The organism is Oceanicella sp. (assembly GCF_056449545.1).
This window is the reverse complement of record NZ_JBWOMN010000015.1, coordinates 57672-113857: the sequence shown is the minus strand read 5'-3', so window position 1 is coordinate 113857 and position 56186 is coordinate 57672. Positions and strand designations below refer to the sequence as shown.

Annotated in this window: 50 protein-coding genes (2 of these 50 cut by a window edge); 28 read left to right on the top strand and 22 right to left on the bottom strand. The window is 68.1% G+C overall.

Going from position 1 to position 56186, the window contains the following annotated elements:
* Positions 1–690, top strand: the 3' portion of a protein-coding gene (locus tag AC1HC7_RS02155; protein WP_479497014.1) for an NAD(P)-dependent oxidoreductase. The gene continues 174 nt to the left of window position 1, outside the view; the window shows 690 of its 864 coding nt (coding positions 175–864); its start codon lies off the left edge, out of view; the stop codon is at positions 688–690.
* A 71-nt stretch (positions 691–761) separates the two neighbouring features.
* Here the strand turns inward: AC1HC7_RS02155 and atpC are convergent, their stop codons facing one another.
* The 8 genes from atpC to AC1HC7_RS02115 form a co-directional block, all read right to left on the bottom strand.
* Positions 762–1160, bottom strand: coding sequence for an ATP synthase F1 subunit epsilon (atpC, locus tag AC1HC7_RS02150; protein ID WP_479497013.1), 399 nt, complete (start codon positions 1158–1160; stop codon positions 762–764).
* Positions 1161–1182: 22 nt separating this feature from the next.
* Positions 1183–2610 carry a F0F1 ATP synthase subunit beta gene (gene atpD, locus AC1HC7_RS02145; RefSeq protein ID WP_479497012.1) on the bottom strand — a complete coding sequence of 476 codons (1428 nt, stop codon included), beginning with the start codon at positions 2608–2610 and terminating at the stop codon, positions 1183–1185.
* Between the two features lie 19 nt (positions 2611–2629).
* Complete coding sequence (locus tag AC1HC7_RS02140) at positions 2630–3502, bottom strand: F0F1 ATP synthase subunit gamma (protein ID WP_479497011.1); 873 nt, start codon at positions 3500–3502, stop codon at positions 2630–2632.
* A 26-nt stretch (positions 3503–3528) separates the two neighbouring features.
* Positions 3529–5067: a F0F1 ATP synthase subunit alpha gene (gene atpA / locus AC1HC7_RS02135; RefSeq protein WP_479497010.1), complete on the bottom strand. Its 1539-nt coding sequence runs from the start codon at positions 5065–5067 to the stop codon at positions 3529–3531.
* Positions 5067–5627, bottom strand: a complete 561-nt coding sequence (locus AC1HC7_RS02130; RefSeq protein WP_479497009.1) for a F0F1 ATP synthase subunit delta — start codon at positions 5625–5627, stop codon at positions 5067–5069. Before AC1HC7_RS02130 ends, atpA begins: the two co-directional genes overlap by 1 nt.
* Before the next feature lie 304 nt (positions 5628–5931).
* Positions 5932–6981, bottom strand: a complete 1050-nt coding sequence (locus AC1HC7_RS02125) for a quinone-dependent dihydroorotate dehydrogenase (protein ID WP_479498602.1) — start codon at positions 6979–6981, stop codon at positions 5932–5934.
* On the bottom strand, positions 6978–7397 hold the full coding sequence (locus AC1HC7_RS02120; RefSeq protein WP_479498601.1) for a DUF952 domain-containing protein: 420 nt from the start codon (positions 7395–7397) through the stop codon (positions 6978–6980). Before AC1HC7_RS02120 ends, AC1HC7_RS02125 begins: the two co-directional genes overlap by 4 nt.
* A 283-nt stretch (positions 7398–7680) precedes the next feature.
* Positions 7681–9066, bottom strand: a complete 1386-nt coding sequence (locus tag AC1HC7_RS02115; RefSeq protein ID WP_479497006.1) for an aminotransferase — start codon at positions 9064–9066, stop codon at positions 7681–7683.
* Between the two features lie 102 nt (positions 9067–9168).
* Between AC1HC7_RS02115 and AC1HC7_RS02110 the strand changes: the two genes are divergently transcribed.
* Entirely contained in the window at positions 9169–10341 is a 1173-nt protein-coding gene (locus AC1HC7_RS02110) for an MFS transporter (RefSeq protein ID WP_479497005.1), read from the top strand.
* 102 nt (positions 10342–10443) lie between these two features.
* Positions 10444–11079 (top strand): MarC family protein, encoded by a 636-nt coding sequence (locus AC1HC7_RS02105; RefSeq protein WP_479497004.1) that lies wholly within the window; start codon positions 10444–10446, stop codon positions 11077–11079.
* A gap of 93 nt (positions 11080–11172) precedes the next feature.
* On the opposite strand, the gene AC1HC7_RS02100 is transcribed toward AC1HC7_RS02105, so the two are convergent.
* Entirely contained in the window at positions 11173–13155 is a 1983-nt protein-coding gene (locus AC1HC7_RS02100; protein ID WP_479497003.1) for a methylmalonyl-CoA mutase family protein, read from the bottom strand.
* On the opposite strand from AC1HC7_RS02100, the gene AC1HC7_RS02095 reads away from it, so the two are divergent.
* From AC1HC7_RS02095 to AC1HC7_RS02060, 8 genes are all read left to right on the top strand, one after another.
* Positions 13154–13555, top strand: coding sequence for a hypothetical protein (locus AC1HC7_RS02095; protein ID WP_479498600.1), 402 nt, complete (start codon positions 13154–13156; stop codon positions 13553–13555). The two genes, AC1HC7_RS02100 and AC1HC7_RS02095, sit on opposite strands and share 2 nt — an antisense overlap.
* A 132-nt stretch (positions 13556–13687) precedes the next feature.
* Positions 13688–14980, top strand: a complete 1293-nt coding sequence (ccrA, locus tag AC1HC7_RS02090; RefSeq protein WP_479497001.1) for a crotonyl-CoA carboxylase/reductase — start codon at positions 13688–13690, stop codon at positions 14978–14980.
* 669 nt (positions 14981–15649) lie between these two features.
* On the top strand, positions 15650–16381 hold the full coding sequence (locus AC1HC7_RS02085) for a helix-turn-helix transcriptional regulator (RefSeq protein ID WP_479497000.1): 732 nt from the start codon (positions 15650–15652) through the stop codon (positions 16379–16381).
* A 91-nt stretch (positions 16382–16472) separates the two neighbouring features.
* Positions 16473–17102, top strand: a complete 630-nt coding sequence (locus AC1HC7_RS02080) for an acyl-homoserine-lactone synthase (RefSeq protein ID WP_479496999.1) — start codon at positions 16473–16475, stop codon at positions 17100–17102.
* A 707-nt stretch (positions 17103–17809) separates the two neighbouring features.
* On the top strand, positions 17810–17989 hold the full coding sequence (locus tag AC1HC7_RS02075) for a hypothetical protein (RefSeq protein WP_479496998.1): 180 nt from the start codon (positions 17810–17812) through the stop codon (positions 17987–17989).
* Positions 17990–18201: 212 nt separating this feature from the next.
* Positions 18202–18927 (top strand): helix-turn-helix transcriptional regulator, encoded by a 726-nt coding sequence (locus tag AC1HC7_RS02070; RefSeq protein WP_479496997.1) that lies wholly within the window; start codon positions 18202–18204, stop codon positions 18925–18927.
* A gap of 85 nt (positions 18928–19012) precedes the next feature.
* The gene (locus tag AC1HC7_RS02065; protein ID WP_479496996.1) at positions 19013–19672 is read left to right on the top strand and encodes an acyl-homoserine-lactone synthase; all 660 of its coding nucleotides are present in this window, start codon (positions 19013–19015) and stop codon (positions 19670–19672) included.
* Positions 19673–19790: 118 nt separating this feature from the next.
* Positions 19791–21323, top strand: coding sequence for an AAA family ATPase (locus AC1HC7_RS02060; RefSeq protein ID WP_479496995.1), 1533 nt, complete (start codon positions 19791–19793; stop codon positions 21321–21323).
* A 52-nt stretch (positions 21324–21375) separates the two neighbouring features.
* On the opposite strand, the gene AC1HC7_RS02055 is transcribed toward AC1HC7_RS02060, so the two are convergent.
* Together AC1HC7_RS02055 and AC1HC7_RS02050 are read right to left on the bottom strand one after the other, a co-directional pair.
* Complete coding sequence (locus AC1HC7_RS02055) at positions 21376–22680, bottom strand: malonyl-CoA decarboxylase (RefSeq protein ID WP_479496994.1); 1305 nt, start codon at positions 22678–22680, stop codon at positions 21376–21378.
* Between the two features lie 20 nt (positions 22681–22700).
* Positions 22701–24263, bottom strand: coding sequence for a helicase HerA-like domain-containing protein (locus AC1HC7_RS02050; protein WP_479496993.1), 1563 nt, complete (start codon positions 24261–24263; stop codon positions 22701–22703).
* A gap of 163 nt (positions 24264–24426) precedes the next feature.
* Here AC1HC7_RS02050 and AC1HC7_RS02045 point away from each other — a divergent pair, with 163 nt between their 5' ends.
* From AC1HC7_RS02045 to AC1HC7_RS02020, 6 genes are all read left to right on the top strand, one after another.
* Positions 24427–25581, top strand: a complete 1155-nt coding sequence (locus tag AC1HC7_RS02045) for an NAD(P)/FAD-dependent oxidoreductase (protein WP_479496992.1) — start codon at positions 24427–24429, stop codon at positions 25579–25581.
* Between the two features lie 16 nt (positions 25582–25597).
* Positions 25598–26539 (top strand): bifunctional Delta(1)-pyrroline-2-carboxylate/Delta(1)-piperideine-2-carboxylate reductase, encoded by a 942-nt coding sequence (gene lhpI, locus AC1HC7_RS02040; protein WP_479496991.1) that lies wholly within the window; start codon positions 25598–25600, stop codon positions 26537–26539.
* Positions 26536–27486, top strand: coding sequence for an agmatinase (speB, locus tag AC1HC7_RS02035; RefSeq protein WP_479496990.1), 951 nt, complete (start codon positions 26536–26538; stop codon positions 27484–27486). Before lhpI ends, speB begins: the two co-directional genes overlap by 4 nt.
* Before the next feature lies 1 nt (position 27487).
* Positions 27488–29242, top strand: a complete 1755-nt coding sequence (locus tag AC1HC7_RS02030) for an alanine/ornithine racemase family PLP-dependent enzyme (RefSeq protein WP_479496989.1) — start codon at positions 27488–27490, stop codon at positions 29240–29242.
* A 291-nt stretch (positions 29243–29533) separates the two neighbouring features.
* The gene (locus AC1HC7_RS02025; protein WP_479496988.1) at positions 29534–30511 is read left to right on the top strand and encodes a cyclase family protein; all 978 of its coding nucleotides are present in this window, start codon (positions 29534–29536) and stop codon (positions 30509–30511) included.
* Between the two features lie 265 nt (positions 30512–30776).
* Positions 30777–32906, top strand: coding sequence for a hypothetical protein (locus tag AC1HC7_RS02020; protein WP_479498599.1), 2130 nt, complete (start codon positions 30777–30779; stop codon positions 32904–32906).
* Between the two features lie 85 nt (positions 32907–32991).
* Here AC1HC7_RS02020 and AC1HC7_RS02015 read toward each other — a convergent pair whose 3' ends face one another.
* From AC1HC7_RS02015 to pqqA, 7 genes are all read right to left on the bottom strand, one after another.
* Complete coding sequence (locus AC1HC7_RS02015) at positions 32992–33915, bottom strand: sulfotransferase family protein (RefSeq protein ID WP_479498598.1); 924 nt, start codon at positions 33913–33915, stop codon at positions 32992–32994.
* Between the two features lie 12 nt (positions 33916–33927).
* Positions 33928–36135, bottom strand: coding sequence for a GumC family protein (locus tag AC1HC7_RS02010; protein WP_479496985.1), 2208 nt, complete (start codon positions 36133–36135; stop codon positions 33928–33930).
* A gap of 292 nt (positions 36136–36427) precedes the next feature.
* Entirely contained in the window at positions 36428–37546 is a 1119-nt protein-coding gene (gene pqqE / locus AC1HC7_RS02005; RefSeq protein WP_479496984.1) for a pyrroloquinoline quinone biosynthesis protein PqqE, read from the bottom strand.
* Positions 37543–37821 carry a pyrroloquinoline quinone biosynthesis peptide chaperone PqqD gene (gene pqqD / locus AC1HC7_RS02000; protein WP_479496983.1) on the bottom strand — a complete coding sequence of 93 codons (279 nt, stop codon included), beginning with the start codon at positions 37819–37821 and terminating at the stop codon, positions 37543–37545. The genes pqqE and pqqD overlap by 4 nt, the downstream gene beginning before the upstream one ends.
* Entirely contained in the window at positions 37818–38600 is a 783-nt protein-coding gene (gene pqqC / locus AC1HC7_RS01995; protein ID WP_479496982.1) for a pyrroloquinoline-quinone synthase PqqC, read from the bottom strand. The genes pqqD and pqqC overlap by 4 nt, the downstream gene beginning before the upstream one ends.
* Positions 38597–39499 carry a pyrroloquinoline quinone biosynthesis protein PqqB gene (pqqB, locus tag AC1HC7_RS01990; RefSeq protein ID WP_479496981.1) on the bottom strand — a complete coding sequence of 301 codons (903 nt, stop codon included), beginning with the start codon at positions 39497–39499 and terminating at the stop codon, positions 38597–38599. The genes pqqC and pqqB overlap by 4 nt, the downstream gene beginning before the upstream one ends.
* 46 nt (positions 39500–39545) lie before the next feature.
* The gene (gene pqqA / locus AC1HC7_RS01985; RefSeq protein WP_479496980.1) at positions 39546–39638 is read right to left on the bottom strand and encodes a pyrroloquinoline quinone precursor peptide PqqA; all 93 of its coding nucleotides are present in this window, start codon (positions 39636–39638) and stop codon (positions 39546–39548) included.
* Positions 39639–40031: 393 nt separating this feature from the next.
* On the opposite strand from pqqA, the gene AC1HC7_RS01980 reads away from it, so the two are divergent.
* Positions 40032–41660, top strand: a complete 1629-nt coding sequence (locus tag AC1HC7_RS01980; protein WP_479498597.1) for a hypothetical protein — start codon at positions 40032–40034, stop codon at positions 41658–41660.
* A 25-nt stretch (positions 41661–41685) separates the two neighbouring features.
* Here the strand turns inward: AC1HC7_RS01980 and betA are convergent, their stop codons facing one another.
* From betA to betI, 3 genes are all read right to left on the bottom strand, one after another.
* The gene (gene betA, locus AC1HC7_RS01975; protein ID WP_479496978.1) at positions 41686–43362 is read right to left on the bottom strand and encodes a choline dehydrogenase; all 1677 of its coding nucleotides are present in this window, start codon (positions 43360–43362) and stop codon (positions 41686–41688) included.
* Between the two features lie 89 nt (positions 43363–43451).
* Positions 43452–44924, bottom strand: coding sequence for a betaine-aldehyde dehydrogenase (gene betB, locus AC1HC7_RS01970; RefSeq protein WP_479498596.1), 1473 nt, complete (start codon positions 44922–44924; stop codon positions 43452–43454).
* Positions 44925–45009: 85 nt separating this feature from the next.
* Positions 45010–45612, bottom strand: coding sequence for a transcriptional regulator BetI (betI, locus tag AC1HC7_RS01965; protein WP_479496976.1), 603 nt, complete (start codon positions 45610–45612; stop codon positions 45010–45012).
* Between the two features lie 175 nt (positions 45613–45787).
* Between betI and AC1HC7_RS01960 the strand changes: the two genes are divergently transcribed.
* The 9 genes from AC1HC7_RS01960 (at position 45788) to AC1HC7_RS01920 (ending at position 54119) form a co-directional block, all read left to right on the top strand.
* A complete protein-coding gene (locus AC1HC7_RS01960) occupies positions 45788–46672 on the top strand; it encodes a choline ABC transporter substrate-binding protein (RefSeq protein WP_479497067.1) in 885 nt (294 codons plus the stop codon).
* 92 nt (positions 46673–46764) lie between these two features.
* Positions 46765–47613 carry a choline ABC transporter permease subunit gene (choW, locus tag AC1HC7_RS01955; protein ID WP_479496975.1) on the top strand — a complete coding sequence of 283 codons (849 nt, stop codon included), beginning with the start codon at positions 46765–46767 and terminating at the stop codon, positions 47611–47613.
* Positions 47610–48719, top strand: a complete 1110-nt coding sequence (gene choV, locus AC1HC7_RS01950; protein ID WP_479496974.1) for a choline ABC transporter ATP-binding protein — start codon at positions 47610–47612, stop codon at positions 48717–48719. Before choW ends, choV begins: the two co-directional genes overlap by 4 nt.
* Positions 48720–49017: 298 nt before the next feature.
* Positions 49018–49704 (top strand): TetR/AcrR family transcriptional regulator, encoded by a 687-nt coding sequence (locus tag AC1HC7_RS01945; RefSeq protein WP_479496973.1) that lies wholly within the window; start codon positions 49018–49020, stop codon positions 49702–49704.
* Positions 49705–49797: 93 nt separating this feature from the next.
* On the top strand, positions 49798–50865 hold the full coding sequence (locus AC1HC7_RS01940) for a C4-dicarboxylate TRAP transporter substrate-binding protein (RefSeq protein ID WP_479496972.1): 1068 nt from the start codon (positions 49798–49800) through the stop codon (positions 50863–50865).
* Positions 50866–50874: 9 nt separating this feature from the next.
* Positions 50875–51489: a TRAP transporter small permease subunit gene (locus AC1HC7_RS01935; RefSeq protein ID WP_479496971.1), complete on the top strand. Its 615-nt coding sequence runs from the start codon at positions 50875–50877 to the stop codon at positions 51487–51489.
* Positions 51486–52796 carry a TRAP transporter large permease gene (locus AC1HC7_RS01930; RefSeq protein WP_479496970.1) on the top strand — a complete coding sequence of 437 codons (1311 nt, stop codon included), beginning with the start codon at positions 51486–51488 and terminating at the stop codon, positions 52794–52796. The genes AC1HC7_RS01935 and AC1HC7_RS01930 overlap by 4 nt, the downstream gene beginning before the upstream one ends.
* Before the next feature lie 47 nt (positions 52797–52843).
* Positions 52844–53620, top strand: a complete 777-nt coding sequence (locus AC1HC7_RS01925; RefSeq protein WP_479496969.1) for a cyclase family protein — start codon at positions 52844–52846, stop codon at positions 53618–53620.
* A gap of 4 nt (positions 53621–53624) precedes the next feature.
* The gene (locus AC1HC7_RS01920; RefSeq protein ID WP_479496968.1) at positions 53625–54119 is read left to right on the top strand and encodes an OsmC-related (seleno)protein; all 495 of its coding nucleotides are present in this window, start codon (positions 53625–53627) and stop codon (positions 54117–54119) included.
* Between the two features lie 163 nt (positions 54120–54282).
* Here the strand turns inward: AC1HC7_RS01920 and AC1HC7_RS01915 are convergent, their stop codons facing one another.
* Positions 54283–55971, bottom strand: coding sequence for a GMC family oxidoreductase (locus AC1HC7_RS01915; protein ID WP_479496967.1), 1689 nt, complete (start codon positions 55969–55971; stop codon positions 54283–54285).
* A 119-nt stretch (positions 55972–56090) separates the two neighbouring features.
* Between AC1HC7_RS01915 and AC1HC7_RS01910 the strand changes: the two genes are divergently transcribed.
* Positions 56091–56186 carry the start of a multidrug effflux MFS transporter gene (locus tag AC1HC7_RS01910; protein WP_479498595.1) on the top strand. Its footprint extends 1167 nt past the window's final position, so the window shows 96 of its 1263 coding nt (coding positions 1–96); its start codon is at positions 56091–56093; its stop codon lies off the right edge, out of view.

Below are 56186 nucleotides of genomic sequence, written 5' to 3'. Positions count from 1 at the left end.
GCGCCGCCGCCCGGGACAAGCGTGCTGGTGACGGTGGTGCGCGACATCGCCCAGACCGAGGCGGCGCTGTTCGATGCGCAGAAGCTGCTGGCGCGGCTGCCGGGGCTGACGCATCTGGTGATTTCCTCGACGCTGTCGCCGCGATGGCTGCGCGGGCTGGCGGCGCGGGTTTCGCCCGCGATCCGGCTGGTGGACGCGCCCATGTCCGGAGCGGCGATCGCCGCCGAGGAAAGGCGGCTGTCCTTCATGCTGGGCGGGCGCGACGCGGATCTGGACTACTTGATGCCGCTGTTCGAGGCCATGGGCGGCAGTTTTCACCGCATGGGCGGCTTTGGCGCCGGGATGAGCGCCAAGGTGCTCAACAATCTGCTGGCCGGGGCCGGGACGGCGATGACGCGGCTGGTGCTCGACTGGGGCGACCGGCTGGGGCTGGACGAGGCGCGGCTGCTGGCGCTGATCCATCAAAGCTCGGGGCAGAACTGGCTGGCCAGCGGCTTTGAGGAGATCGAATTCGCGCGGCACGGGTTTTCGCCGGGCAACACGCTGGGGATTCTGAAGAAGGATCTGGAAAGCGCGCTGGATGTGGCGCCGGAGGGCGCCGACACGCGCCTGCCGCGCGCGGTGATCGCTGAAATCGCCGGGCTCGCGCCCCGAACCGGAGCCCGATCTGGAGCCCGGCGCAAGCCGTAGCGCCCCGCGGACGAAAAAACGCCCCGCCGGTTGATCCGGCGGGGCGTTTTCCAGTCACTGTCCGTATCGGGTCAGAGGCCGAGCTGTGTGGCCAATGCGTGGAAATCATTGATCCGCAGGGCGGCGGCGGCCTTGTCGCGCTCGCCCGCGACCTCCAGGGCCTCTTCGGCCTCTTTTATCATCGCGTCGAGCCATTCGCGGTTGGCGTCGGCGCGCGCGATGGCCGCCTCGGCCAGCACGGTGGTTCCCGCCGGCGAGATGTCGGCGAAGCCGCCGGTCACCACGAATTCGGTGACCGCGCCGCCGTCATGAGAGGCGACGATCCCCGGGCGCAGCGTGGTCAGCAGCGGCGAGTGGTCGGGAAGGGCGGTCATGTCGCCCTCCATCCCCGGGATCGCCACGCTGTCCACCTCGCCCGAGGCGAGACGGCGCTCGGGCGACACGAAGTCGAACTGCATCTTGTCGGCCATCAGGGCCTCCTCTCAAGCGCGATCAGGCGGCTTCGGCGGCCAGCTTCTCGGCCTTGGCGATCACTTCGTCGATGTCGCCGACCATGTAGAAGGCGGCCTCGGGCAGGTGATCGAATTCGCCGGCGCAGACCCGCTTGAAGCTGTCGATGGTCTTTTCCAGCGGCACCTGCACGCCCGGCGAGCCGGTGAACACCTCGGCCACGTCGAAGGGCTGGCTGAGGAAGCGCTGGATCTTGCGCGCCCGGGCCACGGTGAGCTTGTCTTCTTCGGACAGCTCGTCCATGCCGAGAATGGCGATGATGTCCTGCAGCGCCTTGTAGCGCTGAAGGATTTCCTGCACCTGGCGGGCCACGGCGTAGTGCTCTTCGCCGATGACGCCCGGATCGAGCAGGCGCGAGGTCGAATCGAGCGGATCGACGGCCGGGTAGATGCCGAGCTCCGAGATCGCGCGCGACAGCACCGTGGTGGCGTCGAGATGCGCGAAGGAGGTCGCGGGCGCCGGGTCGGTGAGATCGTCCGCGGGCACGTAGATCGCCTGCACCGAGGTGATCGAGCCGGCCTTGGTGGAGGTGATGCGTTCCTGCAGCGCGCCCATGTCGGTGGCCAGCGTCGGCTGGTAGCCCACCGCCGAGGGGATGCGGCCCAGCAGCGCCGACACCTCGGACCCGGCCTGGGTGAAGCGGAAGATGTTGTCGACGAAGAACAGCACGTCGGTGCCGGACTGGTCGCGGAACTGTTCGGCCAGGGTCAGACCGGACAGCGCCACGCGCAGGCGGGCGCCCGGCGGCTCGTTCATCTGGCCGAAGACCAGCGCCACCTTGGATTCGGACAGGTTGTCGGCGTTGATGACCCCGGATTCGATGAATTCGTAGTAGAGGTCGTTGCCCTCGCGGGTGCGCTCGCCGACCCCGGCGAACACCGAATAGCCCGAATGCACCTTGGCGACGTTGTTGATCAGTTCCTGAATCAGAACCGTCTTGCCCACGCCGGCGCCGCCGAACAGGCCGATCTTGCCGCCCTTGGCGTAGGGGGCGAGCAGGTCGATGACCTTGATGCCGGTGACCAGCACCGTGGATTCGGTGGCCTGTTCGGCGAAGGTCGGGGCGTCCTGGTGGATCGCGCGGCGCTCTTCGGTCTCGATCGGGCCCTTTTCGTCGATCGGCTCGCCGATGACGTTCATGATCCGGCCCAGCGTGTTGTCGCCCACGGGCACGGTGATCGGCCCGTCGGTGTCGGTCACGGGCGCGCCGCGCACCAGCCCTTCGGTGGCGTCCATGGCGATGGTGCGCACGATGTTCTCGCCCAGATGCTGCGCCACTTCGAGCACCAGCCGCTGGCCGTTGTTTTCGGTTTCGAGCGCGTTCAGAATCGCGGGCAGGTGTTCATCGTCGAACTGAACGTCGACGACGGCGCCGATGACCTGCGTGATTTTGCCGACAGCGTTAGCCATTTTCGGTCTCTCCGTATCGTCAGAGCGCCTCGGCGCCCGAAATGATCTCGATCAGTTCGTTGGTGATCGCAGCCTGACGCGAGCGGTTGTAGACGATCGTCAGCTTGTCGATCATCTCGCCTGCGTTGCGGGTGGCGTTGTCCATGGCGGACATGCGCGCGCCCTGTTCGGAGGCGGCGTTTTCCAGCAGCCCGGTGAAGATCTGCGTGGCCACCGAGCGGGGCAGGAGATCGGCGAGGATCCCTTCCTCGTCGGGCTCGTAATCGTAATGCACCGGCGCGGCGCCGGCCTCTGCCGGCTCGAAGGTCGCCGGGATCAGCTGCTGGGCCACCGGGACCTGCGAGATCACCGATTCAAAGCGGTTGAAGAACAGCGTCACCACGTCGAATTCGCCGGCCCGGAACTGCGCCAGCAGATCATGGGCGATGCCATGGGCGTCCTTGTAGGACACCCGCTTCACCGCCGTCATGTCGACGTGATTGACGAACAGCTTGCCGTATTCGCGCTTCAGCTGTTCGCGGCCCTTCTTGCCGATGGTGAGGATCTTCACGGTCTTGCCCGCAGCGAGCAGTTCCGCGATCTTCACCCGCGCCAGCCGCACGATGGAGGAGTTGAATCCCCCGCACAGCCCGCGTTCGGAGGTGGCGACGATCAACAGATGCGTGTCGTCCCGGCCGGTCCCCGCAAGCAGCTTGGGGGCGGTGTCCGGGTTCGCGACCCGCGCCAGATTGCCGAGCACCACGTCCATGCGTTCCGCATAGGGGCGGGCGGCTTCGGCGGATTCCTGCGCCCGGCGCAGCTTCGCGGCCGCCACCATCTGCATCGCCTTGGTGATCTTGCGCGTGGACGTGACGCTGTCGATCCGGTTTTTCAGATCCTTGAGGTTCGCCATGTGGCTCGCTCCTCCCTAACGGCGTCTTACGCGAAGCCCTTGGCGTAGTCTTCGATGGCGGCCTTGATCTTGTCCTCGATCGCGCCTGCGACCTTCTGATCATTGTCGCGCAGCTCGTCGAGAACGTCCTGATGGCTGGTGCGGAAATGCGCCAGCAGACCATGTTCGAACCGCCCCACGTCGCTGACCTCGATCTTGTCGAGATAGCCCATGGTGCCGGAATAGATCACCACCACCTGCTCGGGGTTGGTCAGCGGCGCGTATTGCGCCTGCTTGAGCAGTTCGGTGAGCCGCGCGCCGCGGTTCAGCATGCGCTGGGTCGCGGCGTCGAGATCGGATCCGAACTGCGCGAAGGCCGCCATCTCGCGATACTGCGCCAGCTCCAGCTTGATCGAGCCGGCCACCGATTTCATCGCCTTGGTCTGCGCCGACGATCCGACGCGCGACACCGACAGGCCGACATTCACCGCCGGGCGGATGCCCTGGTAGAACAGTTCGGTCTCGAGAAAGATCTGGCCGTCGGTGATCGAGATCACGTTGGTCGGGATGAAGGCCGACACGTCGCCGCCCTGGGTTTCGATGATCGGCAGCGCGGTCAGCGACCCGGAGCCGAAATCCTCGTTCAGCTTGGCCGAGCGTTCGAGCAGGCGCGAATGCAGGTAGAACACGTCGCCCGGATAGGCTTCGCGGCCCGGCGGACGGCGCAGCAGCAGCGACATCTGGCGATAGGCCACGGCCTGCTTGGACAGATCGTCGAAGATGATCAGCGCGTGCATGCCGTTGTCGCGGAAATACTCGGCGATGGAGGCCGCCGAGTAGGGCGCGAGAAACTGCATCGGCGCCGGGTCCGAGGCGGTGGCGGCGACGATGATCGAATATTCGATCGCGCCGGTTTCCTCGAGTTTCTTCACCAGCTGCGCCACGGTGGAGCGCTTCTGGCCGATGGCCACGTAGACGCAGTAGAGCTTCTTGCTCTCGTCGTCGCCGGCCTCGTCGTTGTAGGATTTCTGGTTGAGGATGGCGTCGAGCGCCACCGCGGTCTTGCCAGTCTGGCGGTCGCCGATGATCAGTTCGCGCTGGCCGCGGCCGATGGGGATCAGCGCGTCGATGGCCTTGAGGCCGGTGGCCATGGGCTCATGCACCGATTTGCGCGGGATGATGCCGGGGGCCTTCACGTCGGAGCGCGACCGCTGATCCGATTCGATCGGGCCCTTGCCGTCCAGCGGATTGCCCAGCGCGTCGACCACCCGGCCCAGCAGGCCCTTGCCCACGGGCACGTCGACGATGGCGCCGGTGCGCTTGACCACGTCGCCTTCCTTGATGTCCCGGTCCGAGCCGAAGATCACCACGCCGACGTTGTCGGCTTCGAGGTTCAGCGCCATGCCCATGATGCCGCCGGGGAATTCCACGGTCTCGCCGGCCTGGACGTTGTCCAGCCCGTGCACGCGCGCGATGCCGTCGCCGACGGACAGCACCCGCCCGACCTCGGCGACTTCGGCTTCCTGGCCGAAGTTCTTGATCTGCTCCTTGAGGATCGCAGAAATTTCAGCCGCTTGGATGCCCATCACCCGACCTCTTTCATCATATTTTGCATATTGGCGAGACGCGCGCGGATCGAGGTGTCGACCATGCGCGAACCAACTTTGACGACAAGGCCGCCGATGAGGCTTTCATCGACGGCGACATTCAGTTTCACGTCCTTGCCGACCGAGGCTTTCAGCGCCTCGGACAGCGAATTCAGCTGATCCTCGGACAGGGCGGCGGCGGCGGTGACCTCGGCGGTCACTTCGCCGCGCTTGTCGGCGGCCAGCGCCGCGAAGCCGTCGCAGACCGCGTCCAGCGCGAACAGCCGGCGCTTGGCGGCCATCAGGCGCAGGATGTTGCGGGTGAGCCCGTTCAGCTTCATCGCGTCGGCGAGCGCGACCATCGCGGCGCCCTGATTCTCGCGGGTGTAGACAGGGCTGGCCACGACGCTGCGCAGGTCGGCGCTGTCGGCGAGCGCGCCTTTCAGCGCCACGAGATCGGCCTCCACCGCTGAAAGCTTGTCGGCTTCCTCGGCGAGTTCGAACAGCGCCGTCGCGTAGCGACCTGCCAGTCCGGATACAAGCGAAGCTGAATCGGCCACGTGATCCCTTCCACATGTTTTCGGGCAAACGCCCTTGCCAGGCGCCCGGATTGGTTGGGAAGCGAGCGTTTCCCTTAATTCGTGCGGTTGCTAACACAGGGGTCGCGACCATGCAATACAGCCCGTGGCGGGCGGCGGCGCGGGCAAATTTCCGCCATTTCAAGCGGTTGACGGATGATTGTTGCGCGGTGCGACCTTGACGCCGCTTGCCGGGGCGCGACCGGGCGCGGCGAATCCGCGCCAAGCCCCTGATCGCAAGCGGATTCGGCAGGATCCGCCGGTGCGCCCGGGTCGGGCGGGCGGGTCAGAGATCGGCGCCCACCGCCTCGGACACATGGGAAAATCCGTCGCGCGCCAGCAGATCGTCGAGCCCGCGCGCGATCTGCGCGCCCAGCGAGACGCCGGCATAGACCATGCCGGTGTAAAGCTGAACCAGCCGCGCCCCGGCGCGGATTTTCGCATAGGCCTGTTCGGGCGAGGCGACGCCGCCCACCCCGATCAGCGTCAGCCGGCCGTCAAGGCGGCGCGCCAGGCTGCGCAGCACCTCGGTCGAGCGCGCGAACAGCGGCTGGCCCGACAGACCGCCGGCCTGGTGCGCGTGGGGGCTGCGCAGCCCGTCCCGGGCCAGCGTGGTGTTGGTGGCGACGATGCCGTCGACGCCGTGCGCGAGGCAGATTTCGGCCACGTCGGCGAGGTCGGATTCGGCGAGGTCCGGGGCGATCTTCACCAGCAGCGGCTTGCCGGGCGCGGCGTCGTCCCGCGCGTTGACGCATCGGGCCAGCAGCCTGTCCAGCGCCGCGCGGCCCTGCAGGTCGCGCAGGCGTTCGGTGTTGGGGGACGATACGTTGACGGTGAAGAAATCCGCCGGGCGTGCGAAGCGCCGCAGCACCGCGACGTAATCCGCCGCGCGGTCGGCCGAATCCTTGTTGGCCCCGAGATTGACCCCGACCACGCCCGACCCGCGCCGCGCGGCCAGCCGCGTCGCCACCGCCTCCATGCCCTGATTGTTGAAGCCGAAGCGGTTGATGGCGGCGCGGTCCCGGGGCAGCCGGAACAGGCGCGGGCGCGGGTTGCCCGGCTGCGGGTGCGGGGTGACGGCGCCGATCTCGACGAAGCCGACCCCGGTTTTCAGGGCCGCGTCCACCGCCTCGGCGTTCTTGTCGAACCCGGCGGCGACGCCAACGGGGTTGGGGAAGGCCAGCCCCATGACCTCGCCCGACAGGCGCGGCGTGGTCACCGGCCCCGTCCCGGGCGCGAACCCGAGCCGCAGCGCCAGCAGCGCCAGCGCGTGGGCGCGTTCGGGGTCGATCTGGCGCAGGGCCGCGAGCCCGGCCCTTTCGATCAGCGCGTTCATGGCGTCGCGGGCCGGAAGGTCGCGGCCGGGAAAGCGTGGGCGCCGTCGGGACCGAGCGGCAGCGGCGCCGCCCAGCGCAGCCGCTCGCGGCGCAGCGCGCCGTGCAGATGCGGGAACAGATCGCCGCCGCGCGAGGGTTCCCATTTCAGCGCCGCGCCGAAACCGGCGGCGTCAAAGGCGGCGATCGTCAGGTCAGGCTCCCCCTTGAAGTGTTTCGCCGCAGTGGTTTTCACCTGCGCGGCAGTAGAAAAATGAATGAACCCGTCGTGAATATCTGCCGGAGATCCGTCGAATACGCCGGTTTTCCGGAATCCTTGCCATTCGTTGGCGCGGAAGATTTTGAATATCATATGTAAGCCCCCCTTATATTTAGTGACGCCCCACCAAATATGCTCACCGCAGTTGACATATGCCACCCATACCTGTCTTTGTTGCCGTGCGCGTCATGGAGGGCGAATAGCGTTTGCCGGAGTGTCGCGCGGCTTGTCAGACGGCTCGGTGCGAGAGGCGTGGCGTGGTGCGTGGACGATACCGGGGCGGGCCGATTGGCCGTCGTCAGACCCTCCCCAACCCTTCCCCCCAGCCCTTCTCCCGGGCCTGCCGCGCCATGCGGGCGCTGCGGCGCGGCGCTACGGCGGTTGCGCGCGAATCGCGCCCGGCGCGGCGGCCGGGCGCGATGCTGGATTCGGGGCTGAACGGTCAGGCCATGAAGCCTTCGGCTTTCGCCCAGTGATGGGCGGCGTCGAGCGCGGCCTCCATGGGGGCGAACAGGTCCTCGATCTCGGCCTCGGTGATGATCATCGGCGGGCAGAAGGCGACTGAATCGCCGATCGCGCGCAGGATCACCCCGCGTTGCAGCAGTTCCGCCGCGAAGCGCGCGCCGACCTTGCCCGCGGGCTGGAAAGCCGATTTGCCGGAATTGTCCGGCGCCAGCTCCAACGCCCCCATCAGCCCGAGGCTGCGCGCCTCGCCCACCAGCGGATGCCCGGCCAGCGCGTCGAGCCGCGCCTTGAACAGCGGCGTCACCGCGCGCACGTGATCGACGATGCGGCGGCGTTGGTAGATTTCCAGCGCCTTGACGCCGATGGCGCAGCCCAGCGGGTGCCCGCCATAGGTGAAGCCATGGCCGAACACGCCGATCTTGCCGCTGTTGGCCTCGATCACGTCAGCCATGGTCTGGTCGATGGCCACGGCGGAAAGCGGCGCGAACCCGGCGGTGAGCTGCTTGGCCATGGACACCGAAGTCGGCTGCATGTTCAGGGTCTGATGCCCGAACCACTCGCCGGTGCGCCCGAAGCCGCAGATCACCTCGTCGGCGATCATCAGGATGTCGTGGCGCGCGAGGATCGGGCGGATCGCCTCGAAATAGCCTTCGGGCGGCACGATCACGCCGCCGGCCCCCATCACCGGTTCGGCGATGAAGGCGGCGATGGTGTCCGCGCCCTCGCGCTCGATCAGCGCTTCGAGATCGGCGGCGAGGCGGGCGGTGAATTCGGCCTCGGTCTCGCCATCCGCGGCGCCGCGCCAATAGTGGGGCGTCGAGCTGTGCAGGATGCGATCGACCGGCAGGTCGAAATCCATGTGGTTGGCCGGCAAACCGGTCATCGAGGCCGAGACGATGGTGACCCCGTGATAGCCTTTCTGGCGCGAAATGATCTTCTTCTTCCTGGGCCGGCCCAGCGCGTTGTTGTAATACCACGCAAGCTTCACCTGGGTCTCGTTGGCCTCGGAACCCGATGACTGGTAGATCACCCGCGCCATGCCCGGCGACAATTCCTTGATCTTCTCGCCCAGTTCGATCGCCGGTTCGTGGGAGCGCCCGCCGAACAGGTGATAATAGGGCAGCTTGTCGAGCTGCGCCTTGGCGGCCTCGACCAGCTCGGGATCGCTGAAGCCGAGCCCGCAGCACCAGAGCCCGGCCAGCCCCTCGATATAGCGCTTGCCGCTGTTGTCGGTGACGTAGATCCCCTCGCCCGAGGCGATGATGTGGGGACCGGTCTGCCGGTGAACCACTGCGTTGGTGTAGGGATGGAGCAGGGTCTCCACATCCCGTGTCTGCATGTTGCTCAGAACGCCGTCGGCCATCTCGCATCCTCCTTGTGCATGCTTTCGTGGTGACGCGGAACGGCGCTTGACGCAAGGAGGATTTCAGCGGAATTGCGGAACGATCCCGCGATTGGAGTTCCCATGTCCGACCTCGCCGCCCTGTTCGTCGCCTATCTGGTGAGCCAGTTCTACCGGTCGTTCCTGGCGGTGCTGGCCCCGTCGCTGACAACCGATCTGGGGGTCGGCCCGGTGGATCTGTCCAACGCCGCCGGGGCCTGGTTCGCGGCCTTCGCGCTGGCGCAGATCCCGGTGGGGCTGGCGCTGGATCGGTTCGGGCCGCGGCGCATCGTCGGCTGGGCGATGTTCCTGGGGGCCGGGGGCGGGGCGCTGGTCTTCGCATTCGCCCAGGGGGCCTGGGCGCTGATCGCCGGCATGGCCATGATCGGGGCGGGCTGCGCGCCGATCCTGATGGCGGGGATGTTTCTGTTCGCGCGCCGCTACGCCATGGCGCGCTTCGCCAGCCTGTCGGGGATGATGATCGCCTTCGGGTCGCTGGGCAACGTGCTGGGCGCGGCGCCCCTGGCCTATGCGGTCGACTCCTTGGGCTGGCGCGCCGTGGTGATCGGGCTTGCGGCGCTGGCCGCGGCGATCGCCGCGCTGGTGACGGCGGTGATGGTGGATCCCGAGCGCCTGCGCGACCCGGGCGACGCCGGGCTGGCCGGCATCGTCACCCTGCTGCGCATGCGCGCGCTGTGGCCGCTGCTGCCGCTGGCGCTGTTCAACTACGCGATGTCGGCGGGGATCAGGGGGGCATGGGCCGGGCCGTATCTGGCCGACATCCACGGCATGGACGCGATCGGCATCGGCCTCGCCACCACCTGGATGGCGGCGGCGATGGCGGCGGGAAGCCTGCTGATCGGATCCGCTGACCGGGTGCTTGGCACGCGCAAATGGCTTGTCATCGGGTGCAACGGCGCCGGAGCGGCGAGCGTGTTCTGGCTCAGCCGGGGCGTGGGCGCGGACATGGCGACGGCGCTGATGACGGTGATCGGGTTCTCGGCCGCCTCCTACGCGGTGCTGATGGCCCATGCGCGCAGCCTCTTCCCGCCGCATCTGGCCGGGCGCGGGGTGACGCTGATGAATTTCTTCGGCATCGGCGGCGTCGGCCTGGGGCAGTTCGCCACCGGGCGGGTGTTCGACTGGGCGGCGCGCGACGGATCGGACGCCGCGTATGGGTCGATATTCCTCTATTACGCGCTGACGGTGGCGGGGGCGCTGGCGATCTACCTGTTCAGCCGCGACGCGAAGCCATGAGCCCGCGGACCCGGCGCCCCCGCGAAACCGCCTCTGGACGGCCGGCGGGCGGGCGGATACCACCCGGGCGACCCCTCCACCGAGCCAAGGCAGGCGCATCCCATGGATTTCCCGTTCTTTCTGAAAGCCTTCGCGGCGCTGTTCTCGGTGATGAGCCCGGTGGCCAACATCCCGGTGTTCCTGTCCCTGACCGCCGGGTACGATCCGGCGCGACGACGCGCCATCGCGCTGGCGGTCACCGCGGGCACAGCCGTTGGCGGGGCGCTGATCCTGCTTGGCGGCGAGGCGGCGCTCGGCGTGTTCGGCATCGGCATCGACGCGTTCCGGCTGGCCGGCGGGCTGCTGCTGCTGCTGATCGCCATCAACATGGTGCAGGGCGCCGCCCCGGCCTCGCATCAGGGCTCAAGGGAGGAAACCCGGGTCTATTCCAGTCAGGAGGATCCGACCTTCTATCCGCTCACGGTGCCGATGCTGCTGGGGCCCGGAACGATCTCCACCCTCATCCTGTTCGAGGACCAGGCCGCCAGCGCCGCCAGCCAGACGGCGCTGTGGGCGGCGCTGGCGGCGATCGTGGCCATGCTGGGGGTCGCTTTTGTCGGCGCCACGCAGGCGTCAAGGCTGTTGGGGCGTTCGGCGATCAGCATTCTGGCGCGGATCATGGGCATGATCCTGGCCGGGATCGCGGTGGAGATGATGGTGTCGAGCCTGAAAACCCTGCTGCCCGGGCTGGCGGGCTGAACCGCCAATGGCGGATCGGGATCCGCCCTGCGCGGGTTTCGACATCAGGGTAGGGCGGATCCCGATCCGCCATTGGCCGAGTCTCGACCGGAGTTACGCCGCCCGTTGGCTCTGCGCCGCAACCAGCGCCACGATGTCGGCCATGATGCGGTTCAGTTCGAAATCCTTGGGCGTGTAGACCCGCGCCACGCCGTGGTCGCGCAGGGTCGCCGCGTCGGCGTCCGGGATGATTCCGCCGGCCACCACCGGCACGTCGTCGAGCCCGGCGGCGCGCATGCGCTCCATCACCTCCGCGATCAGCGGCAGGTGCGATCCCGACAGGATCGACAGCCCCACCACATGGGCGCTTTCCTCCAGCGCCGCGTTGACGATCTGCGCCGGGGTCAGGCGGATGCCTTCGTAGACCACCTCCATGCCGCAGTCGCGGGCGCGCACGGCGATCTGTTCGGCGCCGTTGGAATGGCCGTCGAGCCCGGGCTTGCCGACCACGAATTTCAGCCGCCGCCCCAGCTGCGCGGACAGCGCGTCGACCTGGGCGCGCAGATCCTCCAGCCCCTCCGCATGCGCGGCGGCGGCCTTGCCGACGCCGGTGGGGGCGCGGTATTCGCCGAAGGCGTCGCGCATGGCCCGGCCCCATTCGCCGGTGGTGACGCCGGCCTTGGCGGCCATGATCGAGGGCGGCATGATGTTGTCGCCGCTTCTGGCCGCCGCGCGCAGCGCCGCCAGCGCCGCGTCGACCGCCGCCGGGTCGCGGGCGTCGCGCCAGGCCCTCAGCGCGGCGATCTGGTTGGCCTCGACAGCCGGGTCCACGGTCATGATGCCGCCGTCGCCGCTGCCGTCGCCGGCGACCAGCGGGCTTTTCTCGCCGATCTCGAAACGGTTGACGCCGACCACCACGGTTTCGCCCCGTTCGATGCGGGCCAGCCGCGCGGCGTTGGCCTCAACCAGCTGCGCCTTCATGTAATCGATGGCCTCGACCGCGCCGCCCATGGCGTCGATGCGGGCGAGTTCGGCCCGGGCGCCGGCCTTCAGGGTCTCGACCTTGGCCTCGACCACGGGGTTGCCGTCGAACAGGTCGCCGTATTCCAGCAGGTCGGTTTCATAGGCCATGATCTGCTGCATCCTGAGCGACCATTGCTGATCCCAGGGGCGGGGCAGGCCCAGCGCCTCGTTCCAGGCGGGCAGCTGCACGGCGCGGGCGCGGGCGTTCTTTGACAGGGTGACCGCCAGCATCTCGATGAGAATGCGATAGACGTTGTTTTCCGGCTGCTGTTCGGTCAGGCCCAGCGAGTTCACCTGCACGCCGTAGCGAAAGCGGCGCATCTTCGGGTCGCTCACCCCGTAGCGATCGGCGCAGATCTCGTCCCAGAGGTCCACGAAGGCGCGCATCTTGCACATCTCGGTGACAAAGCGGATGCCGGCATTGACGAAGAACGAGATCCGCCCGACCATTTTCGGGAAATCCGTCTCCGGGATCGCGCCCTGGGCCTTCACCGTGTCGAGCACGGCGATGGCGGTGGTCAGCGCGAAGGCCAGTTCCTGCTCGGGCGTCGCGCCGGCCTCCTGCAGATGGTAGGAGCAGACATTCATCGGGTTCCATTTCGGAACCGCCGTGTAGGCGTAGGCGGCGATGTCGCCGATCAGCCTGAGCGACGGCGCCGGCGGGAACACATAGGTGCCGCGGCTGAGATATTCCTTGATGATGTCGTTTTGCACCGTGCCCTGCAGCTTGGCGATGTCCGCGCCCTGCTCCTCGGCCGCCGCGATGTAGAGCGCCAGCATCCACGCCGCGGTGGCGTTGATGGTCATGGAGGTGTTCATGCCTTCCAGCGGAATGCCGTCGAACAGCGCCCGCATGTCGCCCAGATGCGAGACCGGCACGCCGACCTTGCCCACCTCGCCGCGCGCCAGCGGGTCGTCGCTGTCATAGCCGGTCTGGGTGGGCAGATCGAAGGCCACCGAAAGCCCGGTCTGCCCCTTGTCGAGATTGGCGCGATACAGCGCGTTCGACGCGGCGGCGGTGGAATGGCCCGCATAGGTGCGGAACAGCCAGGGGCGGTCTTTCTGGACGGTCATGGGCGGCATCCTGCGCATTGGCGTTCAGTGGTGGAAACATGCGGTCGGCGGGGCGGGCGGCATCGGCGGGGGAGGGGAATGGGGGAGGGGAATCTTGTGCGGCGCGACATGGATTGCATGCGACAGGATGTTGCGCAAGCCCCGGGTGATTTCGGAAGTTAATTTCCGGGCGACGGCGCGCATCGCCGCAGATGGCCCGGCGCCGGGGCCGCCCCGCCCGGTCAGCGCCGCTGTTTGGCCGCGAGGCGCCCGATTCAGCGCATCCCGCGCCAACGGCATGGTCAGGTCGGGCGGCGGCGCGATTCCGCAAATCGCTTGTTTGCGCATTCGTCAAGAATGCATGAAAAAATTTATGAAAATTGCGCAGCGATTCCCAAATTGCTTTTATCCTGTCTTTTGAGCCCCTGACGCGCTGCACAAAAGGGGGTTGCGTCACCTCCTGAGCAATGTCATTCCTCGGCCCATCAGGTTTACGCATGATTATTGCGCGAGCAGGTGCGATGCGCCGCCGCGCAGCATCAAGGAGAGCACCATGGCCCCTCTGGACACGCCGGCGGCCCCATACGAATACGACGCTCCGCTCAAGGACCTCTACGAGATCGGCGAGATCCCGCCGCTCGGCCATGTGCCCGCGCAGATGTACGCCTGGGCGATCCGGCGCGAGCGCCATGGCGAACCCGAGCAGGCGATGCAGCTGGAAGTCGTCGACACGCCGAAGATCGACAGCCACGAGGTGCTGGTCTTCGTCATGGCCGCGGGGGTCAATTACAACGGCGTCTGGGCCGGGCTCGGCACGCCGATATCGCCTTTCGACATCCACAAGGCCGCCTATCACATCGCCGGATCCGACGCCGCGGGCATCGTCTGGGCGGTGGGTGACAAGGTGCGGCGCTGGAAGGTCGGCGACGAGGTGGTGATCCACTGCAATCAGGACGACGGCGACGACGAGGAGTGCAACGGCGGCGATCCGATGTTCTCCGACAGCCAGCGGATCTGGGGCTACGAGACGCCGGACGGATCCTTCGCCCAGTTCACCAACGTGCAGGCGCAGCAGCTGATGCGCCGCCCCCAGCACCTGACCTGGGAGGAAAGCGCCTGCTACACGCTGACCCTGGCCACCGCCTATCGGATGCTGTTCGGCCACCGCCCGCATGTGCTGCGCCCGGGGCAGAACGTGCTGGTCTGGGGCGCCTCGGGCGGCCTGGGGTCATTCGCGATCCAGCTCATCAACACCGCGGGCGCCAACGCCATCGGGGTGATCTCGGACGAGGACAAGCGCGATTTCGTGCTGAGCCTCGGGGCCAAGGGGGTGATCAATCGCAAGGAATTCAACTGCTGGGGGCAGCTCCCGAAGGTGAACACGCCAGAGTACAAGCAATGGTTCGCCGGCGTGCGAAAATTCGGCAAGGCGATCTGGGAGATCACCGGCAAGGGAAACAACGTGGACCTGGTGTTCGAACACCCGGGCGAGGCGACGTTTCCGGTGTCGACCTTCGTGGTGAAGCGCGGCGGCATGGTGGTGATTTGCGCGGGCACGACCGGGTATAATCTCACGATGGATGCGCGCTACCTCTGGATGCACCAGAAGCGCATACAAGGCAGTCACTTCGCCAACCTCAAGCAGGCCAGCCAGGCCAACCAGCTGATGCTGGAGAGGCGCCTGGATCCCTGCATGTCGGAGGTGTTTCCGTGGGCCGACATCCCGCTGGCCCACACCAAGATGCTGCGCAACGAACACAAGCCCGGCAACATGGCGGTTCTGGTGAGCGCGCCCATCACCGGATTGCGCACTTTCGAGGATGCGGTGGAGGCGGCGCGCGGCTGAGGCGCCGAATCGCTTTTCTGAACGCCGATTCGGGCGTCGCGGATCTCGACGCCCGATTTTTTGACGGAATTTTCCGCTTCACGTCAATTGCCGCAACGACTTAGCTGGAGGCGCCTCGCCATTTCCGGGGAATAGGCAAATTTCCTCGATCGCCTAAATTGGTGAACGTAGCGTCGCGTAAAATGCTTCGAAGCGTGGAAGATGCGCACTCGGTCAGGCGACATGGCCTGAATCGACATCGGGCGCCCGGAAACACCCCGTCCGGAGCGCGGTCACGCCGGCGTCGTTGCCGGACGCATGCGTCGCGACCACCCATCGCGCCGCATGGACTGCGTTGCCCCGACCGCCGGTCTCCTTCCCCGGGGGAACGGCAAGCGGTTGATTCGACAGGGCCGACCCAGACGTCAGCCAATGCCAGGGGGAGGTCGTGGGGGAGGTCGTGCGTCCTGTGCTTCTTGCGGGCCTCTCAATCAGAAACGCGTGCCGTGTTGGTCCAGATCGATCCCCCCTGGCAGTTGCCCGCTTCACCACGAATGATTTCATTCACCTGTGGTTAATCACCTATAGGGCGAGCAAGACATTCATGCAAGGTTCATTTTCACAATAAGTGGCCTCCGGCGTCGTTAGCGTCTAAGATCGGCGCGGTGTCATGGGGTTAGGCAATGCTGGATGTCTGAGCGGATTCGCTCCATCATAGAGGGGATTCCCGAGTTTACGAAGGTCGAGGACGTGCGTCTGTTCGCCGACCTGATCCGGGACATCTATGACGTGGATCATGTCGTGTACGTGGTCGTCTCGTTCGGAGGCGGCGTCACTTTCGGCGATTACCAGTTTGGCGAAATCACCTATCGCGCTGACTGGTCCCAGCGATACCTCGAGGAGAACTACAAGGACGCCGATCCGACCGTTCTGGGCGCGATCCAGAGCTTCACGCCGCTTGACTGGAAGCGCCTGGACTGGGGCCCCAAGAAAAGCCGCAAGCTGATCCTGGAGGCCGTGGACGCCGGCGTGGGCAATCAGGGCTACACCGTGCCCATTCGCGGCCCGAACGGGCAGTTCGCGGTGCTGACCATCAACAAGACATGCACCGACCGCCTGTGGGAACAGTATATATCCGAGACGGCCAGCGATTGGCTGCTTGTCGCGAATTTCATTCACCAGAAGGTGCTTGAGATTTTCGACGTTCAGGGCAAAGACGATTTCGCGACCTTGTCCCCGCGGGAAAAGGATGCGCTTGCCATGATCTCTTCCGGGCTCAGCCGGGGGCAGATCGCCGAAAACCTCAAGATCTCGGAAAACACGCTCCGGGTCTATCTGGACAGCGCCCGCAACAAGCTGGGCGGGTTGAACATGCCGCATGCGGTCGCCATCGCGGTAAGAAGCGGTGTGATCGATATTTAGTTAAATGCAACTGAATATTTACGTTCCCTTCAGCTTCTATTCATTATTAATATCGGATATTCATGAGGTCAACTTCCCCAAGGAGAGCGTCATGATCCGGTATGTCAATAGCCACGAGTTGCAAAATTATCCTCGCCTCGTCGACGGCATGTTCAAGGACCGCACGACACAGTTTCGCGACCGCATGAAGTGGGACGTCACTGTCGATGAAAATGGTTGGGAGCGCGATCAGTACGACCCGCTCGGGCCGCTCTACATCATCTACGAACTTGAAGACGGATCCCATGGCGGGTCCGGCCGGTTGATGCCGACCACCGGGCGCACCATGATCGGCGAACATTTCAATCACCTCACCGACGGCGTCACCATCAGCTCGCCGACGATCTGGGAAATCACCAGATTCTGCGTTTCGCCCAATGTGCGTTCGCCGCGCGAGGCGCTGAAAATCACGTCAGCGCTGTTGCTTGCGGGCATCGACGCCGGCCTGCGCTTCGGCCTGGAGTTCTACGTGGCGGTGTTCGACGAACCCATGCTGCGCATCTACAAGAGCCTGGATTTCGCGCCGGACGTGATGGGCGCGGCGGGCGAGCCCCGTCGTCAGGTTTGCGCCGGTCTGTGGCCGGTGGACCTTGAAACCCGCAACAAGCTGGCCAGACGCGTGGCCGAAGAGGAAGAGATCGCCGCCGCGGCATACCAGCTGGAGCGCGCCATCGCGGCCTGATCCGCGCTGATTGATCGTCGGCCGGCAGGCCGATGACCGCTTGGGGAAGCGGTTCTGCGTGCGCCCCGATGGGCGCACGCAGACGAGTCCCGACCCCGCCCGATAGCCCCGATGCGCGGTTCGCCATGGCGAATCAGTTGCCGGGCGCAGGCGCAAATGCGCTCCGGGCGATGCTCCCGATCAAGCTGACGTGACAATTCGCCTCGCTCCGCCGGGACTGCAATTTTAAGAAAACCGCCCTCACATCGCCCTCGCCGCTTCGAATTGCGTGAACGCAACGATTTCGCGCGCCGCCGCTCGCTGTCGCGCGTGCGGGCGCGGTCGAAGGTCGCCAAGCCGGGGCGGCGCGCGGCATGGGGGAGGCTGTCGCGACACGCCGTGAGTGCGCGAAGGGACATGCAATCACGAATTGAAGGCGGGTGATGGCAGACCTGGGCATGAGTTTTCAACGCGTGTGAGGCGCCGCACGCGAATCAACCTATCTGAACCCAGCCTAAACAGGGGCGCTGAGGCATTCATCGACGTCCCTGGCCTGAACGCGATATGGGGCCCGCATTCATACATTCGGAATAATTTGGATATATTGCAGCCGCTTACCGATGGGTCCCTCACCATTTCCGATGAGCATATTTCGGTGAATAGCGCGAAGCCCCGCCTTGAGGCAGTATAGTTGAGCAAATTCGGGGCAACCTTCCGAGGGGGACGAAATGAAAAACGACTGGATGATCGACGCGCTCACCGACCTTCGTCAGTTCGCCTTGAAGAACTACTACATCAGTCTTGCCGAACAGATCGATGACGCGATCGTGGTGGCGGCCGTAGAGCTGCGCGCCCATGGGGATGCCGGCGCCGACACGCCGGCGACGCAGAAAGAGCAGCACGCCTGAATTTCGACTTTGGCGAATTGCAAACCACGTATCAGAAAGGAAAGCGCCGTAAACACCATCTTAGGTTGAATTAATCCTGGATTAATATATTCTGATTTCCGTGATGCGCTTGTGGGGGAACGCAGCGTCATCCCGGAAGGGGAAGATGGACCCCAGGACCAAGGCCAGGCCGTCTCTCCGGGCGCTGACGCGATTGGCGACAGGCAGGACGAATGACGCACAGACTGACCGACATCGTGGACGCATTGCCGAAAACCATGACCGCGGAGGGCCTTAGAAGGCTGCTCTACAAGGTTCGGCGCAGCTACGAACTGGATCACGTCATCTACTACGCCCTGTCTCTGGGCGGGGATCGCGCCGACGAGGAGATGGGTTTCATGACCTATCACCCCGAATGGCACCAGAGATACGAAGATGAAGGCTACCGATTCGTCGATCCGACGGTGGCGGCGATGCTTGGCGGCTTCGCGCCGGTGGATTGGGGCACGCTGGACTGGTCCGGCAGGCAACTGAAAAAATTCATGGGCGAGGCCGATGAGTTCGGTGTGGGCAATAATGGTTACTCAATACCGTTGCACGGCCCCATGGGTCAGTTCGCCATGTTCAATGTATCGAAGAAGTGCACTGAGGACAGTTGGGACAAGCTGATCTCCGAGATTGCACAGGAGCTGCTTCTCATCGCGCACAGTATTCATACGCACGCGATGTCGATCGCCGGAATCAAGCTCGACCTTCCCAGAAAACGTCTTTCTCCACGCGAGAAAGACGTATTAACCATGATATCGCAAGGGAAACGTCGGGCGCAGATTTCAGACGCGCTGGGCATATCCGAGAATACTCTTCGTGTTTACCTTGATTCAGCGAGACATAAGCTTGGATCTTTAAATACATTTCATTCAGTGGCGATGGGCGTGAAGTTGGGAATTATAAAGATATAGTTTTCAAATTATTAACTTAGCCATGATTATTTCAAAATTAACTATTTGACGCAATTACTATTGGCACCCCCACAAGGAGTGCGTAATGATCCGTTTTATTTACGGCAATGATCTTTGCCGCGTCCCCCGCCTCGCCGACACCATGTTCCGCGATCGCGCCGCTCAGTTCCGCCAGCGTCGGGCCTGGGATCTCAGCGTAGATGAACAGGGTTGGGAATGTGACGAGTATGACCGCGTCAATCCGCTCTACTGCATCTACGAACTGCCGGACGGCACCCATGGCGGGTCGGGCCGGCTGTCGCCCTCGACCATGCCGACCATGGTCAACGACCATTTCTCCGACATCATCGGCGGCACCATCGAAAGCCCGCTGATCTGGGAAAGCACGCGCTTTCTGGTGTCGCCTCGCATCACCGGCGGCATGCAGGCGGCGCGTCGGATCTCCACCGCGCTGATGCTCGCGGGCATCGAGGTCGGGCTGCGCTACGGCCTCACCCATTACATGGGCGCCTATGATCCGCCCATGCGCCGGGTCTGGCGCAACGCCGGATGGCCGGCCGAGGATATCGGCGCGCGAGGCGAAGGGCGGGACCAGATCATCATCGGACTCTGGGAAATCTCCGAGAAGATCCACGAGAACATTCTCGCCAAGGCCCCCAACGGGCTGCGCCTCGACCCGGTTCCGCCGATCGTGACCGGGGTCCCGGCGGACGCGAAGGTGTTCGAGATGGCGCACGCGGCCTGAGCCCCGCGTCGCCCGCCGCAAACGCATTGTCCGGATCGGCCCGGTTTTCATCGGCGCCGATCCCGGCTAGACCCTAGGCGGGCCGACCCGTCACGGGCCGGATGCGCGCGAGGCGGAATTGAGCATCCCTGTCCCTGTATTCTCCGACGACCAGGCCGCCGCCTATGATGCGGTGGCCGAGCGGCTGAAACGCCACGGCGTCGATCTGCTGAGCGGCGAGATGACGCCGCCCGGCGACGGCGCGGCGGAAAGCCTTGCCATTGTCGGGCGCGCCGGGTCGGGCAAGACGCTGCTGCTCGCCGCGCTGGTGACGGCGCTGCGCGAGGCCGACGTGGCGGTGGTGTCCGCCGAATGGGAAAGCCGCAAGAAGACCGGGCAACGCACCTTCGCGGTGCTCGCCCCGACCAACAAGGCCGCCAGCGTGCTGCGCAATCTCGGCGTGCCGGCGACCACCATTCACCGCATCATTTACACGCCGATCTATGATCCGGAATACGAAAAGATCGCCCAATGGCTGACCGGCGAAGGCGATCGACCGGCGATGGAGGAGATCGACGACGCCATGCTGGACCGGGCCGAGGCGAGCTACAAATCCCATGGCTCGATCCCCGGGGCGCTGGCCGCGATCGGGCTGCGGGGGTCGGATTTCATCACCGGCTGGGCGCGGCGCGACGACGCGCTGGACATCGCGCTGGTGGATGAGGCCTCGATGCTGGATGATCGCCAGCTCGATGATCTCAAGGAGATTTTCGGATTGATCGTGCTGTTTGGGGATCCGGCGCAGCTGGCGCCGGTGGGACAGTCGGGATCCATGGTGTTCGACAAGCTGCCCGAGGGGCGGCGCCTGACCCTGTCGCGGATTCACCGTCAGGCGGCGGACAGCCCGATCCTCGATCTGGCCCACGCGCTGTCCGACAAGGATCTCGATTTTCCGGATTTCGAACGCATGGTTGAGCAGGCGGCGCAGCGCGACCCCAGGGTCGAAATCGCCGGCCGCGCGGATGCGGAGCTGATGGCCCGCTCGCCCATGCTGGTCTGGCGCAACGCCACGCGGATTCGGCTGATCAACGCCTTTCGCATTGTCCATGGCGCCCCCGCCGACGCGCTTCTGCCGGGCGAGCCGCTGATCTGCGACGGGGTGGAATTGCCGCTGCGGCATCGCAAGAAGCGCATCGATCTGGAGGCGCGCGGGCTGATCAAGGGCGCGCAATGCGTCTATCTGGGCCCCGGCCGCAAGCCCGGTTTCGCGCGTCTGCACGTGCTGGGAGCCGAGGATCCGCAGGTGAACGCCGCCTCGATCATCCAGATCGAGCGCCCGGATCAGGAGGAGCCGTTCATTCCTTCGGCGGCGCGCATGGGCGCGGTGTTTCTGCACGGCGCGGCGGTGACGATCCACAAGGCGCAGGGATCGCAATGGCCGGTGGTGCAGGTGTTCGCGCCGGATCTTTACGCCGCCTGGCGATCGGGGCGGGCGGAGGCGGGGCTGGCGCTGTGGAAGCGGCTCGCCTACGTGGCGATCACCCGCGCCGAGGAGCGATTGGTCTGGGTCACGCGCAACCGCATCGCCCGCCCGTCCGGGCCGCTCGGGGTTGAAGACCTGCGCATCGCCGCCGCCGAGGCGGCCCCGCTGGAACTGACGGCGGAGGCGTGACTGGTCCGCCGGCGCGCCGCGCGCCAAGGCGCCGCCCGGTCGCGGCGGCGGGTCAGCGGGGTTTCAGCAATCTGCGCACGGCGGTCGAGGCCGCGATGTCACCGGCGTTGACATAGGCCTCGTGGTTTTTCTCGATATCCTTGAGATCATAGACGTAATTCACCATCACGCCCCATGAGGCGGCGAGCCCGGCCGCGCTGTGATCGGCGCCGGGGTTGATGCGGTCAAGCCGCGCGCCGTTGCCCAGATGGAAGCGCGCCACGGGGTCGAGGGCGCCGCCGTCTGCGGATTTGGCCTCGACCAGATAGCGCGCGGCGATCTCGGGCAGGCGGGCGATCGCGTCAAGCGCGCCGTTGGCGTCGATCGAGCCGTCAACGGGATCGAGGCGCATGGCCGCGTCACGCTGCGCGTCGCTCAGGGCCGCGCCCGCATGGCCGGCCCAGCGGCGCAGGCCGGGCAGCGGCGACAGGGTGGCGAAGGATTTCAGATTGGGGAATTCACGGCGCAGCTCCTCCACCACCTGCTTTATGAGGAAGGCGCCGAAGGACACGCCGCGCAGCCCGCGCTGGCAGTTGGAGATCGAATAGAACACCGCCGCGCTGGCCTCGTCGGCGTCGAGCGGCGCGCGGTCTTTCGCGAGGATGGGGGCGATGGCGGCGGGGATCTCGCCGCTCAGCGCCACCTCGACGAAGATCAGCGGATCATCGGCCAGCGCGGGATGGAAGAAGGCGTAGAGCCGCCGGTCGGGCGCCGCGACCCGGCGGCGCAGATCGTCCCAGCCGTTGATCTCGTGCACGGCCTCATAGCGAATGATCTTTTCGAGAATGGCGGCGGCGGTGGACCAGTCGATGCGGCGTATTTCAAGAAAGCCGCGATTGAACCATGACGCGAAGAGGTGGCGAAAATCCCGGTCCAGCCCGCGCAAATCCGGATTGTCGCGGATCGCGTCAAGCAGATCGGCGCGCATGGCCACCAGCGCGGGCGTGCCGCCGGGGGCGCGGTTGAGGCGGCGGATCAGGTCCTGCCAGCGGGGTTCGGTGGCGAAATGCAGGTCGCGGGCGGCGCTGGCGCCATTTTCGCGCCACGCGGCGACGGCGGCGTCGAGCGCGGTGTCGTCAACCCCGAAGCGGGCGTCGGCCTCGGCGAAGAAGGCGGCTTTCTCGTCGCCGGTCAGGGTCGCGTAGCGGCTGAGGATTTCGCGGGCGACGGCGAGCCCGGTGGCCTCGCCGCGCCCGGTCAGCAGGGTCTCGCACAGCGCGGCGAGCTCCGGGCGGGCCCCCTGCACGATGTCCGACAGCGAGCGCCCGGCATCGGCGATGCGCGACATCAGATCATTGAGAAGCTCGCTGGTCAGCATGTCGATTCCCCCCGGCGGCGTCAGCGCCCCTTGAACAGCGATCCGAGCACGCCGCGCACGATTTCGCGCCCGAACCGGGCGCCGACGCTGCGCGCCAGCGATTTGGCGAAGGCCTGCCCGACGCTGTCGCCGCGCGATTTTCGCGCGGCCGAGCGCGGCTTGCGGCTGTAGCCGCCGCCGAAAGCGCGCCCGGACCTGGCGGCGCCGAAGCGGCGGGCGCGCGCTCCGTCGGCGCGCTCCGGCGCGTCGTCGTCGGCCAGGGCCCGTTCGGCCTCCGCCGCCGCCCTTTCGGCCCGTTCGCGCAGCTTTTCAAAGGCGCTTTCGCGATCCCTGGCCACATCATACACGCCCTTCAGCGGCGAGGCCGCCCGCGCCGCGTCCAGCGCCGCCGGGTCCGCCGGGCCGAGCCGCGACGACGGCGGGCGGATCAGCGTGCGCGCCACCATGTTCGGCGCGCCCTTGCGGTCCAGCGTGGAGACCAGCGCCTCGCCGGTTCCAAGCCGGGTGATGGTCTCGGCGGTGTCGAATTCCGGGTTGGGGCGGAAGGTTTCCGCCGCCGCCTTCAACGCCTTGCGGTCGCGGGGCGTGAAGGCGCGCAGCGCGTGCTGCACCCGGTTGCCGAGCTGGCCGAGCACGTCTTCGGGCACGTCCGCCGGGTTCTGGGTGACGAAATAGATCCCGACGCCCTTGGAGCGGATCAGCCGGGCGACCTGTTCGACCTTGTCCACCAGCGCCTTGGGGGCGCCGTCGAACAGCAGATGCGCCTCGTCGAAGAAGAACACCATCACCGGCTTGTCCGGGTCGCCGACTTCGGGCAGTTCCTCGAACAGTTCCGACAGCAGCCAGAGCAGGAAGGTGGCGTAGAGCCTCGGCGCCCGCATCAGCCGGTCCGCCGCCAGCAGGTTGATGCGCCCGCGCCCGCGATCGGTGGCGATCATGTCGGCGAGATCCAGCGCCGGTTCGCCGAAAAAACCGTCCGCGCCTTGGTTTTCCAGCACCAGCAGGCGGCGCTGGATGGCCCCGACCGAGGCGGTGGAGACATTGCCGTATTCCGCCGACAGCTCCCTGGCCCGCCCGGCCACATGGGCGAGCATGGCGCGCAGGTCCTTGAGGTCCAGCAGCAGCAGCCCTTCCTCGTCGGCGAGACGGAAGACGATGTTCAGCACGCCTTCCTGGGTTTCGTTGAGATCCAGCAGGCGGGCGAGCATCAGCGGCCCCATCTCGGACACCGTGGCGCGCACCGGGTGGCCCTTTTCGCCGTAGAGATCCCAGAAGACGACGGGGAAGGCGTCGTAGCCGTAATCGTCGAAGCCGATGGTTTCCGCGCGGCTGACGAAGGCGTCGTGCAGCTTGTGATCCGGCGATCCCGGCTGGCACAGGCCGGTGAGATCGCCCTTCACGTCCGACAGGAACACCGGCACCCCGGCGGCGGAGAACGATTCCGCCATGATCTGCAGGGTCACGGTCTTGCCGGCGCCGGTGGCCCCGGCGATCAGCCCATGGCGGTTGGCCTTCTTCAGGCTCAGGGTCTGGGGTTCGGCGTAATCCCTGCCGCCGCCGCCCAGAAAGATGCTGTCGCTCATGTGGTCCCCCGCTGCCGGTTCGCTCTGGCGGGAATCCAGACACCATGCGCGGGGCCGAGGCAAGCCCGGCGCGGATCGCGGCGGGGCGGAAACCGGTTTCGCCGCCGCGCGATCTGGCTGATACTGCAGGCGGCGCCGCGACGGCGCGCGATCGGGAGGCGTCATGGCTGGCTCCAGCGAAACGCAGGTCTATGATTTCGCCATTGTCGGGGGCGGCGTGGCCGGGGCCTCGCTGGCGTATTTCCTGGCGCCCCGCGGCGCGGTGGCGGTGCTGGAGCGCGAGGACGCGCTCGGCTACCACGCGACCGGGCGTTCGGCGGCCGAATTCACCCATCGGTTCCATTCCGGGATCGCCGGCAAGCTGACCGGCGCCAGCTACGGATTTTTCACCGCGCCGCCCGATGGGTTCAGCGACGTGGCGCTGCTGCGCCGGCGCGGCAACCTGCTGATCGCCTCTCATGAAAAGGCCGCGCGGCTTGGCGAGGTGTGCGCGGCCGAGCGCGACGCCGCCCCCGCCGGCGCCGCGCCGCTGCTGCGCCTGAGCGTCGACGAGGCCCTTGCGCGCGCGCCGTTCCTGCGCCGGGACTATCTGGCCGGGGCGCTTTACGACGCGGATTGCTGGGATATCGAGGTCGAAAGCCTGCTGCAGGGATTCGTGCGGGGCGCCAAGGCGCATGGCGCGGATTTCCGGCTGAAATCGGATCTGCGCGCGGCGCGGCGCGAGGGCGACGCGTGGCGCCTGGAAACCGCCGGCGGCGAAGTTCGCGCCCGCGTCGCGGTGAATGCGGCGGGGGCCTGGGCGGATGCCGTGGCGGCGACGCTCGGGGCGGCGCCGCTGGGGCTGACGCCCTATCGGCGCACGGCGATTTCGGTGGCGGCGCCGGGTTTCGATCTGACCCATGCGCCGGAGGTCAACGAAATCGACGAGGATTTCTATTTCAAGCCCGACGCCGGGCGTTTGCTGGTGAGCCCGGCGGACGAGACCCCGGTGGATCCGCATGACGCCTGGCCCGAGGAGATCGACATCGCCTATGCGGCGCATTACCTCGGCGAATGCACCGAGATCGAGGTGACGCGGGTCGCCCATAGCTGGGCCGGGCTGCGCACATTCGCGCCGGACCGGGCGCCGGTGGTGGGGTTTTCCGCGGATGCGCCGGGGATGTTCTGGCTGGCGGGGCAGGGCGGGTTCGGCATGCAGGCCTCGCCGGGGCTGGCGCGCTGGGCGGCGGCGGCGCTGCTGGGCGAACCGCCGCCCGATGACATGATATCGCTGGGTTTGAGCGTCGAGGCCCTGTCGCCTGCGCGGCTGGGCGGATGAGTCCGGGAGAATGAGCATGAAGATTTTCGACGCGGCCCAGACCGCCGCGCTGCTGCCCCACGATCGGCTGCTGGACCGGTTGGAGGCGATGTTCGCCGCCGGGACGCGCGCGCCCCTGCGCCACCACCACACCCTGCCGAAGACCGGCGAGCCCGACGGGACCATGCTGCTGATGCCCGCCTGGACCGACGATTGGGGCGTGGTGAAGATCGCCAATGTCACGCCGGGCAACGCGGCGCGCAATCTGCCTGCGGTGAGCGCAAGCGTGCTGCTGTTCAATGCCCGGACCGGCGTTCACGAGGCGCTGTTCGACGGCGCCACGGTGACCGCGCGGCGCACCGCCGGGGCCGGGGCGCTGGGCGCGCGGCTGCTGGCGCGCCCCGACAGCCGCACCCTGCTGGTGGTCGGCGCCGGGCGGGTCGGCGCCGAACTGCCCGCCGCCTTTCGCGCCGCCCTGCCCATCGAACGCGCGCTGGTCTGGAACCCCACCCCGAAGCGCGGCAAGGCGCTTGTCGCCTCGCTGCGGGGGCAGGGCTGGGAGGCCGACTGGCGCCCGGATCTGCAATCGGCGGTCGGGGATGCGGATGTGATTTCCTGCGCGACGCTCGCCACCGAACCGTTGATCAAGGGCGAGTGGCTGCGGCCGGGTCAGCATCTTGACCTGATCGGCGCCTTCACGCCGCAGATGCGCGAGGTGGATGATCTGGCGCTGCAACGGGCCTCGATCTTCGTCGACAGCTACGCGGCGCTGGTGGAGGCGGGGGAGCTGAAGATCCCGCTCGACAGCGGCGCCATCGCGCGGGAAGACATCCTCGGCACGCTTTACGACCTGTGCGGCAAGCCCCGGCGCGCCCGCGCCGCGGACGAGATCACCGTGTTCAAGGGCGTTGGCAACGCGGTGATGGACCTGGCCGCCGCCATGGCGGCTATGGAGACCGCAAGGGAGCAGTCGCCATGAGCCGCATGCGCCCGGGCGATCAGGCCTTCGACTATGACAGCCTCTACGGCACCGAGACCGAGGCCGCCTATTCCGGGGCCCGCAGTTTCCTGCGTCGCCGCCTGACCCGCGATCTGAGCGGCGTGGATTACGCGGTGATGGGCATTCCGTCGGACATGTCGACCTGCGGGCGCCCCGGGTCGCGCTACGGGCCCGACGCCCTGCGTCGGGTGTCCGGGCAGCTCAGCTGGGGCGAGGTCTGGCCTTGGGATTTCGACCCGTTCGACCGGCTGGCGGTGGTGGATTACGGCGATGTGCGCTTCCAGCGCGGCCAGGTTGCGGACATGCTGGCGCGCGCCTGCGACCAGGCGCTGGCGGTGCTTGAAACCGGAACGCGGCTGATCGGGCTCGGCGGCGATCACCTCACCACCTATCCGCTGCTGAAGGCGCACGCGAAAATCCACGGGGCGCTGGCGCTGATCCAGTTCGACGCCCATCGCGACACCGCGGACAGCGTGCATCTGGACCATGGCTCCTTCGTGCATTTCGCCATGCGCGAAGGGCTGATCGACCCGGAAAGATCCATCCAGATCGGCATCCGCACCTGGTATCCCCATGACGACCCGATCACCGTGCTGCACCGCCCCTGGGTGCGCGAGCATGGCGTCGCGGCGATGGCGGCGCAGATCGAGCGCGTGGTGGGCGACGCGCCCTGCTACCTGACCTTCGACATCGACTGCATCGACCCGGCCTTCGCGCCGGGCACCGGCACGCCGGTGGTCGACGGGCTTTTGCCGCATGAGGCCATCGACGCCATCCGCGCGCTGGGAAAGCTCAATATCGTCGGCATGGACGTGGTCGAAGTGGCGCCGCAATACGATCCGGCGGAGATCACCGCGCTGCTCGGGGCTTCGGTGATTCTCGAACATCTTTGCGCCGTCGCCGCCGAACGGCCGGATCGCGGCTGACATGCCCGGCCCTTCCGTCGCCATCGACCTGCGGGCGATCACCGACAACGCCGCGCGGATCGTGGACATGTGCCGGGCGCAGGGGGCGGAGGTCTGGGGGGTCACCAAGGCCGCCTGCGGCGCGCCGCTGGTGGCGCGCGCCATGCTGCGCGGCGGGGTCGCGGGGCTTGGCGACAGCCGGCTCGACAACATCCGCCGCATGCGCAATGGCGGCGTCGACTGCCCGATCATGATGCTGCGCATCCCGCCGGTGTCCGAGGCCGCCGAGGTGGTGCGCCTGTGCGAGATCAGCCTGAATTCCGAACGCGCCACGCTGGCGGCGCTGGACCGCGCGGCGCAGGCGATCGGCCGGGTCCATGACGTGATCCTGATGCTGGAGATGGGCGACCGGCGCGAAGGCGCCTCGGAAACCGAATTGCCAAGGCTCTGCGAGGCGGCGCTGGCGGCCCCGGGGCTGGCGCTGGCCGGGATCGGGGCCAATTTCATGTGCGCCAGCGGGGTGCTGCCGAACCCCGAAAAGCTCGACCGCCTCGCCGCCATGGCCGACTCGATCGAGGCCCGGTTCGGGATCCGCCTGCGCTGGGTGTCGGGCGGCAATTCCGCCAATCTGCCGCTGATGGCCCGATCGCCGCTGCCGCCGCGCATCAACCAGCTGCGCATCGGCGCGGCGATCCTGCGCGGCGAGAACGTGCTGACCGGCGGCGTGCTGCCGGGGCTGCGCGCCGACGCCTTCACGCTGGAGGCCGAGCTTATCGAAATCAAGATCAAACCCTCGCTGCCCGACGGCGACACCGGCCCCGACGCGTTCGGCGTGCGGCGCAGTTTCACCGATCGCGGCGACCGGCTGCGCGGCATCGTCAATCTGGGGCGCATCGACATCCGCCCCGAGGGCCTGACCCCGCGCGATCCGGGGGTGGAGATCGAGACCGCGTCTTCGGATCACCTGATCCTCGATCTGACCGGCAGCGTCGCCGGCGAGCGGCGCTACGCCGTTGGCGACACGATGAAATTCGACATGGATTACGGCGCGCTGACCCAGGCGCTGCTGTCGCCCTACGTGGAAAAGCGGCTGGTCGGGCGCGCGGATGCGGCGCCGCGCCCGCGTCGTCTGCGGCTGCATGCGCGCCCGGTCATGGCGGCGCGGGCCGAAACGCGGGCGTTTCTCGGCGCGGTGCGGGGGCTGGGGCTTGACGTGGCGACGGGCGGCGACCTGGCGCCCGGCGACCTGCCGCTGCACATCGCGCCGGACCGGGCCGGCGAACCGGATCTGGGCGAGGCGGAGCTTGGGCTGCTTTGCATCGACGCGGAGCCGGGCGACGTGTCCGACCACCCGGCGGAGACCACGGCGCTGCTGGGCCTTCGCCGGGCGAGCCCCGAACAGGCGGCGCTGATCCGCGCCCGCGACATCCTGGCGATCACCATGGAGGACGTGAGCTGGCTTGGCATCCGCGAGGCGGTGCGCCGGGCGCTTGGTCGGGTGACCAGCGCCACCGACGGATTCGCGCTGATCCTGCACGCCTCGGCGGGCTACGGCATGAATGACGACCCCCATGACGCGGGCCTGAGCTTTCGCGAATGCCATACGGTGATGGAGCGGGTGGCGGCCAATGGCGGGCTGCGCGCGATCACCTTGTCGGGGTTTGCCGACGACGCGCCGGGCGGCGCGCTCGACACCGGTTTCAGCTATCTGCTGAGCGCGCTGGGCAAGCGGATACTCGCCGCAGACCTGTCGCCGGCGGCGTCGCGGAAGGCCTGATTCGCCGTTGCGATTCGCGAATGCCTGCAGGGCGGCTGCCGGATTCGGCCCCCCGGGGGCGTTGTTTTCGTTCATCTGGAGACTCGCGGGCGGCGACCGCGATCGCCGCCTGAGCGCCGGTGCGCGGGCCTCGCGCCGCGCGCCGGTCCTGTCAACGCCGCATTCATGTTGGCGCGCCCGGCGGCGCCATGCCGCGAGAATGCTTGACCGCTTGTCGCCGCGCCACCAGTCTTGCTGCGGACCATTGTTTCGCAAAGAGGCGCAAAGCCTCGATTCTGGGAGGAAACCACCATGTTCATTCGTGAAATCATGCCCGCGTCCGGGCTGTTCAGGCGCCTCGCCGCGGGCGGGGTCGCGGCGGCCATGCTCGCCTCGCCGCTGCTGGCGGCGGAATGCGAATATTCCAAATGGGGCAAGGATGACGAGATCGGCGCCGCCAATCTGGTGACGCCGGAACGCACCATCGCGGCCACCAAGCTGGTCAAGAAGGGCATGTCCTCGCCGCTGGGCATCGTCATCGATTCCAACACCCCGGCCTTTCCGCCGCGCGGGCTGTCGCTGCAGGTCGTGCAGCCCAACCAGCAGGGCGGGCAGCGGCTGACGCAGTTCGGCTACAACGCCACCTATAACGACGATCTCACGCAGCTGTGGCTCGGCATCGGCAGCCAGATCGACGGGCTCGGGCATCTGGCCGAGGACGGCATCTACTACAACTGCAACGACGAAAAGGATTTCGCGGCCATCACCGGGCTGAAGAAGATGGGCACCCATGCGATTCCGCCGATGGTGTCGCGCGGCGTGGTCATCGACATGGCCAAGCATTTCGGCATGGAGACGCTGCCCGCGGGCAAGGCTTTCGGCGCCGATGACCTGAAGGCCGCCGCCAGGGAGCAGGGCGTCGAGATCCGCGAAGGCGACGTGGTGCTGCTGCACACCGGCTGGACCGACGGCAAGCTGGCCAGCGCGCCGACCGAATGGGTGAGCGGCGAACCGGGGATCCTGCCCGACGCGGCGGAATACCTCGCCTCGCTGAACGTGATGGCGGTGGGCGCCGACACCTGGGGCGTCGACGTGGTGCCCGCGCCCAAGGGCGGCAAGGTGTTCTACAGCCATGTGGTGCTGCTGCGCGACAACGGCATCTATATTCTCGAAACCATGGACACCGGCCCGCTGGTGCGCGCGGGGGTGACCGAGTTCATGTTCGTGCTCGGCCAGGCGCGGATTCGCGGCACGGTGCAGATGATCATCAACCCCGTGGCGCTGTGGTGACGCGGGCCTGATCCGGCTGAACCCGGCCCGGCGGTCCCGACGCCGGACCGGGGCGGCGATTGACGCCCCCGGCGACGCCCGCCGGGGGCGTTTTCGCGTCTTGCGACGCTGATCAGGCCCCGGCTTGCGGATTTGCGCCCGGTTCGGCGGGTATTTCAGGCTTGGTTAACCTCAAATAAACACGCGCCTGCTACCGCTCTCGGTCACGCAGCCGCCGCGCCTGTCATGGTTCAGCGCGCGGGCGCGTTCTTCAAAGAGGTGTGGCATGAACGATCTGAGGGCGATTCCGCTCGGATGTGGGTTTTTTCGCGCGGCTGACGGCGCGGGCGGCGGCTTTGCGCCGGGGCTGCTGGGCGGCGACGCGGTGCATGGCGACGCGATCGCCGATGGCGGGGTGACGCTCGGCAAGATCGCCAATCTGCCGGCGGGCCGGATTCTGGGCCGCAAGGCGGACAGCGCCGGGCCGGTGCAGCCGTTGACCGGCGCGCAGGCAACGGCGTTGCTGAACACGCCGTTCGTCTATGACACGCTGGCCGATCTGACCGCGGCGACCCATCCGGTCACCGCCCCCGGCGCCCGCGTGCGCGTGGCCGAACGGGTCGCCGGGCAGGGCGGCGGCGCGGATTACCGCATCGTCGCCGCCGACCCCGGGCATCCGCTGAGCGCGACATCCAACGGCGGCGCGGTGATCTGGGACATCGACGAGCAGGTGCTGACCCCGGAAATGGCCGGCGCCGTCGGCGACGGCGTCACCGATGACGGCGCGGCGCTGCAGGACCTGATCGACTGCCTTGGGGCGCGCGGCGGCGGCGAGGCGCTGTTCACCGCGTTCTACGCCTGCGCCCAGCAGATCGACATCATCCATGACGACATCCTGCTGCGCGGCGCCGGCCAGCGCGCCAGCGGCGTGCGCTTCACCGCGCAAAGCGCCGGGTTCCACTGCACCACGGGCTGGCGTTTCGTGGTCGACAACATGCTGGTGTCCGGCGAATTCGTCGCCGATTACTGCTTTCGCCATTCCGGCAACAACGCCAATCCGGAGATCCGCAACTGCCGGGTCGAGCGCGCGGAAAAGGCCTGCGTTTTCTACGATTGGGAAACCACCGCCTGGAAAATCGTCAATTCCACCATCGCGCTGGCCGGCGATCAGGACGCCGCCGGCGTGAACACGCCGGGCGCCCATGCGGTGCATGCGCGCTGCATCGGCGAGATCGCCGGCGGTTCGATCCTGACCAGCGCCACGGGGCATCTGCTTTACGTCGAGGGCTCGCAGTTTCAGGAAGAAACCCGCGTCAACATGATCGGCGGGCGGCTGAATTCGGGGTTTGACGGGCTGCTGAAGGTCGATTCGGCGTTCGACACGTCGCCGCTGCCGGCGGACACCACCCCGGAGGAGGGCAAGATCATCGCCCATCGCGGCGTCGGGCATAACCGGCTGGTGACGGTCAATCTGATCGGCACCTATCTGGAAAACCCCGGCTCGATCCCCAACAGCGCCGCTTCGGCCTCGCCCGAGGCCTCGGTGCATGCGGTGGGCGCGGGGGCGCGCATCAATGTGGAGGCGCCGCTGAAGCACCTGATCCGCAACGCAAGGCACGCCTATCTGGCCGAGGACGGCGCCGAGATCCACGTGCGCAGCCGCGGCTTCATGGCCCGCGCGCAGGCGTTGGGCAGCGCCCCCAAGGCGGTTTACGCGCGCGCGGGGATCGGCGTCGAGGGCAAGACCGGGCGCATCGTGCTCGGCGATCTGCCGTCGTTCTGGGACGATCAGGGCGCCGAGGGCATGTCGGACTGGCTGGGGTTTCTGGACTGCCCCGGATCCAGCGCCGGGCTGCCGATCGCGCCCGAACGCCTGCAGAAGGTGGCGACGCCGCTTGACGGAGGCTCGATCGCCGGTCTGACGGCGAGCGCGGGCACGCTGGCGCTGGCCACCGACGCCGCCAACCGGCTGACCGGGACCAGTTCCATCCGCCTGACCGGCAGCGGCGCCAACGCGCCGACCAATTTTCGCTTTGACTGGAGCCTGCCGGCGCATCTGGCCGGGCACAGCCTGATGGCGCTGGCAGTGGCGCGCTTCAAGCAGGTGGGCGGCGTCTGGGGCGGCGCCACCGGCGCGGCGCAAAGCCGGTTCCAGGTGGATGACCCCGCCGGTCAGCAGGCGGGCGCGGCGATCTTCCCGTGGCGCGTGGCCAGCGAACCGACGCCGATCCCCGCGCCGGGCGCCGGCGTGCGGTCGGACTGGTGGTTCTTCCCGGTGTTCTTCCAGGCGAACGCGGCGGTCGATCTGAGCATGATCTTCAACCTCGACACCACGCCGCAAAGCACCAATGACATCGCCTATGTGGACGCGATCACCGTCTACGCCATCGACGGGGGGCTCGCCGGGCTCGACTGACCGGCCTGTTTTCGTCGCGCTGAACTGCGCCGCCCGGAGCTTCGAGCTCCGGGCGGTTTTTTTGGGCGGGGGCGGGCGGGGCGGGTCAGCCGCGGTCCCGCGCGACCGGCGCGGGCAGGGGGTAGCCGAGCGTCGCCATGGCGCCGCCGGCCTCGCGCGCGATGACGCGCCAGTCCTCGTCGCTGAGGCGGGCGCGGCTGCTGGCGTTCATGTCGCGGACTTCGCTTTGCACGCCGTGGACCCGGCGCGGCCCGGCCTTGGATTCGGCGAACGGGTCGAGGCCGAGGAAATCGGTGACCCGCCGCAGGGTCGCGTCGGGATCGGCGGCGAGGTCCTCGTAGCGGATTTCCAGAAACCGTTCGATCCGGGGCCGGTCCCGCGCCGCCTGCGCGACGCTTTCGCGCCATTGCGCCGCGCAGAGCGCCAGCGGGTAGCGGTCGGGATAGGCGGAATTGCCGAAATCGCCGGGCCGGGCCTTGCGGCGAATGCCCTCGGCCACGGCGGCGCCGTCACGGATCAGGTGGATGAAGCTCGCGGGCGGGAACAGGGTCTGCAGCAGCGGCATGCGATAGGCGTTGGCGATGGATTTTTCCACCAGCACCGGTCGCGCGGGCCCGGACCAGAACCCCCATTGCCGCCGGATTCGGGCAATGTCGCCGGCGTCGAAATCCTCCGGGCTCTGGCGCAGCCGGTCAATGCAGACATGCCACATGCGGGTCCAGCCGAACGCCTCGGGGTGGCTCAGGCGATCGGTGAGGAACACCGCCTCCTGCGTCGGGCCCATCACCTGCGGGTGTTCGCGCAGGATGTCGGCGAGCAGCGTGGTGCCGGAATTGTAGCAGCCGACCACGAAGGCCCAGCGCTCGGGCGCCGCCTCGCGCCCCAGCGTCGCGGCCAGCGCCCGCCCGCCCGCGCTGCGCGCGAAGCGCGACGCGGCGCGGGCGGGCAGGGCGTCGAGCGGCGTCAGCCGGTCAAGACGCGGCGGGCCGGCGCGGGGGCGGGAGCGCATCGCGCCGAACCCCTAGTTCCGGTAGTAGCGCTGGGTGCGGCGATAGCCGTAGCCGTAGCCGTAATAGCCATAGCGCGACATGCGCCGGATATTGGCCTGGGTGAGCGCCAGCCCGGCGATGCGGGCGTTGACCTGGCGGAACAGGTCTAAGCTGGTGGCCACCATGGTGCGGGTGGTGACGTTCCATTTCACCGCGAAGATGATGGCGTCCGCGTGGCGCGAGATCACCCGCGCGTCCGGCACCACCAGCACCGGCGGCGTGTCGATGAAGATGTGGTCGTATCTGGCGCGCATCTCCTGCATGAATTCGCCGAAGCGCGCGGAGCTGAACACGTCGGCGGCGTTGATCTTGCTTTCCTCGCCGACGATCACGTCAAGGCCGGTGTTGGGGTCGCGCACCAGCACCTCCTCGAGCGAGGCCGCGCCGCTCAGCAGCGCCATGAGCCGCTTCTTGTCGCCGGTTTCGAAATACTTGTCGAACACGTTGCGGCGCAGGTCGCATTCGATCACCAGCACCTTCTTGCCCAGCATGGCGCTGTTCTGGGCCAGCAGCAGCGTGGTGGTGGTCTTGCCCTCGCCCTGGGTCGAGGAGCTGATCATCACCACCTTGGGCGGGCGGTCGAGATCCGACATCAGAATCGCGGTGCGCAGGTTTCGGATCGCTTCCGCCAGCGCCGAGGATGGTTTCTTCACCATGTATTCCATCAGCGCCCGGCGGTTGCGCGACGGGGCGGCGGGGATCACGCCCATGACCATTTCGCCGGTCAGGGTTTCCAGTTCTTCAGGCGACTGGATCGCGGTGCGCAGCTGCGTCGCCGCCAGCACCGCCAGCGTGGACAGCATCAGCCCGCCCAGCAGCGCCACCGCGATGATCATGCGCTTGCGCGGCTCCACCGGAATCGTCTGGGCGATGGCCGGGGACAGGATGCGCGCGTCGGCCTGCTGGATGCCCTGCTGGACCGAGGTTTCCTTCATGCGGCTGAGAAAATATTCGTAGATCAGCCGCGAGGCCTCGGCCTCGCGCTGCAATTGCTGAAGCTGGAGCAGGTCGGCGGACTGGGCGTCGACCTCGCGTTCCAGGTCGGAGACGCTGGCGCGGATCAGCGCGGCCTGGCCTTCGGCGCGCCGCGCCTCGGCCTCCAGCCGGCTGCGGCTGGCGGCGTATTGGGCGTCGAACAGCGCGACCAGCGCCGCGCGCCGGTCCGGGTCGCCCTCGCCCTGCGCCGCGATGTCGAGCGCCAGTTCGCGCAGCCGCCGATCGTTGAGCGCATCCGCGACGGCGGTGAAATCATCGGCCTCGCGGGCGGCGTCGAGCAGATCCAGCCGCGTTTCCAGCGCCCGGCTGTTGGCGTCCATGTCGCCCAGCCGGGCGCGCATGTCCTTGATCTGGCGTTCCTGGGCGGACAGGGCCTCCTCGCTGATCAGGCTGGCGTTGGCGGAGAAATCCTTCACCGCGCCCTCGGCCTTTTCCAGCGCGGTCTTGAGGTCCGCGACCCGCTCGCTCAGCCATTTGGTGGCCTGGCTGGTGGCCTCGAACTTCACTTCGAGCTGGTTGAGGATGTATTGCTCGGCCACGGCGTTGGCGATGGCGGCGGATTTCAACGGATGCTCCGTCGTCACCCCGAGTTCGAAGATGTAGGAGGATTCGACGTTGGAGACCGACAGCGCGCCGTCGAGCAGGTCGATGGCGGTCTGGCGGCGGATGAATTCCGGGGTGTAGTCCTCCAGCGGGATGCCGTAATCCGCCGGCGACGCGACCGGTTTTTCCTCCGGCGGGCCGCTCAGCGCCGCGCGCGCCTTTTCAACCGCGTCCATCGCCGCGGCGATCGCGGTCGACAGCCAGCCGGTGTCCTCGGGCAGCAGGTCGGGGTTGAATTCCGGATCCTGCTCCAGCCGCATCTTCTCCACCACCCGGTCAAGAAGATTGCGCGAGCGCATCACCTCCATCTCGGTGTTGATGGTCTCGTAATCCGAGGACAGCCCGTCGACCACGCTCTGGAAATCGATGACCTGGTTTTCCTGGATGTCGAGCATCACCGTCGCCGAGGCGCTGTAATAGGGCGTGGCGGTCATCGCCACGTAGACCGCCAGCAGCACCTGCGCCCCGGTCAGCGCCGCGATCACCCAGCGATTGCGCCACACCGCGCGGAACATCTCGCGCAGGTCAAGCGCGTCCTCGCCGATCGCGGGGGTCGCGGTCTGGCGGATCGGCTGGCGCATTTCGCGGCTCTGTCGCGGAGCTTCTTTGTTCATGCGGTCAAGCGGCGTCCATCAAGCGAATACGAACCCCGGTTGGCGTTCCGGGACGCAAGGCGCCCATGCGCGATGCCCGTCGGAGTCGATCGATCCCGGCGGCGCAGCGCATCTATGCCATGGCGTCAAAGGGTCGGCTACGGAAAAATCCCCATCGCCGCGCGTTTTCACGCCGTTACGGGATTGGCGCAACGGATTTGGCGCGCCGGTCGGGCGTTGGCGCAACCAGAGGGCGTGGCGGCGGTCCGCGCCGATCGGTTCAGGCCGGCGCGGCGGCGCGCGGGAACAGCGGCGCGTCGTCCGAGGCGCCGGCCAGCGCCGTCTCCAGCCCGGCGCGATCCGGGGACAGGCTGCAGGTGGGGTCGGTGGCCGTGGCCCGCCCGGTCAGCGCCATGGCCTGACAGCGGCAGCCGCCGAAATCCCGGGTCTTGCGTTCGCAGGACCGGCAGGGCTCCTCCATCCACGCGTCGCCGCGGAACATGTTGAAGGCGTCGGAGCCGGTCCAGATCTCGGCCAGCGGCGTGTCGCGCACCGAATGGAATTCGATGCCGGGGATGCTCGCCGCCGCGTGGCAGGGCATCACCGCGCCCTCGGGGGTGACGTTGATGCCGGTCGATCCCCAGCCGCCCATGCAGGCTTTCGGGAATTCGGCGAAATAGTCCGGCGGCACGAAATCGATGACCATTTCGCCTTTCAGGCGGACCCGCGCCTCGGTCACCATGTCGCGCGCCGCCATGGCCTGGTCGCGGGTCGGCATCAGCGCGGCGCGGCTTTTCACCGCCCAGCCGTGGAACTGCACGCAGGCGACCTCCAGCCGTCTTGCGCCCAGATCGACCGCCAGCGCGATGGTGGCTTCCAGATCGTCGAGATTGCGCCGGTGCATCACCGCGTTCACGGTCAGCGGAAAGCCGATTTCGGCGATGTCCCTGGCGACCGCCATCTTGCGCGCGAAGCCGCCCTTGTAGCCGCCGATGGCGTCGGCGCCCGCCGCCTCGGTCCCCTGCAGCGACAGCTGGATGTGGTCGAGCCCGATCGCGTCGAGCCTGTCAAGGCGGCGCCGGGTCAGCCCGATGCCCGAGGTGATGAGGTTGGTGTAGAGCCCGGCCTCGACCGCCGAGGCGACGATCTCCTCCAGATCCCGGCGCGAGGCGGGTTCGCCGCCCGACACATGCAGCTGCAGCACGCCCAGATCCGCGGCCTGGCGCAGCACGTCGGCCCATTCCGCGGCGCTGAGTTCGCTGGCCCGCGTCGCCAGATCCAGCGGGTTCGAGCAATAGGGACAGGCGAGCGGGCAGCGATGGGTCAGTTCCGCCAGCAGCGCCATGGGCGGCTGCGCGGCGACCGGCGCCGGGGTGGGATTCGGCGTGGGGGCGTTCATGTCCGCAGCTCCGCCATGCGCCGGTTCAGCAGCGCGGTGAGAAACCGGTCGGCGTCTTGCGCGATCTGCGCCGCCGGGGCGTTGTATCTTTCGGCCAGCGCCGCGACGATGTCCTTGAAGCTGCGCACGCCGTCGGTCTCCTTCAGGATCGCGGCGCCGATGTCGTCGAGCTTCAGCGCCCGTTCCGGGGCCAGCAGCACCCAGCCCTCGCGCACCTTGTCCCAGTGCACGCGCACGCCGCGCAGCAGGGCGGGGCGGGCGTCGGGGGCGATCATGACGCGGGCTCGCGCAGACCCTCGCCGGGTCGCCAGCCGCCGGGCGGGATGCGCCCCGGCGTCACATAGGCCGAATGCAGCGCGTCAAGCTGGGCCCAGAGCATGTCTGTCTTGAAATACAGCGCCGCCGTCGCCGCGTCCTGCTTTTCGGCGCTGTCGGCGTGATCGAGCACCCAGGCCAGCCCGAAGGCCACGTCGCGCGGCGCCTCGGCCAGGCGCTTGCGGAAATAGGACAGCGAGACGTCGTTGGCGAAATCGTAATTGGCCAGCAGCCCCTCGATGCGTTCGGCATGGATCTTCGGGGCGAACAGCTCCGTCAGCGACGAGGCCACCGCGTCCAGCAGCGGCATGTCGCGCACGAAGCGGACATAGGCGTCGCCGGCGAAGCGGGTGGCGGGCAGGATGCCGACCCCCGAGGACACGTAATCCGGGTCCAGCCCCACCGCCTCGGCCAGCCGCAGCCAGCGGGCGATGCCGCCCTCGCCCGGGGCCGATCCGTCGTGATCCTCGATGCGCGACCGCCAGGCCCGGCGCAGCGCGGGGTCGCTGACCCGGGACATGAAGGCGGCGTCCTTCATGGGGATGATGTTCTGGTAATAGAAGCGGTTGATCACCCAGGCGCGCACCTGATCAGGGGTGCAGCCGCCCGAATGCAGCAGCCGGTGGAAGGGGTGCCTGTCGTGATAGCGTTCGGCGCCGACGGCGCGCAGGCGGGCTTCGAAATCCTCGCGCGACTGCTTTTGCGCCAGGGGTCGGGCGGCGGTGGTCTGCATCATCATGGGGCGAACTCCATGCCGTCGGCGGCGGCGATCCAGCCGGCGGCCTCCAGCTCGGCGCGCTCGGGGCTTGCGGGGTCCAGCGCGGGGTTTGTGTTGTTCATGTGGACGAAGATCCTTTGCGCCACGTCGAGCGGCGCGAAGGCGGCGATCGCCCCGTCGGGGCCGCTCATGGCCATGTGGCCCATGCGCCGGCCGGTCTTGGCGCCGGTCCCGGCGCGGGGCATCTCGTCATCGATCCAGACCGTGCCGTCGAACATCACCATGGCGGCGCCTTTCAGGCGACCGGCCAGCGCCGGGGTCATCTTGGCGCAGCCGGGGATGTAATAGCAGGTCCCGGCCCCGGGGGTCAGGGTCGAGCTCAGCGCCACCCCCACGGTCTGTTCGCCCATCAGGTCGGTGACCACCTCCTCGCCCTCCAGATACAGCGGGATCTTGCCGGGCACGGCGAACAGTTCGGCGCGCAGCCCGGGGGCGAGGTCAAAGGGCCGGTCCAGCGGGGCTTCGCGCCGCGCCACCAGATCGGCGTCGAGCGCCGCGAAGATCTCGTTGCGGGCGATGGCGCGGTGGATCTCGGCGGTGGCGACCAGGTCGAACGGGGTCTTTTCGCGCAGTATCAGCAGCCCGGCCACGTGGTCGATGTCGCCATTGGTGACCAGCACCGCGGCGATCGGGCTGTCGCGCAGCCCGCGCGGGTGCAGTTCGGGCGTGGCGGCGATCTGGCTGCGGATGTCGGGCGAGGCGTTGAGGATCGCCCAGTTTTCCCCGTCGGCGCTGACGCAGATCGAGGATTGGGTCAGCGACGGGATGCGACCGGCGCGGGCGGCGACGCAATTGGCGCAGCCGCAATTCCACTGCGGAAGGCCGCCGCCCGCCGCGGCCCCGAGAATCTTCAGGCGCATGAGCGGCGACTTTCCTTGATGGAGTCAGAGATCTGCCCGGCTGTGGTCAGAACAGGGCGTCTTCTTCGTCGGCGGGGAAATACATGTTGATTTCCATGCCGCAGGACAATTCTTCGAGCTTCGGCGCGTTCCAGGCCATGCGACCCTCCCATTCGGTTTCTGTTGTTTCGATTCGCTCATAACGTGTCGAGGCGCGAGTCCTCAACGCGCACACTGACGCGCGCCGGGGCGATTGCCAATTGGCCAATAGTCTTATCCCGGATGCGAAGATCCGGTTTAGCCCGCCGGTTCGGCGCGGCATTGCGGCCCCGGCGAACAAAATTCTACCTTGAATTGCATATCGCGCTTGCATTCCCGGTCAGGTGCATTTGGAATGGGCCCGTCACGACTGCACGTCGCGGCGGGTATGGCATGTCTGGCGGCGCGCGACGGCGGCGCGACGTTCCGGAATTGCGCAGTGCAGGAGCAATATGGCGCATTTCTCACTCCGACTATCGCGTGGCAGCGCATGGGCGTCGCGGGCGCGCCGCCCATGACCGGCCCCGGCGCACGGATTCGGGCGCGGCTGTTCGGTCCGCTCAGCATCATCGGCGCGGGCGGCGACGACATCACGCCGCGCGGGCGCAAGGCCTGCGCGGTGATCGCCATGCTGATCGTCGCGCCCCAGGGCGCGCGCGGCCGCCGCTGGCTGCAGGACAAGCTGTGGAGCGGCCGCGGCGACGCCCAGGGCGCCGCCAGCCTGCGCCAGACCCTGAGCGAGATCCGCCGGGCGCTGGGCGACGCGCGCGACCTGCTGTCGGCCAATGCGCAGACGGTGGCGCTGGATCTGGACCGGCTGGAGGCGGACGTGCTGGCGCTGAACGGCGGCGACGCCGCGCCGGATCTGTCGCGGATCGCCGGCGTCGAGTTTCTCGAAGGCCTCGACGTGCGCGACCCGCAATTCGGCGACTGGCTGGCGGATCAGCGCCGCTACTGGGAACGGCGCATCGCCGAGGCCGCCGCGGCCGCAGGGCCCGACATCGCCGGGCCGCCGGCCGCCCGCGCCGCGCGGCGCTGGCCGGTGCTGCGCATCGACGCCCCCGCCAACCTCACCGGCGATCGCCATGGCGGCCTCGTCGCCGACGAGGTGGCCGCGCAGCTGGTCACGCGATTCGCCGGCATGCGCTGGCTGAAGATCGCCCAGGAGGGCGGCGCGCCGGATTACCGGATCTCCGGCGAGATCAAGCCCCATGGCGCCCTGCGCCTGCTGTCGCTGCGGCTCACCGACGCGGTCTGCGGGTTGCTCTACTGGTCCGGCCGGGTGGATGTCTCGGCGCTGTCGGGGCCGGAAAGCCTGACCGAGATCCTGCTGCCCTACATCGCCGCGATGTGTTACCGGCTTGGCCGCGAGGAACAGGCCCGCGCCCATGCTCAGACCCGGGATCCGCAGGATTTCAAGCAGATGATCTGGCGCGGCCAATGGCATCTGAGCCGCATGGGCGGCGTGGATCTGGACCGCGCCGCGGCGTGTTTCGAGCGCGCGCGCGATATCGACCGCGACAGCCCGGAGCCGCTGATCCATCTGGGCCGGGTGGCCTTGGTGCGGATGTGGGACAGGTCGCGCCCCGATCCCGATCCGACGGCGATCCGCGACCTGGCCCAGCAAGTGATCGACGCCGACGGGCGCGAGGCGCGGGGCTATTATCTCGCCGGCTCGGCCGAGATCTGGCTGCGGCGCCCACGGCACGCGCAGACGCTGATGGAGGAATGCCTCCGCCTGCTGCCTTCGATGATGCTCGCCAACGCGCAGATCGGCGTGATCCGCATCTTTTCCGGGCGCCCGGAACAGGGGCTGGAGGCGCTGGAACGAGCGACGCGGCTGAACGCGCAGGAGCATCTTCAGTATTTTCTGCAGGGCCAGCAGGCGCTGGCCAACTGGATGATGGGCAACTGGCGCGAGGCGGCGCAACTGGCGCATCTGGCGATCGTGCGCCGGCCTTCCTACTGGCGCGGCCACATGATCAAGTTCAGCGCGCTGCGCAATCTCGGCGACGCCGAGGCGGCGGAGGCCCATGCGGATCTGATGCGCGCCCGCCCCGAGCTTTGCCGCGCCGACGTGGCGCAGATGCCCTTCACCGACCCGGTGTGGAGCGAGCACCTGATCAACGAACTCGGGCTCTGAACGGGCCCGCCGCGCGCGCCCGCGTTCAGCGATCGCTGTCGCGCCAGCGCGGGTTGATCCAGGGTTCGGCGTTTTCCGGGGGCAGGGGGGGGCGGCCGAGGATGTGGTCGGCCGCCTTCTCGCCGGTCATGATCGAGGGGGCGTTGAGATTGCCGTTGGTGATGCGCGGAAAGATCGAACTGTCGGCGAGGCGCAGGCGATCGACCCCGATCACCCGGCATTCCGGATCCACCACCGCGTGCGCGTCGTCGGCGCGGCCCATGCGGGCGGTGCCGCAGGGGTGGAAGGCGCTTTCCGCGTGTTCGCGGATGAAGCCGTCAAGTTCGTCATCCGACTGCAGCGCCTCGCCGGGCTGGATTTCCTTGCCGCGATAGGGGTCGAAGGGCGGCTGCGCGAAGATTTCGCGGGTGAGCCGGATGCAGTGGCGGAAATCCGCCCAGTCCTGTTCGTGGCTCATGTAGTTGAACAGGATCGCCGGATCGGCCTCCGGATCGCCCGAGCGCAGCGACACCCGCCCGCGCGAAGGCGAACGCATGGGCCCCACATGCGCCTGAAACCCGTGCCCTTCGGCCGCCGCCTTGCCGTCGTAGCGCACCGCGAAGGGCAGGAAATGGAACTGGATGTCAGGGTAATCCACCCCGGCGCGAGACCGCACGAAAGCCGCGCTTTCGAACTGGTTGGAGGCCCCGAGCCCGGTCCCGAAAGCCATCCATTGCGCCCCGGCCATGGCCTTGCCGATCAGGTTCCAGTGCTTGTAGAGCGTGATCGGCTGGGTGCAGGCCTGCTGGATGTAGAGCTCCAGATGGTCCTGAAGATTGCCGCCGACCCCGGGGCGGTCGGCGACCACGTCAATCCCGTGCTCGGCCAGATGCGCCGCCGGGCCGACGCCCGACAGCATCAGCAGCTTGGGCGAATTGATCGACGAGGCGGCGAGGATCACCTCGCGCCGTGCGCCGATCACCTCGATCCTGCCGCCGCGCTTGACCTCGACGCCCGTGGCGCGGCCCTCGGCGATCACCACGCGCCGCGCGAGGCAGCGCAGGATGTCCAGATTGGGCCGTTTCAGCGCCGGTTTCAGATAGGCGTTGGCGGCGGACCAGCGACGGCCTTTCCAGACCGTCTGCTCCATGGGGCCGAAGCCCTCCTGCTTTTCGCCGTTGTAGTCGTCGGTGTGCTCGAACCCGGCGGCGCGCCCGGCCTCGACGAAGGCGGCGTAGAGCGGGTTCCTGCGCGCCCCGCGGGTCACGTGAAGCGGCCCGTCATGGCCGCGCCAGTCGGGGTCGCCCGGCCCGGAATCGGGAAACGGCCCGCCCGGGCGCCAATGTTCCATGCGCTTGAAATACGGCAGCACGTCGGCGTAGCGCCAGCCATCGGCGCCCATGTCCGCCCAGGTGTCGTAGTCGCGCGCATGGCCGCGCACATAGACCATGCCGTTGATCGAGGACGAGCCGCCCACCACCTTGCCGCGCGGGCAGACCAGGCGGCGCCCGCCGAGCCCGGGTTCGGGTTCGCTGAGAAACCCCCAGTCGTAGCGCCGCATGTTCATGGGATAGCTGAGCGCGCCGGGCATCTGGATGAACGGCCCCGCGTCCGAGCCGCCATGTTCCAGCACCAGCACCGAGTTGCGGCCGTCCTCGGACAGCCGCGCGGCCATGGCGCAGCCGGCCGAACCGGCGCCGACGATGACGAAATCCGCTTCCATGTTCATATCCGTGGCTTGTTGTTCGGGCTTTCGGGCCTCAGGAGGTCATCGGGGGGGCGTCGCATGGGCGTGACGCCCCCCCGCGCCCCCTAATAGGGGCTGTCCACGGGGCCCATGGCCACGTAGACGCTCTTGATCTGGCTGTAATGTTCGATCGCCGCCTTGGAGTTCTCGCGCCCGACGCCGGAATTCTTGACCCCGCCGAAGGGGGCCTCGACCGGGGCCAGATTATAGGCGTTGATCCAGCAGGACCCGGCCTGAAGCCGTGCGATCACCCGGTGCGCGCGGGCGAGATCGCTGGTGAACACCCCGGCGGAGAGGCCGAATTCGCTGTCATTGGCGCGCGCGATCACGTCCGCCTCGTCGTCGAAATCCAGCACGCACATCACCGGGCCGAAGATTTCTTCACGGGCGATGCGCATGTCGTCGGTCACGTCGGCGAACACCGTGGGCTGCACGAAGCAGCCGTCCGGGAACCCCGCGACCGCGGCCCTTTCGCCGCCGCAGACCAGCCGCGCGCCCTCGCGCTTGCCGATTTCCATGTAGCCCAGCACCTTGTCGCGCTGCGTGGCGCTGACCAGCGGCCCCATCTGGGTCGCCTCGTCCATGGGGTCGCCCAGCGCGATGGCGGCGGTGCGCGCCGCCAGCCGCGCGAGGAATTTTTCCTTGATCGAGGCATGCACGAACACCCGCGTGCCGTTGGAGCACACCTGCCCCGAGGAATAGAAATTGCCCAGCATGGCGCCGCCCACGGCGTCCTCGATATCGGCGTCCTCGAACACGATCATCGGCGATTTGCCGCCGAGCTCCATGGTGACGTGCTTGACCCCGGCCCCCGCCGCCGCGAACACCTTCTTCCCGGTGGGCACCGATCCGGTCAGCGACACCTTGTCGACCTGCGGGTGGGTGACCAGCGCCGCGCCGGCGTCGCCAAGCCCCTGCACGACGTTGTAAAGTCCGGGGGGCGCCCCGGCTTCGATCATGATTTCGGCGATCTTCAGCGCGCAGAGCGGCGTCAGTTCCGAGGGCTTGAAGATCATGGCGTTGCCGCAGGCCAGCGCCGGGGCGCCTTTCCAGCAGGCGATCTGCGTTGGATAGTTCCACGCGCCGATGCCGACGCAGACGCCAAGCGGTTCGCGGATGGTGTAGACGAAATCGCCTCCGGCGCCGCCCAGCGGGATGTGCTCGCCGGTGATCGCCGCGGCCAGCCCGCCGAAAAACTCCAGCGCGTCGGCCCCCGAGGTCGCGTCCGCCACCAGCGTTTCCTGCAGCGGCTTGCCGGTGTCGAGCGTCTCCAGCTCCGACAATTCGCGGTTGCGCGCACGGATCAGGTCGGCGGCGCGGCGCAGCACCCGGCCGCGTTCGGTCGGCGGGCGCGCGGCCCAGTCGGCCTGCGCGGCGCGCGCGCTTTCCACCGCCCGGGCGATGATCGCCGGGGTGGCGGAATGCACCCGGGCGATGACCTCGCCGGTGGCGGGATAGATCACGTCGATGACGGCGCCGGCGGGATCTTCCGCGAAGCGGCCGGCGATGAAATGCGAGGCTTCGGGTTGCGCGCGCATCATTTTCCTTTCGGGGATCGCCGGAAGTCCTCCAGCTGGTTCAGGTCCATGCGGTCTTTCTTGCAGCGATCCGGGGGCGCGCCGCTCACCTCCGCGCCTCCGGCGTCAGGCTGAGCGTCAGGTAGTCCATGACCAGCGCCTGCGCCGCGCGGCGGTCCCGCGCCCCGGCGTTGAGCGCGTGGCGGATGTAGAGCCCGTCGATCAGCGCCGCGATGCCCTCGGCGATGGTTCTGGCGCGCGCCTCCCCGGCCAGCGGGCGCAGATTGCTCAGCAGGTTGGAGCGCAGGCGCCGGGTGTAGACGTTGAGCAGCCGCGCCCCGCCCGGGGAATTCTGCGCCAGCGCGTAGAAGGCGAGCCAGGACGAGATCACCGAATCCTCGAACTGGTCCTGGCCGAAGCTGGCGCGCACGATGCCGTGCAGCCGGGTCAGCGGCGTCGCGGGCCGGCCCGGGCGGGGCGCGGTTTCCTCGCGCACGCGCTGGCCGAAGCGGGTGAGGATATGGCGCATGGCGGCCAGAAAGATCTGTTCCTTGCCGCCGAAATAGTGATGCGCCAGCGCCGCCGAGACCCCGGCCCGCCCGGCGATCCGGCTGACCGTCACGTCGAGCGAGCCCTGCGCGCCCACTTCGGCGATGGTGGCGTCGATCAGCGCGGCGCGGCGGATGGGCTCCATTCCGACTTTGGGCATGGCCGGCCTCGTTTCGGGTGCAACTGAACGCTTGATTTCCGGCAGGATTATTGTTTTTAATTGATCCGTCAATCAAGAAAAAACGCCAAACGGCCCCACGAAACCCGCAGACAGGAGGACCAATCCGTTGAAACCCCTCAAAATCTCCGCAATCGGTCTCATCGCCGCCGCGGCCATGGCCGGGCAGGCCGTCGCCGAATGCAAGGCCGTGACCTTCGCCGACGTGGGCTGGACCGACATCACCGCCACCACCGCGGCCGCCCACAACGTGCTGAGCGCGCTCGGCTATGACGTGAACGTCAAGGTGCTGTCGGTGCCGGTCACCTACGCTTCGATGAAGGCCGGCGACATCGACGTTTTCCTCGGCAACTGGATGCCGACCATGGAGGGCGACATCGCCCCCTATCGCGACGACGGCTCGGTCGTGACCCTGCGCGCCAATCTGGAGGGCGCGAAATACACGCTGGCGGTCAACAAGGTCGCGGCGGATCTCGGGATCAGGGATTTCGCCGACATCGCCGGCCATGCGGACGCGCTGAAAAGCAAGATCTACGGCATCGAGCCGGGCAATGACGGCAACCGGCTGATCATGGACATGATCGAGCAGGACGCCTTCGGGCTGAAGGGCTTCGAGGTCGCCGAAAGCTCCGAACAGGGGATGCTGGCGCAGGTGAAGCGGCTGTCCAAGCGCGGCAAGCCGATCGTGTTCCTGGGGTGGGAGCCCCACCCGATGAACGCCAATTTCGACATGACCTACCTCACCGGCGGCGATGACTGGTTCGGCCCCAATCTGGGCGGCGCCACGGTCTACACCAACACCCGCGCCGGTTTCGTCGAGGACTGCCCGAACGTGGGCAAGCTGCTTGACAACATGACCTTCTCGCTGGCCATGGAGAACGAGATCATGAGCGCGATCCTCAATGACGGCGAGGAGGCCAACGACGCCGCCGCCGCATGGCTGAAGGCCAATCCGGGCGTGCTCGACGGCTGGCTGGCCGGGGTGACGACGCTGGACGGCGGCGACGCCATGGCCGCGGTCAAGGGGGCGCTGGGCCTCTGAACCCGCGCTGACCCCCGCAGGGCGGACCCCGATCCGCGACCGCCGCCACTGGCGGATCGGGATCCGCCCTGCTGGAAACGGAGAAACCGCCGATGGACTGGCTGACCGATAACAAAATTCCCGTGGGCAAGATCGCGCGCGACGTCTTCGACTGGCTGCAGGACAACGGCGAGTGGTTCTTCGACGGGCTGGCGCTGATGCTGGACTCCCTGATCGACACCCTGCTGTGGATCTTTCAGACGCCGCACCCGCTGATCGTCATCGCGGTGTTCGTGGCGCTGACCTGGGCGCTGCAGCGGTCGTGGAAAACCTGCCTGCTGGTGCTGTTCGGCTTCCTGTTCATCCTCAATCAGGGCTATTGGGAGGAAACCACCGAAAGCCTCACCCTGGTGCTGTCGGCCTGCGTGGTCTGCATGGCGGTGGGGGTGCCCATCGGCATCGCCGTGGCGCACCGCCCCAAGCTTTACGCCTGGATGCGCCCGGTGCTCGACCTGATGCAGACCCTGCCGACTTTCGTCTATCTGATCCCGGCCATCGTGTTCTTCGGCATCGGCATGACCCCGGGGCTGATCGCCACGGTGATTTTCGTGCTGCCGGCGCCGATCCGGCTGACCCATCTGGGCGTCTCGTCGACCCCCAAGCCGTTGCTCGAGGCCGCCGAGGCCTTCGGCGCCACCGGATCGCAGAAGCTCTGGAAGGTCGAACTGCCCTACGCGCTGCCCCAGATCATGGCCGGGCTGAACCAGACCATCATGCTGTCGCTGTCCATGGTGGTGATCGCGGCGCTGGTGGGCGCCGACGGGCTGGGCGTGCCGGTGGTGCGGGCGCTCAACCAGGTCAACACCGCGCTGGGCTTTGAATCCGGCTTCATCATCGTGGTGGTGGCGATCATGCTCGACCGGATGCTGCGGCTCGACAACGGCGAAGGAGACGGGCAATGACCTCGATCCGGCCCAAGGCGGTGATTTTCGACGCGGTCAACATCGTGTTCGGCGCCGACCCCGCCGCCGCATTGCCGCTGATGGATGCGGGCCAGTCGCGGGCGGAGATCCAGGCCGCCACCTCGCAGGTGCTCGGCGTGCATGACTGTTCGCTGGAGGTCGAGGAGGGCGAGATCCTCGTGCTCATGGGCCTGTCGGGGTCGGGCAAGTCGACGCTGCTGCGCGCGGTCAACGGGCTGAACCCGGTGGTGCGCGGGCGGGTGCTGGTGAGCGACGCCATGAGCGGCGACGCGCAGGTCGGCGGCGACCGCGCCATGACCGACATCACCGCCGCCGATTCAAAGACCTTGCGGCGGATGCGGCTCAGCCGCATCGCCATGGTGTTCCAGCAATTCGGCCTGCTGCCCTGGCGCAACGTGGCGGACAATGTCGGCCTCGGGCTTGAACTCGCCGGCATGCCGAAGGCGGAGCGCGAGGCCAGAACCCGCGCGCAGCTCGAAATGGTCGGGCTCACCGACTGGGCCGAGCGCAGGGTGAGCGAGCTGTCGGGCGGCATGCAGCAGCGCGTCGGCCTGGCCCGCGCCTTCGCCACCGAGGCGCCGATCCTGCTGATGGACGAACCGTTCTCGGCGCTGGACCCGTTGATCCGCACGCGGCTTCAGGATGAATTGCTGGACCTGCAGAAGAACCTCAGGCGCACCATCATTTTCGTCAGCCACGATCTGGACGAGGCCTTCAAGCTTGGCGATCGCATCGCCATCATGGAGGGCGGGCGCATCGTGCAATGCGGCGCGCCGCAGGACATCGTGCGCGCGCCGGCCAACGACTATGTCGAGGATTTCGTCGCCCACATGAACCCCATGGGCGTGCTGCGCGCCGAGGACGTGATGCGCCCGCTGAACGGCGCGGCGGTCCCGGGTCAGGCCCGGGACGGAGCCGCGCCGGCCATGGTCCCGGCCCGCATGCGGGTGCGCGAGGTCATGGCGCTGCGGGCCGGAAACCCCGCGACCATGGTGGTGGAGCGCGACGGCGAGGCGGTGGGGCTGATCGACGAGCCGGAACTGCTGGGCGCCCTGCTGGGGCGGCGCGAGGACCGGGCGGAATGAATCGGCCTCGTTGATTCGCTTCGCCCGGGTCCTGCGCTGTCCGGGCGCGCCGGCCGCCCCGCGTGGCCCGGCGACTTCGATTTCGCGCGTCGCCCCCGAAGCTTGCGCATCCCCGGCGCGTTCGGTTGTCGGCGCCGTATGCGAGTCGGTTGAAAATCCTTTCGCCCGGCAGGCATTGCGCCTCTGAAGCCTTTGGGGCGCCAAGCTGCGCCTGAACTTCAGGGTGAAAGAAACCATGAACTGACCTGCGCGGATCAGCTATTGACTGATCGACCAGTCAGGGCGTTATCATGGCCCCATGACCCAGGCTGCGCAAAACCCGGCGCCGATATCGCGGCCCCCCGAAGGCCAGGCCAGGGAACGCCAGGCCAAGGACCGCATCCTTGACGCCGGCGAGCGGGAATTCGCCGATTCGGGCTTCGCCGGGGCCTCGATGCGCAACATCGCGGCGCGCGCGGGCGTGGCGCAAGGGCTGCTGCACTATCATTTCGGGGCCAAGGGAAAGCTTTACGAAGCCGTCGTGCATCGCCGCGCCGACGCCATCAACGCCGCGCGCGACGCGGCGCTGGATGCGCTGGGCGATCCGTCGCTGCCGGAGATCTTCGACGCGCTGTTCCGCCCGGCGCTGGCCTCGGAAAGCGGCGGGCGCGCCTATGCGCGCATTCTCGCCAACATGGCCAATGGCGGCCCCCGGGATCAGGCGCTGGTGGCGCGGCTCTACGACCGCATCGCCGGGCGCTTCATCGCCGCGATCCGCCGGGCGGAGCCGCGCCTGAGCCAGGCCGCCGCCGCGCGCGGCTATCTGCTGGCCATCGGGGTGCTGGTCTCGGCCATGGGCCGCACCGGGCGCGCCGAACGCCTGATGGGCGACGACGCGGACCGCCCGCCGGCGGAGGAAGACATCGACGCCACGCTCGCCGCCATCACCCGCTTCGCCGCCGCGGGCGTCGCCGGGCTTGCCGGCGGGCGCGAGGAGCAGGCCTGACGCCGCCAATGGCGGATCGGGAGGCCGCGACGCAAGGCCGGAGAACCGGACCAAGGGGGCCGCGCGCCCCGCACCAACGGGAGAGGACATGCCATGACGCCGAAGACCGCCCTGAAAACCCTGCTCGCGCCCGCATTGGCGCTGGCGCTCGCCGCCCCGGCGCTGGCCGAGGAGATCCAGGCCACCATCGTCGCCGGCCACCCGCCGGTGTTCCGCTGGGTGAAGATGTTCCCCAAGGCGTTCATCCCCACGGTGAACGAGACGCTCGCGGGCACGGGCTACACGATGCGGTTTTCCGAACAATACGGCGGCGCCATCGCCAGGGTCGGCGAGGAGCTGGAAACCGTCGAGGAGGGCCTTGCCGAACTGGGCACGGTGTCGTCGCTGTTCGATCCCGCCAAGCTGACGGTGCAGAACGTCACCTATTACACCCCCTTCGTGTCCGACGACCCGATCGCGGTGAACACGCTGATGGACCGGCTGCAGCGCACCGACCCGCGCATGATCGCCATCTATGACGAATACAACCTGGTCTATGTGGGCGGGCCGATCGGCATCGACGACTACCTGCTGATGACCAATTTCCCGGTCAGTTCGCTCGCCGACCTGAAGGGGCGCAAGATCGCCGCGCCGGGGCCGGCGATCAACTGGCTGTCGGGGACGGGGGCGGTCGGGGTCTCGGGCAACCTCACCACCTATTACAACGAGATGAAGACCGGGGTTTACGACGGCGTCATCGTCTTCGCCTCCGCCGCGCTGCCCGGCAAGCTCTACGAGGTCGCGCCCTACATCACCCGCGTCGGGCTCGGCGCGCAGTATTCCGGGTCGATCGCCGCCAACAAGGATTGGTGGGAAGGCCTGCCCAAGGTGGTCCGCGACGCGCTGGTCGTCGGCGCCGACGCCTATCGCAAGGCCTATCACGAGGATCTCGCCGCCTTCGTCGATCTCGCCTTCAAGGTGATGGCCGAGAAAGGCGCCACGATCACCGACGCCAGCCCCGAGATGCGCAGGGCCTGGGCCATGGGCATGGACAACGCGGCGAAAGTCTGGGCGGCGAAACTGGACGCCGCCGGGCAGAATGGCAGCGAGGTGCTGTCGCTCTACATGGACGAGATGCGCAAGGCCGGCGCCACGCCGCTGCGCGACTGGGACAAGGAGTGACGGTTTCGTGTGGATCCGGGGCCTGAGACCATGCTCGACCCGCTCGACTTTCCGCACGGCGAAAAACAGCCGCCCGGCGCGCTGAAACGCGCGCCGGGCGTCGCGGGGGCGCTGACTTGCGCGCTCGACGGGGTGACGGCGCTGCTCAACTTGCTGGGGTCGCTGCTGATTCTTGCGCTGATGCTGCTGATCGGCGCCGACGTGATCGGGCGCACGGCGTTCGGCGCGCCGATCTCCGGGGTGCCGGAGCTGGTGACCCTGTCCATCGTCGCCATCGTGTTCCTGCAGATCCCGCAGGCCATGCGATCGGGCCGCCTGACCCGCGCCGAGATCCTGCTCGGGCTGTTGCGCGCCAGAACCCCGCGCGCGGCGGCGGCGCTGGAGATGCTGTTCGATCTGATCGCGCTCGGCGTCATCGGGCTGATCCTCACCGCCAGCCTGCCGCTGTTCTTCAAATCCTGGCGGCGCGACAGCTTCGTCGGGGCCATCGGCGATTTCACCGCGCCGGTCTGGCCCGTGAAGCTGATCCTGCTGATCGGCTGCGCCCTGCTGATCGCCCAGTTCGCCGCCCGGATCCTGCGCGCGGCGGCCCGGCTGCGCCGCCCGCCGGGCCGCGCGTCATGAGCGCCTTTGACATCGGCTTGCTGTCGCTCGGCGGCATGGCGGCGCTGGTGTTCTCGGGGCTCTACGTGCCCATCGCGCTGATGCTGTGCAGTTTTCTCGGCGTCTGGGCGATCAAGGGCAACGCGCTGCTGGCCGGCAAGCTGCTGGCGCTGGCGGCGAGCGATTCCATCGCGTCCTATTATTTCGGCGTGGTGCCGCTGTTCGTGCTCATGGGGTTCGTGGTTTTCGAGGCCGGGGTCGGGCGCGACGCCTTCGAGGTCGCCAATTCGCTGTTCGGGCGGCTCACCGGGGGGCTCGGCATCGGCGCCGTGGGCGCCAACGCCATCTTCGCGGCGATCACCGGCATCTCCATCGCCTCGGCGGCGGTGTTCACAAGGGTGGCCGTGCCCGAAATGATCCGCCACGGCTACGCGCCCCGCTTCGCCGTGGGCGTGGTCGCGGGGTCGAGCGTGCTGGGCATGCTGATCCCGCCGAGCCTGTTGCTGATCCTCTACGGCATCCTCACCGAACAAAGCGTCGGCGACCTGTTCATCGCCGGCATCGTGCCGGGGCTGCTGCTGGCGCTGATGTTCGCGATCGGCGTCTGGGCCATGACCGCCTTCTGGCCGGGATTCGCCGGGCGCCCCGACCGGCAGGCCGCGCGCCGCCTCGGCCCGCGGCGGATGCTGGCGAAAGGCGGCCCGATCGCGGCGCTGATCCTGCTTGTGCTCGGGGGCATCTATGGCGGGCTGTTCACCCCGGTCGAGGCCGGGGCCGTGGGCGCAATCGGCGCGCTGCTGATCGGGTTCCTGAAGCGCACGCTCAGCCTGCGCGGCTTCGGGCGGGCGCTGAAGGAAACCGGGCTGGTCACCGCCTCGATCTGCTTCCTGATCATCGCCGCGCAGATGTATGCGCGGATGCTGGCGTTTTCGGGGGTCCCGGCGGGGTTCGGACAGCTGGTCAGCGACGCCGATCTGGGGCTTTGGGGGATGATGCTGAGCTACATCCTCGTGGTGGTGCTGCTGGGGATGATCCTGGATTCCTCGTCGATCATGCTGATTCTGGTGCCGCTGATGCTGCCGGTGGCGCGGGGCATGGGGGTGGACCTGATCTGGTTCGGCATCGTCACGGTGATCGCGGTGGAAATCGGCCTGCTGACCCCGCCTTTCGGCATCTCGGTCTATGTGATCAAGTCGACGCTGGAGGATGACTCCATCACGCTGGGCCAGATTTTTCAGGGCGCCGCGCCGTTCGCGCTGATCATGCTGGCCGCGTTGGCGCTGATCCTGGTTTTCCCGTCCCTCGCCGTCGGCCTGCTGGGCCGATGACCCCGAAAGACGCCCAGCCGGGCCGCTGATCACTGGAAGGAGCCGCCATGACCCGCCGTTTCGTCGACATCTCCAACGCGCTGGAAAGCGACATCGCCTCGGATCCGCCCATGGCGCTGCCCGAGATCGAATATTTCGGCCACGCCCAGACCGCGGCGCAGATCGCCATGTTCTTTCCCGGCCTGAAACCCGAGGACCTGCCCGGCGGCGAGGGCTGGGCGGTGGAGAAACTCAACGTCTCCACCCATAACGGCACCCACCTGGACGCGCCCTATCACCACCACTCCACCATGAACCATGGCGAGCGCGCCATCACCATCGACGAAGTGCCGCTGGACTGGTGTCTGAATCCGGGCGTGAAACTGGATTTCCGGCATCTGCCCGACGGGCATCTGGTCAGCGCGGCGGAGGTCGAGGCCGAACTCGCCCGCATCGGCCATGACCTGCAGCCGCTCGACATCGTCGTGGTCAACACCGCCGCCGGGGCGAAATACGGGCGCCCCGACTACGTGGCCTCGGGCTGCGGCATGGGGCGCGAGGCGACGCTGCACCTGCTGGAGCGCGGCGTGCGGGTCACCGGCACCGACGCCTGGTCCTGGGATGCGCCCTTCGTGCACACCGCGCGGAAATGGGCCGAGACCCACGACCCGGCGATCATCTGGGAGGGTCACCGCGCCTCCATGGAGATCGGCTACTGCCACATGGAAAAGCTCGCCAATCTGGATCAGTTGCCCGCGACGGGGTTCGAAATCTCCTGCTTTCCGTTCAAGATCAAGCGGGCCTCGGCGGGTTTCGTGCGCGCCGTCGCCATCTTCGAGGATTGAGGCGATGACCGAGGATCCCGGCCCCCGGCGCGCCGTCGTGCGCTTCGACTGCGCCGGCAAGGCGGTCGGCAAAATGCGCAACGAACTCGACGTGACCATGGTCCAGCCCTGGCGCGAAAGCTTCGCGCTGGCCACCGACGAGGGCGCCTTTCACGGCGGCGACGCCACCGCCCCGCCGCCGCTGGCGCTGTTCACCGCCGGGCTCACCGGTTGCGTGATGACCCAGATTCGCGCCTTCGCCAAACGTCTCGGGGTGCGGCTCGACGATCTCAACGTGCATGTGCGCGTCGAATGGGACTGGCAGGCCACCGGCGAAACCTACGAAACCGCCCCGAAAAGCTTTGCGATCGACGTGGACATCGACAGCCCGGAGCCGCGCGAAAAAATCGAAAACCTGGTGGCGACCGCCCGCAAGGGCTGCTTCATCGAACAGACCCTTGGCCGCGCCAACCCGATCCGCCACCGCCTGAAAACCGCCGAGGGCTGGGCGGAGATCTGACCCCCGCACCCGGCGTGAAAAGCCCGCCGCAGGCGCCCCGATGCGGCGCAGCCGAGAGGGCCGGGCCCAACGGGAGGCCGCCCCGCAGGGGCGGCCGACGGGCGGGAGCCGTCCCCGGCGGCTCAGTCGGGCCGTGGCGCGGGCCGTTTCGGGCGCGGCAGTGTCAGTTTCCGCCATCCCGGTCCGCCAGAATGAACCCCGCCGCCTTCTCCGCGATCAGCATCACCGGCGCGTTGGTGTTGCCGCTGGTGATATCGGGCATCACGCCCGCATCCGCCACCCGCAGCCCGGCGACGCCGCGCAGCCGCAGGCGCGGATCGAGCACCGCGCCCGGGTCGTCCGCGCGCCCCATCCGGGTCGTGCCCGCAGGATGAAATATCGTCGAGGCGATGTCCCCGGCGACCCGCGTCAGCGCCGCGTCGCTCTGGTGTTCGATCCCGGGTTTCCATTCTTCGGGCGCATGGGGCGCCAGCGCCGGCTGCGCCATGATCTCGCGGATCTGGCGCAGGCTCTGCGCCGCGATGCGCCGGTCCTCGTCGGTGGACAGGTAGTTCGGCGCAATGCGCGGGGGCGCGTCGAAATCCGGGCCGGTGATCTCCACCACGCCGCGGCTCGTGGGGTTGAGGTTGCAGACGCTCACGGTGATGGCCGGAAAATCATGCAGCGGCTCGCCGAAGGCGTCCAGACTGAGCGGCTGCACGTGATATTCCAGATTGGCGTGCGGGCGGCCCGGATCGGACCGCGTGAAGGCGCCAAGCTGGGAGGGCGACATGCTCATGGGCCCGCTGCGAAACAGCGCGTATTCCAGCCCGATCGCCGCCTTGCCCCACAGCGTCGCCGCGATCCGGTTCAGGGTTCTGGCGCCCGTCACCTTGTAGACCGCGCGGATCTGCAGGTGGTCCTGCAGATTGGCCCCGACGCCGGGCAGGTCCAGCGCCACCGCAACGCCGTTGCGCTGCAGCAGATCCCCCGGCCCGACGCCCGAAAGCTGCAGCAGAAGCGGCGAGGCGACGGCCCCGGCGCTCAGCACCACCTCGCGCGTCGCGCCCACGCGCAGGCGCCGGCCGCCGCGCGCCACCTCCACCCCGTCGCAGCGCAGCGCGCCATCCGGACCGGGCGCGATGCAGAGCCTTTCCGCCTGCGCCCCGGTCCAGATCGTCAGGTTGGCCCGGCGCCGCGCCGGGCGCAGAAACGCCTTCGCGGCGTTCCAGCGCCAGCCGTTGCGCTGGGTGACGTCGAAATATCCGACCCCGGCATTGTCGCCGGCGTTGAAATCGTCGCAGCGCGCCACCCCGGTTTCGACCATCGCCGCCTCGAAGGCCTCGAGGATCTGCCAGCTCAGGCGCTGCTTTTCGACGCGGACCTCGCCGTCCCCGCCATGGAAATCCGAAAACCGGGCGTTGCCCGATCGCGGGTCGGCGCCGTCGTCCAGCCGGAAATGGCTTTCGTGGCGCTTGAAATCCGGCAGGCTGCTGGCCCAGGTCCAGCCCGGATCGCCGGTCGCCTCGGCCCAGCCATCGTAATCGCGCGCCTGTCCGCGCATGTAGATCATGCCGTTGATCGACGAACAGCCGCCCAGCCCCTTGCCGCGCGGATACAGCAAATCGCGCCCGTTCAGCCCGGCCTCGGGGGCGGTGCGATACATCCAGTCGGTGCGCGGATTGCCGATGCAGTAGAGATACCCCACGGGGATGTGGATCCAGTGATAGTCGTCGCGCCGCCCGGCCTCCAGCAACAGCACCCGGTTGCCGGGGTCGGCGCTCAGGCGGTTGGCGAGCAGGCAGCCCGCCGTGCCGGCGCCGACGATGACGTAGTCGAAATCTTGCGCTGCGGCTTCGGGGGGCTGGGTCATGGCTCGGCTCCGGGGCTAGGCGTCCGGCGCGCAGGCTAGCACTGGCGACGCCGCGATGGCCAAGGGCGATTGGCCGCCTTGCCATGGACGCGGGCGCGCTGCGGGTCTAGACGCTGAGGATGAAAGATTCTCCCGACTCAGCGCCCGAGCCCGCGTCGGCGCGCCGATTTCTCGACCGACGCTCGCCGCCGCACATGGCGACGCTGGTGCTGGTC

Excerpts from the sequence above, each read along its gene's own strand:
- AC1HC7_RS02095 (WP_479498600.1), top strand. The coding sequence starts at position 13,154 with ATGGGCGGCATCCTGCGCATTGGCGTTCAGTGGTGGAAACATGCGGTC.
- AC1HC7_RS02045 (WP_479496992.1), top strand. The coding sequence starts at position 24,427 with ATGGCTGGCTCCAGCGAAACGCAGGTCTATGATTTCGCCATTGTCGGG.
- choV (WP_479496974.1), top strand. The coding sequence starts at position 47,610 with ATGACCTCGATCCGGCCCAAGGCGGTGATTTTCGACGCGGTCAACATC.
- AC1HC7_RS02105 (WP_479497004.1), top strand. The coding sequence starts at position 10,444 with ATGGATTTCCCGTTCTTTCTGAAAGCCTTCGCGGCGCTGTTCTCGGTG.
- AC1HC7_RS02085 (WP_479497000.1), top strand. The coding sequence starts at position 15,650 with ATGTCTGAGCGGATTCGCTCCATCATAGAGGGGATTCCCGAGTTTACG.
- pqqE (WP_479496984.1), bottom strand. The coding sequence starts at position 37,546 with ATGAACGCCCCCACGCCGAATCCCACCCCGGCGCCGGTCGCCGCGCAG.
- betB (WP_479498596.1), bottom strand. The coding sequence starts at position 44,924 with ATGCGCGCGCAACCCGAAGCCTCGCATTTCATCGCCGGCCGCTTCGCG.
- pqqB (WP_479496981.1), bottom strand. The coding sequence starts at position 39,499 with ATGCGCCTGAAGATTCTCGGGGCCGCGGCGGGCGGCGGCCTTCCGCAG.
- choW (WP_479496975.1), top strand. The coding sequence starts at position 46,765 with ATGGACTGGCTGACCGATAACAAAATTCCCGTGGGCAAGATCGCGCGC.
- AC1HC7_RS02080 (WP_479496999.1), top strand. The coding sequence starts at position 16,473 with ATGATCCGGTATGTCAATAGCCACGAGTTGCAAAATTATCCTCGCCTC.
- lhpI (WP_479496991.1), top strand. The coding sequence starts at position 25,598 with ATGAAGATTTTCGACGCGGCCCAGACCGCCGCGCTGCTGCCCCACGAT.
- AC1HC7_RS02055 (WP_479496994.1), bottom strand. The coding sequence starts at position 22,680 with ATGCTGACCAGCGAGCTTCTCAATGATCTGATGTCGCGCATCGCCGAT.
- AC1HC7_RS01960 (WP_479497067.1), top strand. The coding sequence starts at position 45,788 with ATGGCCGGGCAGGCCGTCGCCGAATGCAAGGCCGTGACCTTCGCCGAC.
- AC1HC7_RS01930 (WP_479496970.1), top strand. The coding sequence starts at position 51,486 with ATGAGCGCCTTTGACATCGGCTTGCTGTCGCTCGGCGGCATGGCGGCG.
- atpD (WP_479497012.1), bottom strand. The coding sequence starts at position 2,610 with ATGGCTAACGCTGTCGGCAAAATCACGCAGGTCATCGGCGCCGTCGTC.
- speB (WP_479496990.1), top strand. The coding sequence starts at position 26,536 with ATGAGCCGCATGCGCCCGGGCGATCAGGCCTTCGACTATGACAGCCTC.
- AC1HC7_RS02100 (WP_479497003.1), bottom strand. The coding sequence starts at position 13,155 with ATGACCGTCCAGAAAGACCGCCCCTGGCTGTTCCGCACCTATGCGGGC.
- AC1HC7_RS02025 (WP_479496988.1), top strand. The coding sequence starts at position 29,534 with ATGTTCATTCGTGAAATCATGCCCGCGTCCGGGCTGTTCAGGCGCCTC.
- AC1HC7_RS01925 (WP_479496969.1), top strand. The coding sequence starts at position 52,844 with ATGACCCGCCGTTTCGTCGACATCTCCAACGCGCTGGAAAGCGACATC.
- betA (WP_479496978.1), bottom strand. The coding sequence starts at position 43,362 with ATGGAAGCGGATTTCGTCATCGTCGGCGCCGGTTCGGCCGGCTGCGCC.
- pqqC (WP_479496982.1), bottom strand. The coding sequence starts at position 38,600 with ATGATGATGCAGACCACCGCCGCCCGACCCCTGGCGCAAAAGCAGTCG.
- AC1HC7_RS02030 (WP_479496989.1), top strand. The coding sequence starts at position 27,488 with ATGCCCGGCCCTTCCGTCGCCATCGACCTGCGGGCGATCACCGACAAC.
- AC1HC7_RS02110 (WP_479497005.1), top strand. The coding sequence starts at position 9,169 with ATGTCCGACCTCGCCGCCCTGTTCGTCGCCTATCTGGTGAGCCAGTTC.
- AC1HC7_RS02010 (WP_479496985.1), bottom strand. The coding sequence starts at position 36,135 with ATGCGCCAGCCGATCCGCCAGACCGCGACCCCCGCGATCGGCGAGGAC.
- betI (WP_479496976.1), bottom strand. The coding sequence starts at position 45,612 with ATGCCCAAAGTCGGAATGGAGCCCATCCGCCGCGCCGCGCTGATCGAC.
- AC1HC7_RS02070 (WP_479496997.1), top strand. The coding sequence starts at position 18,202 with ATGACGCACAGACTGACCGACATCGTGGACGCATTGCCGAAAACCATG.
- AC1HC7_RS02140 (WP_479497011.1), bottom strand. The coding sequence starts at position 3,502 with ATGGCGAACCTCAAGGATCTGAAAAACCGGATCGACAGCGTCACGTCC.
- AC1HC7_RS02015 (WP_479498598.1), bottom strand. The coding sequence starts at position 33,915 with ATGCGCTCCCGCCCCCGCGCCGGCCCGCCGCGTCTTGACCGGCTGACG.
- AC1HC7_RS02065 (WP_479496996.1), top strand. The coding sequence starts at position 19,013 with ATGATCCGTTTTATTTACGGCAATGATCTTTGCCGCGTCCCCCGCCTC.
- atpC (WP_479497013.1), bottom strand. The coding sequence starts at position 1,160 with ATGGCCGACAAGATGCAGTTCGACTTCGTGTCGCCCGAGCGCCGTCTC.
- AC1HC7_RS01915 (WP_479496967.1), bottom strand. The coding sequence starts at position 55,971 with ATGACCCAGCCCCCCGAAGCCGCAGCGCAAGATTTCGACTACGTCATC.
- ccrA (WP_479497001.1), top strand. The coding sequence starts at position 13,688 with ATGGCCCCTCTGGACACGCCGGCGGCCCCATACGAATACGACGCTCCG.
- AC1HC7_RS02020 (WP_479498599.1), top strand. The coding sequence starts at position 30,777 with ATGAACGATCTGAGGGCGATTCCGCTCGGATGTGGGTTTTTTCGCGCG.
- AC1HC7_RS01940 (WP_479496972.1), top strand. The coding sequence starts at position 49,798 with ATGACGCCGAAGACCGCCCTGAAAACCCTGCTCGCGCCCGCATTGGCG.
- pqqA (WP_479496980.1), bottom strand. The coding sequence starts at position 39,638 with ATGGCCTGGAACGCGCCGAAGCTCGAAGAATTGTCCTGCGGCATGGAA.
- AC1HC7_RS01920 (WP_479496968.1), top strand. The coding sequence starts at position 53,625 with ATGACCGAGGATCCCGGCCCCCGGCGCGCCGTCGTGCGCTTCGACTGC.
- pqqD (WP_479496983.1), bottom strand. The coding sequence starts at position 37,821 with ATGATCGCCCCCGACGCCCGCCCCGCCCTGCTGCGCGGCGTGCGCGTG.
- AC1HC7_RS01945 (WP_479496973.1), top strand. The coding sequence starts at position 49,018 with ATGACCCAGGCTGCGCAAAACCCGGCGCCGATATCGCGGCCCCCCGAA.
- AC1HC7_RS02115 (WP_479497006.1), bottom strand. The coding sequence starts at position 9,066 with ATGGCCGACGGCGTTCTGAGCAACATGCAGACACGGGATGTGGAGACC.
- AC1HC7_RS02050 (WP_479496993.1), bottom strand. The coding sequence starts at position 24,263 with ATGAGCGACAGCATCTTTCTGGGCGGCGGCGGCAGGGATTACGCCGAA.
- AC1HC7_RS02125 (WP_479498602.1), bottom strand. The coding sequence starts at position 6,981 with ATGAACGCGCTGATCGAAAGGGCCGGGCTCGCGGCCCTGCGCCAGATC.
- AC1HC7_RS01980 (WP_479498597.1), top strand. The coding sequence starts at position 40,032 with ATGACCGGCCCCGGCGCACGGATTCGGGCGCGGCTGTTCGGTCCGCTC.
- atpA (WP_479497010.1), bottom strand. The coding sequence starts at position 5,067 with ATGGGCATCCAAGCGGCTGAAATTTCTGCGATCCTCAAGGAGCAGATC.
- AC1HC7_RS02075 (WP_479496998.1), top strand. The coding sequence starts at position 17,810 with ATGAAAAACGACTGGATGATCGACGCGCTCACCGACCTTCGTCAGTTC.